The organism is Nostoc sp. TCL26-01 (assembly GCF_013393945.1).
In the GTDB taxonomy this organism is placed as follows: domain Bacteria; phylum Cyanobacteriota; class Cyanobacteriia; order Cyanobacteriales; family Nostocaceae; genus Trichormus.
In genome coordinates this window covers 1,690,416-1,748,086 of the sequence record NZ_CP040297.1, presented here as the reverse complement: position 1 = coordinate 1,748,086, position 57,671 = coordinate 1,690,416, and the positions used below count along the sequence as shown (strand labels likewise).

The window sequence follows — 57,671 nt, the reverse complement described above, 5'->3', positions numbered from 1 at the left end:
TTCATGATTTACCTATTGATCCTTATATTAAAGGTAGCTATCGCTTGAGAAGACTATCTCGTTTTACAGTGACAGGGGATAAGTTAACTCAATTACCTCATGGTTATCTATTTCAAAGTAAGGATTACAACCCATTATTAGGGGATGTGAAAAGGGAGTTTGCCGAATTAGATCATGCTCTCATAGAACTTGAGAGTTTTAAACATTTAATTTTGGCATTTAGTGATTCTTGTAAATTACATCCAGAGGCAGAAATCGGAGTGCATCAAATCAGAACTATTTGTGCTGTTGATAACTTTGGTAATCCTGCACCGGAAGGTATTCATCAAGATGGTACTGATTTTATCGGTATCTACTCTGTTGCTAGAGAAAATATTCAAGGTGGGGAAACTCATTTATATACTGCTAAAAAAGAAAAGCCTGTATTTAGTAAGATTCTCTATCCGGGAGAACTGATATTAGTTAATGACCATGATTTTTTCCACTTTACTACACCGATAAAACCGCAGGTTGCAGCTCAGGGAATTAGGGATGTTTTTGTCTTGACTTCTCCTAGTTTGTTGACTGATTAGGATGATAGTTGAAAATTGTCAGGCTAAAACAGTGCAGTAAATGTATGTTGGGTGGCGCTGCGCTTAAGCAAACATGGACTCAAAAACTCAATGTAGATGTTGGTGTAGGATTTCCTGGCGTTAACCCAAACTACAATTTTTGTTGGTGAAAATCACCGCTATTTTCAGCTTGGCTGTTTCTTTGGGCGAATCAAGTGATATACCTGTAGTGATAGTTCTAATTTTCATAGTTTAAATCAAACGCTATGAATAACGATTTTTACAACCAGGGATTAGCCAAAGCCAGAGAGAAAGACTATGCTGGTGCGATCGCCCAATTCACTTATGCTATACAACAGACTCCTTACTATCCCGAAGCCTACTTACAAAGGGGGTTGGCATATTATGACTCAGGGGCAATTCTTCAGGCTGTTGCCGATTATACCGAAGTCCTTAAGCTGAACTCTGAGAGTGTGGAAGCGTACTATTGTCGCGCTTTGGCTAGGGTAGCACTAAAAAATTTACCAGGAGCATTGGAGGATATAGAACAGGCGATTCGTCGGAATATTAATTATGCACCAGCTCATAACCTACGGGGGACGGTGCGACGCAAACAAGGGTATATTCAAGATGCGATCGCTAGTTTTAAACAAGCTGCGGAATTATATTTACAGCAAAAGGATACAAATAATTGTCGTCTGTGTTTGCAGAGGATTAAACAGCTACAATCACCAGCTAAACCTGTCACTGAGTCGGTGAGTTCTCCCAGTGTACCGCTAAAATCAGTGAACGAATACTTCACCCAGTTATTAGACAAAGCCGAACAGGGAGACACCAAAGAAGCAATTGCAGATTTAAACTGGATATTACAAGCAGATCCTCAAGATGCACAAGCTTATTGCTGTCGGGGTGTGGTGCGTTGCAAAATGGGAAATTATCGAGAAGCGATCGCTGATTTTAACCAAGCGCTACAATTAAACTTTCACGATGTCGCTGTCTATCGTAACCGGGGTAAAGCACGGTCATTGTTAGGTGATTATCAAGGTGCGATCGCTGATTTTCATCAAGCTATCAAGATACAACCCGAAGATGCTTTAGTCTATATTGCCAGAGGTAACACTTATCGAGCAATGGGTAATTATCTCGGTGCAATTCAAGACTATGCCAAAGCATTACAAATTCAACCCAACAATGCTCAAGCTTACTATCATCGTGGCATTGCCTACACCTGCTTAGAAGAAATGCAGAATGCTGTGGAAGATTATCAAAAAGCTGCGAGTATTTTTTGTGAACAAGCAGACTGGGAAAATTACCAGCAAGTATTAGATAGCCTCAAGCAAATTCAATCATCTGTACCTGAATATAAAACACAAAAGTCTAATTTATTACGTCAAAAACTCCTGCGCTTAGTTGGGGGACATTGGGAAATTGCTCAACGGATGATCGAGCAGAAACAAGATTACTATCCGGGGATGTCACAAGAGTGGTATTGGCAAAAAGTGATTGATGAATTAGAAAGCGATCGTTGGTAGATAAATGTCACTATAATTACTGACGCACTTACATAAAAACGAGTCAATTGAGTGTGCAGTAAATTAATCTATCCATTTGTTGTTAAAAAAATTACAGATTTTTAGTTGTTGCTGATAAAGCATCAATAAAGATTTGATGAAAAATCATACACCTACTTGGCAATTTTTCTGAAAACGGTGTAGCATCTATCCTTGTGACAGTCAAAAGTAATGTTGCTCAGGTAAAAGCAAAATATATCTGAAGCTCAAATCTACCCGTTACATTTTCTCTAACACCAGGGTTATAGCAGTTTTTGATCAGATGAGGTACAGTCTAGGCTCTAATTTCTAGCCTCTAACCTCAAAGAAATATACCTCACCAAAGCACGAAACGCTATCAACTCTACATTGAAAAATCCAGGTAATTCCTTGCGGAAAACATCACAATTGGTATAAAGATAGTTCCAGCCGTACTCAGACAATAGAATGACTAGAACACGAAAAAGTGATGAGGTATTTACTTTTTGATGTTCTGGTAATTGAGTATTTTTAAAAACTTAGTCATTATTAATTATCCATGAGTAATCTTTCACAAATAGCTCCTAAGATGGCTTTAACACAACGATTCGTTTGTAATCGTTGGTTGAATATTCCCCAAGGCTTTACTGAATTTCCGAAGACAGAGATTCATCAATCTATTACTAGTCGATTTGAAAAAATAGTCAAGCAATATCCCCAGGCGATCGCTGTTAAAACCAACACAGAATTATTAACTTATACACAACTAAATCAAAATGCTAATCGTTTAGCAAATACCATTATTTCTCAATATGGAAATAAGCAAGTCATCGCCGTATTAATGGAAAAAGGCACAAGTTTTATTACGAGTATTTTGGGAGTATTAAAAACTGGTAAAATCCTTGTTCCCCTAGATAATTCCTTTCCATTAGAAAGAATTGCTCACATTTTAGCAGATGCCACAGTTGGTTTAATTATAACTAATAGTCAGAATTTAGCTTTAGCTGATGAATTAGTCGCTAATGAATGCCGAATATTAAATATTGACGATATTAATCAAAATATTACTACTGATAATCCCGATATTAAAATTAATCCTGATACACCAGCTTATCTAATTTACACAAGTGGTTCAACAGGCAAACCCAAAGGCGTAGTCCATAGCCATCGCCATAGTTTGCACTATTGTATGAATGATACCAATACTTTACTCATTAGCCCAGCCGACCGGGTAATTTTTCTCTACTCATGTAGTGCTTTAGGCGGAATATTATGTATTTTCTACACCCTGCTGAATGGAGCATCTCTATATTCGTTTGATGTTAAAAAAGAGGGATTAACTAACTTAGCTAATTGGTTAGTTACAGAAGAAATTACGATTTATCATTCCTTTGCTACACTGTTTCGGCATTTTGTCGATACCCTCACAGGTAAAGAGCAATTCCCCAAGATTCGGTTTGTTAAGTTGGGTGGAGAAGCTACATTACAAAGAGATGTAGATAATTATCAAAAATATTTTACTAATGATTGTATTTTGTACGCTAGTTTAGGAGCATCAGAAGTTGGAACTTTCTGTAATTTTATCATTGATCACCAGACTCAAATCACGACTAGCTCTATACCCATTGGCTACCCAGTCCCAGATATGAAAATTCTCCTCTTAAATGAAGCAGGAGAAGAAGTTGATGCTGGCGATATTGGTGAAATTGCCGTTAAAAGTAAATATTTAGCTCTTGGTTATTGGCAGAAAACAGCACAAACAAAAGCTGTATTTTTACCAGATCCTCATGGTGGGAAAGAAAGAATTTATAAGACTGGTGATTTAGGACGCTTTGAGTCTGATGGCTGTCTAATTCACATGGGGAGAAAAGATTTTCAGGTAAAAATTAGAGGTTTCCGAGTCGAAGTTGCAGAAATTGAAATGACACTTTTTAAAAGTGGTTTAGTTAAAGAAGTTGTTGTGATTGCTCGTGAGGATATCCCTAATGATCAACGTTTGGTAGCTTACGTTGTTTCGCAACAGCAACCAGCTCCCACGACTAGAGAACTACGGCATTATTTACGCCATAAATTACCTGATTACATGATTCCTAGTAGTTTTGTATTTTTGGCAAATCTACCACTAACACCTAATGGTAAAGTAGATCGTCTAGCTTTACCAGCACCTGATTTAACATACTCAGAAATAAGAGAAAATTTTATCGCTCCCCGGAATAATTTAGAGGAGCAATTAACGCAGATTTGGGAAACAGTTTTAGGTATTCAACCCATTGGTGTACAAGACAACTTTTTTGATTTGGGAGGGAATTCCCTGTTAGCGGTGCGGATATTTACAGAAATTGAGCATAAATTTTCTCAAAAACTACCTTTAGCGGCGCTATTTCCATCTGGTACAGTAGAAGCGATCGCCCATTTAATTCATCAACAAAAGTATAAATCGGAGCATTTGTGGTCATCTTTAGTAGCCATGCAACCCCAAGGTTCCAAACCACCTTTGTTTTTAATTCACTCTCTAGGTGGCGAAATTCTCTGTTACCGCCACTTAGTCAACCATCTCGGACTAGAACAACCAGTGTACGGACTTCAACCCCAAGGACTAGATGGTCAACAACCACCCTTAGTTCGCATTGAAGACATAGCAGCACACTATATCCAAGAAATCCAAACTATTCAACCCCAAGGCCCTTATTTTCTCGCAGGATATTCCTTTGGTGGCTTAGTAGCCTTCGAGATGGCGCAGCAATTGCATCGACAAGGGGAAGAATTGGGACTAGTGGCGATGTTTGACACCTGTCGTCCAGGTTATAGTCAAAGATTATCATTTTTACAGCGCATTCCCTTACATTTAGATCATTTATTCCAGCAAGGTACTAACTATATTTGGGATAAAGCTGTAGGTTTATCTCAAGTATTTAAGTACCATTTACAGCAAGGATATAAACAATATTTAAGTGCGGCTCCGCAAGTATTAAATTTTGCGGTAAATCTCCCAAAAAGTGAGAAATATTTAGATATCATTGGTGCGAATGCTCAAGCATTGAGTAAATATACTTTTCAGAAATACCAAGGTAATGTGACTCTATTTCGTACTCAAGATGAACATCGCAGTGATGCCGTGGGAGTGAAATATGATCCCCAATTTGGTTGGGGTGACATCATAACTGGTGAGCTAAATATCCAATACATCCAAGGTTCACATCTTTCTTTACTTGATGAACCCAACGTACAAATGTTGGCAAATAAATTTCAAATTTGCTTAGAAAAAGCGCAAAGAATAACTTTAGTTAAAAGCTGACAAACATCAGCAATGCTAGATTTCATTTAGAGAATGTTTGAAAAGTATGGGGCGAATATAATTCGCTACTACACAAACAAAGTCCGCCTACGCGGACTGATGAAAGCTCAAGTATTTTCAACCCATGTAGGTGGGTTTTGTCTGTATAGCTGCAACTTCTAGTCGCCAAGCTAAGTAATAAATTAGACTTTTCAAACACCCTCTTAAACCAGATTTATCTGTTCACTCATCTGCTTTGCTAGCAGTTCCAACAACTCACTTACATCCTGACCAACTTCTGCAAAACAAATCGGTGGAGTCGGTTCTGGTGCGAACTGAATTAATTTAATTTCCCCGTTACCAATAGCAATCATTAATACTTCGATTTCTGGTTGATGATGCTCAATAATTCCCACAATTTCTTGTAGCCTATTATCAACATTGCTATTTAATTGTTCTACTGCTGCTTGGGGACAATAAACAAAATGTGGTGTTGGCTGTAAATCAATGCCAATAGTCCCTTGACTATCACCATATTCTAGCCACAACCCCCAAGCCAGCGCCGCTAATTCTCGCTGATTTGCTTTGACAAATCTGTCCAATTGGCTACGCCACTTACTATCACCTGATTCTGATTGATTGGTTGAGAACATAATTAGTCAATGGTCAATGGTCAATAGTCAATGGTCAATGGTCATTAGTCATTAGTCATTGGTTATTAGTCATTAGTCATTCAACTTCCGACTTCTACTCAGCACTCAGCACGGGCTAAACGCCCCGCTACCGCTAACAGCACTCCCTCACTCCTTATCTCAACCCACTTTGTATGCGCCAGAGACTAGCATATATGCCATCTTTTTCTAACAATTCTTCGTGGGTTCCTGACTCGACTAATTGTCCGTATTCCATGACATAAATACAATCGGCATTGCGAATTGTGGAAAGACGATGAGCAATCGCAATTATTGTTCTATTTACCGTAATTCGTTCTAGCGATCGCCCAATAGCTGCTTCTGTTTCATTATCTACTGCCGAGGTCGCTTCATCTAAAATTAAAATCGGCGGATTTTTCAATACTGCGCGGGCAATGGCAATTCTTTGTCTTTGTCCTCCAGATAACTTTTGTCCTCTTTCTCCCACAATTGTTTCATAACCTTGGGGCAACTGGGTAATAAATTCCTGGGCTTCAGCAATTTTCGGCCACTGTACCATGAAACAAGAATACATCCTGACAAAATAGCTAGCCAAGCTATATTAGGAGCCAAAACAAAGAACGCACCACCAATGACTACAATAGTTGTGACCACCTGGATAATATCGTTAGCCCCCACATCCAAAAAACGCTCTAATTGGTTAACATCATCACTGAGGATAGACATTAATCCACCTGTACTACGTTCTTCAAAATAAGCTAGTTCCAACTCCTGTAGGTGTTTGTATGCGTCCAAACGTAAGTTATGCTGGATATTCTGTGCTAAGTTACGCCAGAACAACTTATAACGATACTCAAAAAATGACTCTAGTATCCAAGTGATGACTGTCAGCAGGGAAACAATTAAAAATTGCCGAAAAATATCTTTCACTCCCAACTGAGCAATGATAGAATCCTGCTGCTTAACTACGACATCTACTGCAATACCAATTAAAGCTGGTGGAGCCAAGTCAAAAATTTTATTCATAATTGAGCAACCAGTAGCCAACCACATCTGTTGACGATACTGGTGTCCATAGTCAAACAGGCGCTCTAGAGGATGAACAGAATGTCTACGCCTTTTTAATATCCCATGAGATTTAGATGCTATGCTCACAGCCGTCTAAAGTTATGTGAACCTGATATTACCACAACGAGTGGGGAGTGAGGGAGTGCTGAGTGCTGAGTAGTGAGTGAGGGAGTGAAGGGTGCAGGGGTGCAGGGAAGAAGAAGAAATACTAATGACCAATGACTAATGACTATTGACCATTGACTAATGACTAATGACTAAGGAGAAACAAACTTGAAAAATCAGCAATTGGGAAGTTGGCAGACTACTCTTTTAGCAATTGTACTGGCAGTTATTGTCATTGTTGGGTTAAATTCCTTTATGATTATCAACCCAGGACAAGCAGGAGTGTTGAGTATTTTAGGGAAAGCTAGAGATGGTGCTTTAATGGAGGGGATTCATTTGAAACCACCTTTGATTTCGGTGATAGATGTGTATGATTTAACAGTACAGAAATTTGAAGTCCCAGCCGAGAGTTCGACCAAGGACTTACAGAATTTAACTGCCAGATTTGCGATTAACTTTCGTCTTGATGCTAGTCAAATAGTAGGTGTCAGAAGAACACAAGGAACCCTAGAAAATCTTGTCTCTAAAATTATTGCCCCCCAAACCCAAGAAGCCTTCAAAATTGCCGCCGCCAAAAGAACAGTAGAAGAAGCCATTACTAAACGCAGCGAATTGAAAGAAGACTTTGACAATGCGTTAGGCGATCGCTTAGACAAATATGGAATAATTGTCTTAGACACTAGCGTAATTGATTTAACTTTCTCCCCTGAGTTTGCTAAAGCGGTAGAAGAAAAACAAATCGCTGAACAAAGAGCGCAAAGAGCCGTTTATGTGGCGCGAGAAGCCGAACAAGAAGCCCAAGCAGATATTAACCGCGCTAAGGGGAGAGCAGAAGCACAAAGACTTTTAGCAGAAACTCTCAAAGCCCAAGGTGGGCAATTAGTACTGCAAAAAGAAGCCATAGAAGCATGGAAAACTGGCGGCGCACAAATGCCCAGAGTCCTAGTCATGGGTAAAGATGCACAAAACAGTGTACCCTTCATTTTTAATCTGGGAAATCCTAGCAGCCAAAATTAACTATCATTTGCCTAATCACACACCAACACAACCTCAGAACCTATTAAATTCTAAATTATGCCAATGCCCAATCATCCCCATCTCACAACTACAGAGGCTAAAAAAATCCTCAACAAATTTAACTGTCTAGATATTGCACCAATTCTCAAACCATCAGAAAAAGAATCAGTGCGTCGAGCTTTGATTTTAATTACCAAACTTGCTGATTATCAAATACTAGGAATTTGCGCTGATACAGCCAAAGAAGGTTTACTAGCTATGAGAACCTATTCTCACGCTTTCGGCTACGAAGTCCCCATCGATTTACCTGTAGTGGAAGGGCCTGTATATATCAAATTGAATGGCAAAAATGGCTTGTGTTATCTCGATTCCTATTCTGGACATCATCGTGGGGTCTTAGTATCTTGTCAGTCTTACGACGAAGGAGGCATTAACGAAATGTATGGACATTTACCCCTCGATCTATTTGTGTAAAATTGGGCAACAATTTAAGGTGCGTTTCTGACTTTAACGCACCTCTACTCATCTAAAATATTATTTATTTAATGCTTTTTCTGTGCCTAGCTAGGTGAGAAAGCTTAACAGCAAATTGCGTCTTTAGGTGAAGTTATTTATCTAGCAAGAATATTTAATTTATTAGTTTTTAATTTAGTAGTTTTATAGGATGTGTTATCACTTCAACTCATTTTCAATCATCCTATCACCCATTACCCATTACCCATAACCCATAACCCATCCACACAAGTCAGTTCAAAAATCAAAGCAGATTAATATATGAGTATTATTACCCTACAATCAGTCAAAAAAGACTTTGGTATCAAAGAAATTTTAAAAGATGCTAGCTTTAGTTTAGATACCACTGATAAAGTCGGCTTAATCGGGACAAATGGCTCTGGTAAATCTACCCTCTTAAAAATGATTGCCAGACTAGAACCAGTTGATAGTGGACAAATTTTGTATAGCTCTGGGGCTAAAATTGTTTACCTACCCCAACAACCAGACTTAGATGAAAATCGCACAGTGTTAGAGCAGATTTTTGCTGATAGTGGTGAACAAATGGCTTTAGTTAGAGAGTATGAAGAACTCTCTGATAAACTCGCTCATTACCCAGAAGATAACCAGTTAATGTCTCGCCTATCTAGTGTGATGCAGCGTATGGACTCAACAGGCGCTTGGGAGTTAGAAACCAACGCTAAAATTATCCTCACAAAATTAGGAATTGTCGATTTTGATGTTCTTGTTGGTAGTTTATCAGGAGGCTATCGTAAGCGTATTGCCCTAGCAACTGCTTTACTCTCACAGCCAGATGTTTTACTCATGGATGAACCAACAAACCATCTTGATGCTTTATCTGTAGAGTGGTTACAAAGTTATCTTAACCGCTTTCGGGGCGCACTTTTCCTCATCACCCACGATCGCTATTTTTTGGATAAAGTTACCAACCGCATCATCGAAATCGACAGAGGCGATATCTATAGTTACGCCGGTAACTACTCATACTACCTGGAAAAGAAAGCCCTAGCAGAAGAATCAGCCGCTAGTAGCCAACGCAAACATCAAGGAGTATTAAGGCGGGAATTAGAATGGCTCAAAAAAGGGCCAAAAGCTAGAAGTACAAAACAAAAAGCTCGAATTCAACGCATCCAAGCCATGCGAGAAACTGAGTTTAAACAAGCCCAAGGTAAGGTTGATATCTCCACAGTCGGTCGGCGCATTGGCAAAAAAGTCATTGATTTGCACAACATTTGTAAAGCATATAACGGACGTACTCTCATCAATGATTTTACTTATGAATTTAGTCCAGAAGACCGCATCGGCATTATTGGTGGTAACGGTGCAGGTAAGTCCACATTAATGAATATCATCACTGGACGAGTCCAGCCTGATGCTGGTAGTGTGGAGATCGGTGGGACAATACACATTGGTTATTTTGACCAACATTCGGAAGAATTACTCACAGCTTTAGATGAAAATCAGCGCGTGATTGACTACATTAAAGAAGAGGGGGAATTTGTCAAAATCACTGATGGCACAAAAATTACTGCCTCACAAATGTTAGAGCGATTTCTGTTTCCCGGAAATCAGCAGTATGCACCAATTCATAAACTATCCGGTGGTGAAAAGCGTCGCCTGTTTCTCCTGCGTATCCTTATCAGTGCGCCCAATGTGCTGATTTTAGATGAACCGACAAATGATTTGGATGTGCAAACCCTAGCAGTGTTGGAAGATTATTTAGAAGATTTTGCTGGTTGTGTGATTGTCGTCTCCCACGATCGCTATTTTTTAGACCGCACAGTCGATACAATATTTGCTTTAGAAGACGGTGGGAAAGTCCGACAATATCCAGGCAATTACTCAGTGTATCTAGACTACAAGAAAGCCGAAGAAGCAGGGCAAACAACAGCCAACACTAAAGAAAAAACAAAAAATCCCGAAGAAGCAAAAATTACATCGGAAACTAAAGATCAAGAAAACAAAAAGCGCCGTAGACTATCTAACTGGGAGAAACGGGAATTTGAGCAGCTAGAAGGCAAGATTGCTCAACTAGAGGACGAAAAAGCCCAAACTGAGCAAGCACTAGCCCAAGTCTCACCCGGAAGTTACACCCAAGTACAAAAACTCTACGAACAAATAGAAGCGCTCAAACAGTCAATTGATTTAGCGACTGAGCGCTGGTTAGAATTAGCGGAGATAGAGTCTTCAGAGAATGGGTGAAAACAACATGATATTTCTGGAGTGGAGCATACCACAAAGTTGGGCATTAATTGACACCCAGTCTGAGCAATTTTGTCTGGGAGTTGCCGACAAAAATCGATTCTTTAAAAACTCAGCAGTGGAGTTTATCAAAAGTTTTTCACAGCGTTTCACATCAGATGCTACTCTTTGTCTGAGTGGAAGATTTGATTAGGTTTTCAGGTTACTGCTGTTCTTCGGGCTATGGCTAACTTTAGCCGTGCATCCAATAGTTAGATATAGTGCCAACAAATGATCATGATCAATCCTCATACCCAAGACATCCGATCTAACGCCATTCATTTTTTAGAACAGAGTCCATCACAACGCCTACAAATTCTCCAAGAATTAGGACTAGGTCGTTACCAGTTCTTATCTAAAATACCTCTGAATGACGATAACATCAACTGTGTAATCCGCTTTCTGCAAAATCCCTCTCAGGTAAAATTTCCCAATCTTTCCGGAGCCGATTTATCTGGGTTGAAATTAGACGAAGTGAGTTTAATTCGGGGCAATTTGTCAGAAGCAAACTTGCAAGGTACAAGTTTATTAAATGCCGACTTGATTTTTGTCAATTTCACCAAAGCCGATTTGCGTAAGGCAGATTTAAGAGGTGCAACCCTGAACGGAACTGTTTGGTTAGATACCCTGGTCGATGAATGTCAGTTGGGCATAGGGAATGGGTTGACAAAACAACAACGTAAAGATTTACAACTCCGGGGAGCTAAGTTTAACTATTTGGCAGATGATAATTAAAATGCTAGCGATTATCAACCTGCTAAATCACAATTAGCTCGGAAATTTAATGAGTAATACGATTAAACTACCCCAAAAACTAATGTTATTGGGGTCAGGTGAATTGGGCAAAGAATTTGTCATTGCGGCTCAACGTCTTGGTAACTATGTTATCGCTGTTGACCGTTATGACAATGCACCAGCAATGCAGGTGGCTGATTGTGCGGAAGTAATTTCTATGCTGAGTGCTGACGATTTAGAAGCGGTAGTTACTAAGCATAAACCTGATTTGATAATACCAGAAATTGAAGCAATTAGGACGGAAAAATTACAGGAATTCGCACAAAGAGGTATCACAGTTATTCCCACGGCGGCAGCGACAAACTACACCATGAATCGCGATCGCATTCGAGAATTAGCGCATCAAGAATTAGGCATTAGAACAGCGAAATATGGGTATGCTGTTACCTTAGCAGAATTGGTAGATATTTCTCAAGCGATCGGCTTTCCCAATGTCGTGAAACCTGTCATGTCTTCTTCAGGAAAAGGGCAATCTGTAGTATTAGGAAAAGAAGAAGTAGAGACAGCATGGAATTATGCGATCGCTAATTCTCGTGGTGACAGTCAAAAAGTCATAGTTGAAGAATTTATCAACTTTGAAATCGAGATTACGCTCCTCACCATTAAACAATGGAATGCCCCAACAATTTTCTGTCTTCCCATTGGACACAGACAAGAAAGAGGCGATTATCAAGAGTCTTGGCAACCCGCAGCTATTTCTCAACAGCAAATATTACAAGCACAAACCATTGCCAAAAAAGTCACTGATGCTCTAGGAGGAGCCGGAATTTTTGGTGTAGAATTCTTCATCACCAAAGACGAAGTTATATTTTCTGAACTTTCTCCTCGTCCTCATGATACAGGCATGGTGACATTAATTTCTCAAAATTTAAACGAATTTGAACTACACCTCAGAGCAATTTTAGGCTTACCCATTCCTCATATCGAACTACTCGGAAATTCAGCCAGCGCCGTGATTTTAGCCACCGAAAAATTGGATGCAATTGTCTTTACAGGCGTAGCAGAAGCATTAGCAGAGAAAGACGTAGATATCAGATTATTTGGTAAACCAACCGCCCATCCCTATCGTCGCATGGGAGTCGCCTTAGCAAAAGCCGATACTGTAGAACAAGCAAGAGCCAAAGCCACAAAAGCAGCCAGCAAAATTAAACTACATTCTTTAAATCAGTGAACAAAATAGTTAATAATTGGGTGACAGTGGCTACTTTTAGTAATTACATTGATGCTAATTTAGCCAAGCAATTATTAGAATCACAAGGCATTCAATGTTACTTAGCTAATGAATCCTTGGTCAACTTAGCATGGCATCTCACAGTTGCCGTAGGCTGGATTAAATTACAAGTTAATCCTCAAGACATTGATTTAGCGAAAACACTTTTAACTGCTGATAATTTCGAGGTCCAAACATCAGTAGATGAATCATTACCAGATGATGAAGCTGATGATCTAGAAACACCTTCCTGGGCAGATAAAACCGCCGACAGAGCATTTCGAGCCGCCGTCATTAGTTTAATTGTTATTTTTCTGCCAATTCAACTTTATTCTTTATGGCTACTACTGCAATTGTTAGTTGCTCGTCAGCAGCTTAGTCAAAATAGACAATTAAAAGTGATTGTGGCATTGTTGATCGATTTACTTAACTTGTTGATTCTCTGGCAGATTTTCTTTTAAAAATTTAAAGCTTGTATTGAGAAAGTATAAAGATTGCGTTAAGATAACTTGCTTCCAACTCTGAGAGTTCTCCCTCCTTTGTCAGAATCGAAGAATTTAGATCCCCGACTTGTTTGAGCAGTCAAGAATATTGTTGATCATGAGTAATTGGGGATGATGATAGATAGCCGAAAATACTTACTATCCAAGGTTTGTTGAATTTTCAACTTTAAATTGCTGAACACGGATGGGCATTACCTTGTCCTACTGTATTATGAGAAAGAAAAACTGGTTAATATCAAAAATCGGAGGCTAGAGACGAAACGGGAGAGCCAAAAAGTAAATCATTCCTCAAGTCGGGCATATCAGCTTTGCCCAGACAAATACAATAGATAAGAACACTCGATAAAAACCTTTTTTACTTACCAGCTCCCAACCATCAACAACAAGTAGCAATCTGCTCATCCAAAAAACAGGACTCAAAACTCTTTATGTTAGCAGGTAAAACCTTACAGGGTGGAAAATATACCATCACCCAAGAAATAGGACGCGGTGGTTTTGGCATCACGTTTAAAGCTACGCATCATTACTTAGAACAAGAAGTAGTGATGAAAACTATTAACGAACGACTGCGACAACATACTGATTTTGCTAAGTTCGAGCAACAATTCCAAGATGAAGCGAGAAGATTAGCTACTTGTGTTCATCCTCATATTGTCAGAGTCAGCGACTTTTTTGTCGAAGATGGACTACCTTACATGGTGATGGAATACATTCCTGGAGACACTTTAGGAGATGCTTATGTCTTACCAGGGATACCCTTACCAGAAGAAACAGCAATTCATTACATCCGCCAAATTGGCGCAGCTTTACAAGTAGTCCACAACAATGGTTTGCTACACCGAGATGTGAAACCAGACAATATTATCCTGCGTCAAGGCACTCAGGAAGTCATACTGATTGATTTTGGCATTGCCCGCGAATTCAATAGTGGTGTCAGACAAACTCACACAGGTTTAGTCTCGGAAGGCTACTCTCCCATTGAACAATATCTAACTCAAGCACCACGTACACCCGCCACAGATGTGTATGGTTTAGCCGCAACATTGTATGCTCTATTGACAGGACAAGTGCCTTTACCATCATTATTGCGCGATCGCGAACAAATGCCAGCCCCCCGCGAACTGCAACCCCACCTCAGCGCCGCCGTCAATCAAGCCATCATGCGCGGAATGGCGGTAGAATCCCGCTTCCGTCCCCAAACAGTCGCTGAATGGCTACAACTCCTACCGGGTAGTAGTTTCAACCTTCCCCCGCAAGCTTTAACTACTCATGCAGTTCCCACCATTGATTTATCTGTACACCTGCAAGAAAAATCTTCAGGTGCAAAAGTCTCCACTGGTGTGAAAAAACCATCACCATTCAAAACCCTGAATTTAATGGCGCAAAAGCATAGCGCTACCAGAGTTTTATTAGGTATTGGTATAGCCTTAGTTGCAGCCACAGCAGGATTTAGCGCCACCAGCTTGTTTTCTCAACTCCAACCCAAATCATCTTCAAAACCCCTGTTTGAAAAGCGTCCCATCGAACCTTTAGGGGGAAAAACCACCATTGATTCTCTAAACCAGGAATCAGGGAATAACACCAGACAAAATTCTCAAACATTCTCCCCCAGCGACACCCCTGTTTCTAACTCTAGGAGACGCAGGCGTAATTCCCTTGAGTCACAAACCGAGTCAGCTAAAACCACCACTACTTCCACAGATTTATCTCCCCAAACCAGCCCAGGAGACTCACAGCGCTCAAATCCTGAGCAACCTACACTCAAAAATTCTCCTTCACCATCCCTGGTAGAAAAGCTTAGAGAAATCCGTTCCTCTCGTAAGATTACCCCTCAACCATCTTCAGAAACCATCTCACCACCCACTTCTATTCAAAACTCACCCCCAGTAGAAAAGCATTCCCAACCTGTAGTGATCCCAGCAGTACCCCCCACAGAGTCTAAAAATTCAGATTCTTCTGTGATAGTTCCTACAGTAGAAGTGAAGCAGAATTCATCTAGTGATAGTCAATCTCAAACACCATCCCAGAAAACTGAAAAGTCTTCCGAGAATACATCAACTGATAATTAACTTGATGGTAATTGGGAATGGGTAATTGGGAATGGGTAATTGGGAATTGGGAATTGGTAATTGAATTTTGAATTGTTATTACGCTCCCATTCCTGAATACCTTTTTAAACCCGCACGCCATAGCAAACGATTGACACCTAAAAAAATTAATATCCAAGCCAATAGTGATAAGAAACCGCGTGTAATATCTACAGGTAAACCCACTAACAAACTTGACGGAAAATCAATTAAATATGGAAAAGGTGTAAATAAAACGATCGCTTTTACCTGGGGAGGAAATACATCTAAAGGGGCAATCAAACCAGATAAAAATAAATAAAATAAAAACCAGAAGTTTTCTAAAGCGTTAGCCCTCTCTGTCCAAAAGGCAAACATAGCGAAAGTGTACTGAATCACAAACCGCAAAACAAAAGCTAACGCCGCAGCCAAAGTAAATAAAAATAATTGCCCTACACTTGGTATCCAAAAAGCTTCAGGATACAAAATAAAAAATAGCCCGACAATCAACACAGCAAAAGGTGTACGCGCCACCCTTTCCGAAAGATGAGATGCAACATGATGCCACACTGGATCTAAAGGTTGCAACAATCGCGGCGATAATTTACCTTCGACTACCTCCTTTTCAAACTCCCAAATTACCCAAACTACAGAGATTTGCCTAACAATAAAAACTGTCAAAAAGTAACGAGCAAAATCCACAGACGATAAACCAAACCTCCCACCCTGCGCCGCCTTAATCCACACCCCCATCAAAATAATTGGCAAAGAACCAGACAAAACCCACAAAATCAACTCAGCCCGATACTCAACCATATAAGCATAGTAAACCGAAAGCAAAGTCAAAGCCTTTCTAATAATCTTCTTCATTCACCCCTTCTTCTCCCATCAACAAGTAAATAACTCCACTAATTTAGTAGCGACTCCGCGTACCTCCGCGCTAACCTCCGCGTCCCTCTGTCTTGAAAAGTTGAGCCACTGCTTTGGACGGGTTTCCCGGCTTATAGCAAGTGGCGTTCCTACGGAGGGAAACCCTCCTACAGAACTTTTCGCTGCGTTAAAAAAACACCACCAATTACACAACACCAGCCTGAAAAACCCTACCAATCACCTCCTCCACCGGCGGCTCAGTCACCGTTAAATCTATCACCTCCAATTCCGTTAACATCTTCGTCACAGTCCTTGTCAAAGCCTCCTGCTGCACCATAAAACAAACAGATCGTCCTTCTAAAAGTTGCACATCCCCATAGGATTGCAGTTTCTCTAACGGTAAAGGTTCAGCTAATTCTAAATGTACTTCCCGATAAGGTGCAAAACTTTCTAAAAGTCCATCTAAACTACCGTCATACATTAGCTTTCCTTGGTGAATTAACAGCACCCGTTCACATAAAGCGGTGATGTCAGCCATGTAATGACTAGTCAATAAAACAGTGGCTTGATAACGCTGGTTATACTCACGCAAAAAGTCACGCACTGCCACTTGAGCATTCACATCTAACCCCAAAGTCGGCTCATCTAAAAACAATACATGAGGACGGTGTAAAAGTGCTGCTAAAAGTTCAGCCTTCATCCGTTCACCCAAAGATAACTTCCGCACTGGTTGGTTTAGCTTACCTTCCAAGGCCAGCATTTCTGTTAATTCCCCAACCCGACGGTGAAATTCTTTATCAGAAATATCGTAAACAGCCGCGTTAATTTTCAAAGAATCCAAAGCTGGTAAGTCCCATAGCAACTGTTGCTTTTGCCCCATTACCAAGGTAATTTTTTGCAAAAAAGCCTCTTGACGCAAAAACGGCACGTGTCCAGCTACCTTCACCGTCCCAGCAGAAGGATGAATCAATCCTGTAAGCATTTTCAAAGTAGTAGTTTTACCAGCACCATTCGGCCCTAAAAACCCCACCACTTCCCCAGGTGCAATTGCAAAAGAAACATCTTTTACAGCATCAATTGAACGGTAGGTACGGCGGAAAAAGTGGTTAATTGTCCCACGAATTCCCGGTTCTTTTATTGCTACCGGATAAGATTTACTCAGATTCTCGGCAATAATAATTGACATATATTTTTGAAATTAAAACCACCAATAAACTTTGTCTCTTTATGACTTTGTGGTTTAAAGGTAGTTCTTACCACAGAGGCACAGAGTCACAAAGAGTATAGTATGAAGACATCTGGTTTATCGCAAACGACCCGATCGCAATATACTAATAATCAACCACAATCCCAACAAGCTTGCGGCAGCAAAGAGAAAACTACTCAAAAAAGACAACTGACTTGTCTGAGCTTTGGTAGAAATAATTGCTGCCCCCATAATCAGTGAACCCACTAAAATACTAAAAGACAAGCGGTTAGCAGCATCGTCCATTGTCCGCCGCACACCATCTAAACCATGTAGTGAGAGATTCCAGCGTAGGGTTTCTGATGTCACCCTATCTAATAGCAGTTCGATTTGCCGGGGAGATTGTAAAGACAGACTCTTAATATCTAGGGCTGTTCTGAGGAGCGATCGCACTGGATTATCCCCCAACAGTTGCCGTCGAAACAAATCTGTAATTAATGGTTGAATTTCGTCAAATAAATTTACCTCTGGGTTAAATGTCTGGGCTACCCCTTCCAAGTTCGCTATAGTTTTCGCGTACAAGCCCATATTGCTGGGGAGGCGAATTTTATTATTCCGGGCAACTTGTAAGATTTCATAAAATACTTGACTAAAATTCATCTCTGTCAAGCTGACATTATGATACTTCCGGAGCATCCGGTCATAGTCATTCTCTAAACGAGATAAAATCACTGGTTGAGCAGAATCTGCTAGTTGCAAAGTTAATTGGGCGCATCTCCCCGCATCCAAATCTACGATCGCCAACAGCATTTCTGTTAATATCTGTTGAGTCCGGGGATCAAGTCTCCCCACCATGCCACAATCTAATAGGGCAACACGACCATCGTTGAGATAAAAGATATTGCCCGGATGGGGATCAGCATGAAAAAAGCCATCAACATATAACTGCTGGAAAAAAGCCCGAAATAACAACGTCGTCACGGCTTTACGTTCGGCTACCGGATCTTTACCATTGTTACTAATCAAACTTGCTGACAGTATAGGCATTCCATCTAACCATTCCATCACCAGTAACTTTTGAGTCGTCAATTGCCAGTAAATCTCTGCCACTACCAGTTGAGTGGGATCAAACCAGCGACTACGTGACAAATTCCGCCGCAGTTGGTCGGTAAATGTCGCTTCTCGTGTAAAGTCTAATTCAGCTTCTAAAGCTTTAGTGAATTCTTCTGCAATAGATTTGATTTCATAATTTTGCCCAAAATCGGTACGCGCCACCAAATCGGCAATCCCTTGAATTAAAGCAATATCTTGAGCGATTGTTGTATCGATCCCCGGTCTTTGCACCTTCATCGCCACTTCCCGACCATCCATTAATGTGGCACGATGAATTTGAGCAATTGATCCCGCCGCTACAGGTACAGGATTGACTCGGCTAAAAGTTTCTTCCAGAGGGCGTTTTAGCTGTTTACGAATGACAATTTCAATTTCTGCCCACGGTACAGGCGGAACTTCATCTTGGAGTGTAGAAAGTTCCTCAATATAAGCTGCGCTGAGTAAATCAGGACGGGTAGACATCAACTGACCGAGTTTCACATAAACAGGCCCTAAATCTATCAGGATATTTTTTAAGACCGCCGGTGTAGGTAACTGGGGTTCATCAGCTTTACCACCTGTGAGTAGCCGCCGCATATAATCCCAACCATTGCGGAGGAAAACTTCAATAATTTCTCTTTGACGGGGGACAGTTTGGGTGAGGAACATTGTTGGAGGTGGGGAGAGGGGGGATGGGGGAGAGGGGGGGATGGGGGGGATGGGGGGAAAGAATAAAAATTTGTCTCCTTTTCTCCTTGTCCCCTTGTCCCCTTGTCCTCTTGCCTTTCTGCTAGAGTTATAATAGAAAAAGCCGCTTTTTAGCCTCTGCCAAGGGTTTTAACTATTAAAGTTAACAGTTATAGTAGGTGATTAAATCGGGGATCGCTTTGCAGGGTTTTGAGGACTTGCTTGATTTCTTGGGTACGTTCTTTATTAACGATCAGGGTGACATTGCGATCGCGCACAATTACCACATCCTCTAAACCAATAGTAACAATTACATCCTCTGGATTAGTAGCATAAACAATTGCCCCTTGTGTATCTAAACCTACGTGGGTTGCTAATTCCACATTGGCAGCATCTGGTTTTTTTAATAAACGCTCGATCGCATTCCAATCGCCTAAATCATCCCACCCAAATTCTGCTGGTAAAACATATGCTAGATTAGTCCTTTCCATGAGGGCGTAGTCTATACTTTTTTTAGGTAACTGGGGATAAATGTCAACCCCATGTTTAACTAATGGTTCGATGATTTCTGGTGCATGGGCATATAGTTCTTCTAGAACAACTCCTGCCCGGAAGACAAACATACCGCTATTCCAGCTAAATCGTCCTGTAGATAGAAAAGTTTCCGCTATTTCGCGGTTGGGCTTTTCAGTAAAGCGGTTGACGTGATAAGCTGGCAACTCATTAAAGCTACCAAATTTTTCGCCTTGCTCAATGTAGCCGTAACCGGTTGATGGAAAGCTAGGTTTGATCCCCAAAGTGACAATTGCAGCTGTATTTGCCGCTAATTGGCTAGCCGCGTCTAAAGTGCGTTCAAACGCCTCTAAATCAGCTATCCAGTGGTCAGAGGGAAAAAAGCCGATAATCGCGTCATCTCCATAACGCTTTTGAATTTCCAGACTTGTCCAAGCAACGGCGGCGGCGGTGTCTCTCCCCTGCGGTTCAATCAACAAATTTGGCGATGGTAAATCGGGTAATTGTTGTTGCACTCCTTGACCTAACTGATTAGAGGTGATTACCCATAGGTCATTCCAACCTCCAGCGAATGTAATTAGTCGCTCGGCGGTTGATTGCAATAAACTTCTAGAGCTACCATCAAGACTTAAAAATTGTTTGGGTCGATCTTGGCGGCTGAGAGGCCAAAAACGTTCACCTTTACCACCTGCCAGGATAACTGGGAACAATGAACTACTCATGTTGTCATCACACCTACGGTAGAACATTTCAAGTGTACAGTGCGGTCTTACACTGGCAAGATTGGTAGCTTGCATTAACATAACTTTTAGGGAGTGGTTCGAGTGGGGAGATAATTGTGATAAAACAGTTTCAATGGTCAGAAAATCAGGTCGCACCGCAACAGATACCGGATCTAAATTTAGAAGTAGGGGCTTCCCAAATTCAACGGGTAGATAATCAGTCCGCAGAACTAGAGACACAAACTCAGGAGACAGCCAACGCTTCTCGCAATGTGGTGGAGTCTGTCAGCATAATTCCCAACGAGCTTTACGAACGTTTGGGTTTATCTATGCCTCGCTGGCTACTGTGGATTTTGACAGTGGTTTTAGGCATCGTCCTATCGGGGCTATTAGTCTCCACCTTGGCGCTGTGGACTCCTCTATGGAGTAATTTAGACCGCACCGACGAAGAATTAGGGATGGCTGGGCAAGGTGAGCAGAAAATGCCCTTACCTGGAGAACTGTGGAGCAAGATTTCCCAGTATCAGCTATCCAAGCCGATGAATATTCTCATCATGGGCATTGAGCCAGTCAAAGGCGCTGTTGATGGTTCACCAGAAAGTTTTTCTGGCACTAGCGACACTATGCTGCTGGTAAGACTCAACCCTGAAAATAAAACCATCCGGGTGCTGTCAATTCCCAGAGACACTATGATTGCCATCCCCGAAAAGGGATTAACCAAGGTATCTGAAGCCAACACCCAAGGCGGGCCAGTATTGGCAGCTAGGGTAGTCAGCCGTACCTTAAACAATGCTCGCATTGACCGCTACATCCGTATTTCCACTAGTGGCTTAAAGCAATTAGTTGATCAGTTGGGTGGAGTGGAGGTTTTTGTCCCGCAAGCAATGGCATATCAAGACCTCAGTCATCGGTCAACAGTCAGTCTAGTTAATGGCTGGCAAAACCTCAACGGTGAACAGGCAGAACTATTTGCCCGGTTCCGGGAAGAAGGGTTAGGGGATCTACCAAGAGTACAACGACAACAAGCTTTAGTCTCCGCCTTGCTGCAACGGCTTAATAGTCCGACAGTCTTACCCAGATTGCCTCAATTAACCCGCTTGATGCGGAAATATTTTGATACAAATTTGAAGACAGAAGAAATGATGGCTTTGGTGAATTTTTCCGTCAATGTAGAACGGGATAATTTCCAAATGACCATGTTACCGGGAACATTCAGCAAGTTTAGTAAAGACCCAAATAGCTATTGGCTGAATATGACCGGACAACAAAATCTATTAAACAACTATGTTGGGGTAGATGTACCTGGTCTAAAACAAGATTCTCGACCAGTTTCTCAACTCAAAATTGCTATTCAAAATGCTTCCAATCAACCCCAGCTAACGGAAAAAGTTATTGCTTACTTGAAAAAGAAAGGCTTTACAAATATTTACACCGCCCCAGATTGGCCTGATACTCAACGTCAAACCCAAATTATTATCCAAAAAGGCGATCGCCAAGCAGGCGTTAACCTACAAAAATTATTAGGGCTAGGCATAGTTGAATCTAAATCTACAGGGGAGCTAGAATCTGACCTAACTATTAGAATTGGGAAAGATTGGAAATAGTCAATAGTCATTAGTCAATAGTCATTAGTCATTTTTTTGACATTTGACTGTTGGCTTTTGACTATTAGTACATTTGGTAAGCTGATGAAAAAGATTTTTGATAAATTAGTTAGTTTAATTGCCATTGTCATCCTAGCGTGGTTTTGGGTAATTATTAATCCTCAGCCAGCTTTGGCTCAAGTTAATACAATCAACTACAGTAATATAAATCTCGAAAATCGGGACTTTGCTAACGCTGATTTGACTGGTGGAACTTTTGTCGCGGCGGAAATGCGCGGGACAAATTTCCAAGGGGCGAATTTAACTAACGCTATCCTCACTAAAGGCGTTTTATTAAAAGCTAATTTAGCAGGGGCAAATTTAACTGGGGCTTTAGTAGATCGAGCTACCCTAGATGGGGCAAACTTAAAGAATGCTAATTTCACACAAGCAACTTTAACCCGGAGTCGTTTCTATGATGCTGACATTACAGGTGCTGATTTTACCGACGCTTTAATTGATCGCTATCAAGTCTCTTTATTGTGTGAAAAAGCTGAGGGAATTAATCCGGTAACTGGTGTAGCTACGCGGGAGAGTTTGGGCTGTAAGTGACTATAGTTATATCCAAGCTAAGATGGCTTTGAGCAAACTGGGAATTAAATCTTGTAGTTCATTATCCACAGGTTCATCGTCAGAATCTGGTAGATCCTCGGCGGAAGGTAAGCAGTGTAACGGGTTGTAATTTAACATAGTACGAGCGATCGCCAACTCACAATCTTGATCATATCTATCCACCTATGACTTTTTCTTGCGATAATTCCCAAGGGGGATCAACTCTCCACGGGTTCGTCACAGGGGGACAGATGACAATTAAGCGGTTGGTTTTATTTTTTGTACTAACACCGATAGCAGTTTTTCTAGCAGCTTCGTCGTTATTTAGTAGTTTGCAAGAACCACAGTTTCAAAGTCGCTTGGAATTGTACCAAACTAATATCGTCTTACAAGCACAAGCTTGGCAACCAGACGATAGCAGTGATGATAGTTCTCAGGTAATTCGAGAAGCCATACTGGGAGAAAAACCTCTAGAAAATGCTACCAAGGAATATACACAAGCGCTGCAATCTGTACAAACTAATTTAACCAAAACTCAAAATCAACTGACACAACTGCGTGCTGAACCAGAAAATCCTGCCCCCTCTCAACCATTAACTGACGCACTTCCTGCTCGTACCAACCAAGAAACGCAGTTGCAGCAGTCTCTTCAACAACTGCAAAAATTCTCAGATGAACTAGGCTTACAGCTAGGTATTTTACAAGCGCAGCAAGGGAAAAGAGATACAGCACTGCAAACTTGGCAGCAATTACAAAAAGCACAGACACCAGACTCTAGCACAGAAGTTGAGCAAACTGCTGCTGTCTTAAGTGGGCTGTGGAGTGAACCCGCCCGTCTTTTCCCCAATGCGCAACAATTGATTCAACAGAATTTAGATGGTTGGTTTCGTTCCACAGCTTTGGTGAAGTTATACCAACTCCAGCAACGCCAAGACGCTTTAACACAATTGCAATCTGTACAACAAGCAGCAGCATCTCAAGCTGTGTTTAAGTTAGCGGTCATTGCTACTGTTCCTAGCTTGACAGCTTTGGTGGGGATGATATTGTTAATTTTCCTCATCGCTCAACGCTTGTTGAAAGGAAAAGCTGCTTTATTGTCTCAAAATGCTGATGTCACTTGGTCAACACCTTGGGATGTGGAAACTATTTTACAAGTTTTGGTCTTTGGCTTTTTCTTCATGGGGCAAATTTTTGTTCCCGCTTTGCTGTTACTGCTTCCTATTCCTCGTCCTATTGTGGGTGTAAGACTTCAGGCTGTTTATGTCTTGATTAGTTACCTATTAGTCGCATCGGGTGCATTGTCAGTCTTATATATTTCCATTAAGCGCTTCTTGCCATTATCAGAATTTTGGTTTCGCTTCCGTCTGCGGGATAGTTGGTTTTTGTGGGGATTAGGTGGTTATTGTGCAGCTTTACCGATAGTTGTAATAGTTTCCTTAATTAATCAACAGCTATGGCAAGGAAGAGGTGGTAGTAATCCTTTATTGCAACTAGCACTGGAAAGTCAAGATTTTGTCGCCTTGGGGATATTTTATGTGACAGCTGCGATCGCTGCCCCCATTTTTGAAGAATTACTCTTTCGGGGTTTTTTGTTACCCTCTCTAACTCGCTACCTACCAGTTTGGGGATCAATTCTTCTGAGTGCGATTTTGTTTGCTGTGGCTCACCTGAGTTTATCAGAAATTCTCCCGCTTACAGCTTTGGGGATCGTTTTAGGGGTAGTATACACGCGATCGCGCAACCTACTCGCACCAATGCTGCTCCATAGCCTTTGGAATAGTGGCACTCTACTCAGTTTATTTCTTTTGGGTAGTGGTAATTAGTAAGTCAGATTGTTAAATAGATTACAAAAACTTCGGATAAGTTTTGTGTATTATTGAGTTACAGTGATTAATTAGTCATTTAACAATCCCAAAGTAGCTTAACATCTGGGATTACCGACAAAAAACTGATTGAAGAAGAATTCAGAAGTCAGAATACAGGAGTCAAAATCAATGAGTGGGGGGTTCAGAAGAGCCACTCATTACACATCTGGTGAAAATGAATGTAGAGACGTTGCAGTGCAACGTCTCTACAGGGATTTCGGGCAACGCAGAATTAATTTCTGGAGATAGTTCTAGCAGCTAGCTCGACTTGTTAATAGTAGTATCTATCTCAAATACACTACACGCAGGGAGAGAACAAGCTGTCTTAGACTATTGACTATTGGCTAAAGAATGCGAAAATATACAACACTTGCGTAAGTCTCTACTAAATCACTGTGTAAACATCTCTAAAAAATTCCGGAGATAACACTGATGTAATTGTAGAAAGTGATATGATACAGCCATTTTCAGCAATAATTGAGAATTAATTCTCTTGAAAGAGTAATTTATTTTAATAATTTGCAATAATGGTGTTCTCATCTATGTAATCACAATAATATATAGCTATTATTTAATACAATAATTTCCGGCCATATCTCCGGGGATTATGGTAACTTATGTTTACCTATTGTGATGAAATAAGTTATTTTTGAATTTTTCATTGGTTTTATTGCTAAAAAAGACATTAATTTTATACTCAATTATTAAGGAGAAATAAACAAATGGCAAACCTCAATACTAGTCAACCAGCCAAGCAACTATTAGCTGGTTATTGCGGAATTGTTTTTGGTGGGTTTGGAATTCATAAATTTATTTTAGGTTATACCACTGAAGGTTTTATTATGTTGGTTATATCTGTAGTTGGTGGTTCTTTTTCTTACGGAATTACTTTGTTGATTATGCAGCTTATAGGATTAATTGAAGGCATGATCTACTTAAACAAGACTCCAGAAGAATTTGTAGATACCTACTTAGTGAATAAACAAAATTGGTTTTAGAGGTTGTTTAAAAAGTCGAAAAGTATACTAGAAACATACGCAACACACTGGCTCTTAGAAAAGTCGCCAGGCTTTGAAATCCTTATATTCCTGTTCCCCTTCTCTAGTAGGGAAGGGGTTAGGGGTTAGGTTTTTGAGATTTTGGTCTTACGCATGATACTTTTCAAAGATTCTCTCAGAGGTTGAATGATCTTTTCTCTATATATTTTTTTTGCCCTTATTGACATTTTTCTATCAAAAAAAGCTGTGTGGGTGGTTACATATCAGCTTAAAATTAAACTTATGTCCTCAGAATGATCGGCTTGATGCTAGCGGTGGAAGGAAGCTTGTGAACTACTAGTTATGCTGATCAGCAATTGACTACTTTATGGTTTGATGCTCCTGGGGAATGTCGCCTATCGTCTTACACTGTTTTCCAGAGGAGAAAAAACCTATTGTTTGCATTCTTAGTCAGAGGTTTGAAGATTTTTGACTTTTGCCTCATACTACGCTTTAATTTTGCTGATGGCAATAATTTTACTACTAAAGATAGAGGTAATTTTTATCAAAAAGTAATAATCTGATTTTTTCTATACAGTTATTTGCTTGATGTTATGTAATTCGTGGGATGACATTAACAAATCAAAATCTGATGGGAATTGTAAATTGAAGCATTGAGATAAATATATTAGCTGTTTTGTGTTGTGTTGTAAAAATTAGCTTCATTCCAGAGTAAACATACATTTTAAATATCCTTTGGATATCAATTGCACTTTACTCTAAATTTCACAATTGGCAGTTTAGCAGGTGTTGTCATTGATTCTGCAACCTCTGCAATTAAGTCATGGAAATCTACAGTGGACATAGAACTATTTATTCAAAGAGCAGAAACATTACACAAACAACTAGCAGATTTGTATCAAACTGCAAGTGTTTTACCTTGGATTCCTCCAGATTTACTACCACAAGCTTTTAAGGAACTTTACAGTACTTCCAAGCTGGTACAGTTAGCAGCAGAAGAACTTTATCACCAAAATGAGGAACTTTTACAAACACGAAATTTATTAGAAGCAGAACGTCAACATTACTATGATTTATTTGAATGCGCTCCAGATGGATATTTTATTACAAATCCTGATGGTATTATCCAAGAAGCCAATCTAAGGGCAGCTAATTTATGCAATGCTCCGAAGCATCATCTCATAGGTAAATCAATAATTAATTTGATTAGTTTTGCCGAACGAGAAAGCCTTCGTAGTGAGCTAAATCAAATATTACAATCTGATCATGTGAGAGATTTAGTAGTGCGACTACAGCCATTACAAGGTGAGTCTTTTAATGCAGTTTTAACTGTAGCGGTAGTTCGTAATCAACAAAGCAAAACTACTTCTCTCGGATGGTTATTACGTCAGATTCATCAAAGTCATCAGCCAGATTTAGGTTTAGTTAATCATGAAAAATATCTCAGCCAAAATCGGACAATTTGTAAATATGCTAAAGGTGAAAATATTCCTCTCAATCCATCAGGAATTTGGTATGTTCATCGAGGTTTAGCCAAGCTGAGTACCTTTTGTGAAACTGGCGAAGAAGTGTTGATGGGTTTAGCTAAAAAGGATATGGTATTTAGTTCTAGTATGACATCTCTACCTATCTATCAAGCTACAGCTTTATCTGATATTGAATTAATCTCGATTAATTTTACAGAAATTGCCGTAACTCCCATATTAAGTCATATTCTTCTACCAAAAATTAATTACCGCTTACAACAAACTGAGTCTTTCTTAGCTATTGCTGGTAAAAGAAAGGTAGAAGAACGCCTACATCATCTATTGCAGCTTTTAAAACAAGAAATTGGTGAATCAGTAGCAGGAGGATTTCGTGTCAGTGTACGCTTTACTCACGAAGATATTGCCAGTGCTTGCTGTACTACTAGAGTAACAATCACAAGATTAATGGGTAAATTACAACAGCAAGGCTTAATTAGTTTTGACTCGAAAAAACACATAATTATCACTGATGTGAAACCGAGTTCTTAGTCAAAACTTTAATTCTCATCACCCAAGATGTAGATGTACATGTAGGTTGGGGAGCTACTCACGTGGGCGGGTTTCCCGACTTGAGTGAAGTAGCGTTTGACGTAAGGAAACCCAACACCAAGATATCAGTTAAGCTTTCAGTATCTATGTTGGGTTGCGCTGCGCTTAACCCAACCCACTAGTCCTACTAGTGCAGCAAGCTTAAAATGTTTGGTTCCAGAAATATAGAAACCCGAAAAAGAGAGTATTCTATAATTATTCAACCCAATAAATTAGACTTGCCGCGCTACTACATCTGCTATACCCGATACTCTAACCCCTACACTATTTTTCATTTTTGTGGTGGAATCAGACTAGCACTTTTAGTCACGCTATCCCAAATTATCCAACCAACTGAACCATCTGAGTCAACAGGACTATTAGCGACTTTAAAATATAGTTTTTCTGCACCTTTGGTTTCAATCGCAAAATCGGCATTTTGAGCGTAAATAACTTTAAAACCCCTATCTCGTAGACAATACATAGCCCAAGCTTTTAGTGATTGCTTGTATGGTTCATGAGGAATAGGTGGTTTGGTGATAGCTTCTTCGATGACTTTGAATATCTGCATTTGCGTTTGGTTAAATCTCTCAAAACCTGATGACAATACTTATTTTCCCCTAGACTCGCCATAGTATCTCATGTTATCTTAAATCAGACTACTCGGTCGGTAAAGAAAATGTCTAAAGGCGAAGAGACAAAAACCCGAATTTTGCAACAAGCGGCGGAACTGTTTAACCAACAGGGATATGCGGGTGCGTCGATCGCTGATATTATGCGTGTGACGAGATTACAAAAGGGAGGGATTTACAATCATTTTCACAGCAAAGATGAATTAGCACTCCAGGCGTTTGATTATGCGATCGCATCTATTAGTAAGCATTATAGAGCTGCGTTACGCAACAAACGTCATGCAGTGGAGCGTTTACAAGCAATTATCGATGTGTTTGGCAGTTTTGTCGATAATCCACCCGTTCCTGGAGGATGTCCAATTTTAAATACGGCGGTGGAAAGTGATGATGCTCACCCAGCCTTACGAGAACGTACTCAAAAAGCGATGGACTCTTGGCTGAATTTAATCCAGCGTATCATTCAAACAGGAATTGACAAGGGAGAAATCCAGACTGATGTAAACGCACAAGAAATTGCCACGATTATAACTGCCACTTTAGAAGGTGCGATTATGATGAGTAAGCTTTATAGCGATGGCATTTATATGCAGAGGGCAGTTAATCATCTAAATCAATACATCGAAAATGTTTTAAAAACTCATGGTACAAATTAAAATCTACGGGTTAGCCGAAAAACTCAACCCGATTAAGCCAGAACTATCAAATATTATTCATGCTGCTGTAGTTGAAGTTCTACAAATTGCCCCGGAAAAGAGATTTCATCGGTTTTTCCCATTAGAACAAGCTGACTTTTACTATCCATCAGATAGGACAGATAACTATGTGATTATAGAAATAATTATGTTTGTCGGACGTTCTATAGATACGAAAAAACAACTAATCCGTCAAATAATTCAAGAAATCAACCAACAATTGCATATAGATGTTGACGATATTGAGATGACAATTTTTGAAACACCAAAACAGAACTGGGGAATTAGAGGATTACCCGGAGATGAGTTAACTTTGAACTACAAAGTAGAAGTTTGATACCCTAGACAATATTTTTTTGCAAAATAACAGACCGAATAGTCTTGAAAGTGATAGGATAGCTAATGTTAACAACAAATAACGTAGATAGACCATTAGAAATCATCTTGACAATACCTGTAAAAACTTATGATATAGACTTTGCAGGCATTGTTAGTAATATTGTCTATATCAAGTGGTTAGAGGATTTACGCCTGAAATTTTTAGAAGAAAATTTACCAATTAATCAACAAATTGAGCAAGGATACGCACCGATAATTTCTGGGACGGAAATTGAATATAAGCGTCCTATCAAGTTGATTGATCAAGTAATGGGGCGGTTGTGGTTAGCTAGTTTAGGAAGATTAAAATGGACTGTGCAAGCAGAAATTTTATCTAACAATGAATTAGCAGCAGTTGCTATGCAAAAAGGTGCTTTTGTCAATCTGCAAAATGGTCGTTTGATTCCCGTTCCCGCAGGGTTGCAGCAAAAATATTCACAATCTCATCAGACTTAAGCAAAATCACAGGAAAATATCATGCTTAAATTCTACTACGCTCCGCTTTCACCTAATGCTCGTCGTGTGTGGATAACTTTATTAGAAAAAGAGATTCCCTTTGAATCAATTTTAATGAGATTAGATGGAGATCAACTACAAGCAGAGTTTGTCGAAATTAACCCATTTCATCATATTCCAGTGATAGTAGATGATGGGTTGAGAATTATAGAATCATTAGCAATTTTAGATTATTTAGAAAGCAAATATCCTCAACCTGCGCTGTTACCTGAAGATTCACAGATATTAGCACAAGTCCGCATGGTGCAAATGGTAACTGCTAATGAATTATTGCCTAAAATGGTGGCCATAATTTGCGAAAAAGCCGATTCACCGCAATTTATCCAAGCAGTCCGGCATATTAATATAGTACTGAAATTTTTGGCAGATATTTTAGCGGATAAGACTTTTTTTGCTGGTGAACAGTTAACCCTAGCAGACATCGTAGCAGGGACAATTATACCGACCTTACCTAACTTGGGTGTACCGCTTGGTGATTACCCCCAACTGCAAAATTGGTGTGAACGCCTGTTACAACGTCCCGCATGGCAGAAAACTCAACTTAGTGCGGCAGATTTGGATGAATTCAAGCGACGAGTGCAGATTTTAGTCAAACTACGCAACAGAAATCAAGCCCATGAAAATAAATCATAAATCATTAGCGATCGCCTGTGCATCGGGCAGTTTTAAGGGTGCATTCGCGCATGGTGTGTTGAGTGCTTTGGAGTCAGCCGGCATTCGCGCCAGCGCCTATGCTGCTGCATCTGCTTCCGTTTTGCCTGCTGCTTGGGCTACTATTGGTCAAGCCACAGAATTAGGGGTGGATTATTGGCTAGCAGGCATAAGAGTGCTGCAAGAACCTGATATTGGGATGAGTAAAGTAGTCTTGGGAGGGATTACAAGTTTTACTCCACCGCTAGAAAAATTATTTGCACCAGAAAACCCCGAATATGTCATTGCTACTAGTGCTGTCATCACCGACGCAGCAGCTAGGGAAACTCAAAACCCCACAGCCAGACGTTTAGGACGACGGTTATTAGTAGCCGCCGGGAAAAAAGATCGTAGCTGGGTAGATGAACACTTGCAGTCAGCCTTGTTTAGTAGCAAACAGCATCTTCACGCTGATAACTTTGCTCAAGTCGCTTATGCTTCTTCCCGAATGCTTCATGGTTGGGATATCCCCGCTTGGATAGATGGACAACCTTACATTGATGCTTCTTATACTTGCTTGTGTCCGGCGATAGAAATGGTGGAAGCGGGATATCGAGAAGTGATTGCGATCGCCAACGAACCAGGTATACTTTATCGAGATATGTTTCAGTTAGAAGCCATTTCCCAGAGTTATCAAGGTGCAAATATCCACATTATTCAACCAGATGTAGATCCTAAAGAATTAGGAGTCAATTTTACAGATGCGACAGCCGCAGGGTTAAGAGCAGTTTATCAACATGGAGTAGACAAAGGTAAAGAGTTTGCCACAGTTTTTTGAAGGAAGTTACTCATTAAGAAACCCCGTTTCTTTGAGCAACATTTGTAGTTCTGCGTGACGAAGTTTCGTATCTTTATTGTTATTTTCCCACATATCAGCAAAGAAGTCTTGCATCAGCATAATGATGCGGCGGTATTTGATAATGCTAGCAACATAGAAATCATCTAACTTCATTACCCTATCAGCATTTATTTGCTCGATGTTGTCAAGTAATATAGACCTGATTTCATAAGGTTTTAAGCCTTCTTTTATACTATATTTTTCTATAATCCTGCGTTTATCGTTCTTGGAACATAAATCATACGATGATTGAATCAGATGACCAAGATTCCGCAGGATTTCTCCATAGTCGTAAAATTTATTTTGCTCAAAAAAAGATTCTTCTTCTTTAGTCAACGTAAAATTCTTGTCAAGCACCAAACCAAAATCGCTCAAGTATGTCTGTTCACCGTCAGTGAGGATGTTGCGAAAATGCGCGTCGAAGTGAATGATTTCTTTTGTTCTCAAAAAAGTAATCGTTGTGCGTAACTCATCTAGTGTTTTCTCAAGTGTGCTGGAGTTTTCCCGCAGCCATGTTTCTAGAACATGAGGTATGTATTCTAGAAACAGAACTAACTCATAGTTGGCTTTTGCTCTATCTAAAAGATAATTACCGGCGTTTGCACTATTACCCCAATACTCGACATAACTTTTTAGACGTAAGCTATCCACATCGGCACGCTGCCCAGAGGAAGGAATAATCCGATAATGGTACATTAGTGGAAAGGTGGCAATTTCCCCTGCCAATACCCAGTTGGTTGTCTTAATATGAGTCACGAGTTCCCGGAAGACACCAAAACCAGTGGAACCAAAGCCGTAATTACAGTAAGTCGGTAAGTCATACAGATTTCTGGTGGAGAACTGGTTATCAAATTCAATGTTGGTCACCGGAACCCGTTTCACAAAAACTTGGGATTTTCCAAGGACAATGACGTGATTCATCCCCCAACCCGTACTTGACTCATTCATCTCACTATTGTCAAACAGAGAATGCAATTGTGGATTATCCAACTGAGCGATTTGTGAACTGAGATGAAAGTACTTTTTCCTTCTAAGTTCCATATGATCCTTAGCCATTTTCCTCCGTCCAGCTACAGTAAGAGAAACCACATCAATAGGATGCGAGCAGTAGAGTGAGTACCTCAAGGCATTGGTTTGACATGATAATGCTCAGGTAGTCATGCGTGCCATGAAATAGAATTCATCCGATGTTTCGGTGACTATAAAACCAAGCTTCTCATAGAACTTCTTCGCCGAATTGACCTTGAGAACGTGGAGCCGAACTGGAAGATTGCTATTAGTTGCCTCTGCGATGATACCTGTAATGAGATATCTGCCGATGCCTTTGCGTTGATACTCAGGCAGCAAGTAAATTTGTTTAACTTGGATGTGAGTTGGCTCCCGTTCAACTAAAATAACTCCAACTGGAATGTTGCCGACTTGGATGACCTGTGCATTTGGTGAAGTGCTGTCTTCGAGTGACTCTTGCTGAACACGCTCTTCGTTCCATGCGCCCCAAGTCGCAATTATGAACTCACGCATTGTTTGATCAATGACGCTGTAAAACAGTGGTGCGTCAGCCTTCGTTGCGGGGCGAAGTGTGACTTTTTCCGATGACAGCATGAGTATTCTACTTATGTTAATAGATCAACTTTCTCAGTCTAACAAAGTAGTTGAGCCGACTTGGAACACTTCTCAAACTTAACTAGTAGCTTAATATTTTTGCAGTGTAAGCAGAAGGAGCAAGGAAGAATCTAGTCAAAATTAGCTCGTAATTGTTATTGTTGGCGATCGCTCAATCCTGATATAGAAATAGTAGCAACTTCCCTACCATTGAGTGATGCTACATTTAACTTATGCAGTTTGAATGGGACGAAAACAAGGCAGAGAAAAACCTAGCAAAACATGGAGTGTCCTTTGATGAGGCAAAAACGGTATTCAACGATCCTCTGTTTTTAACATTTGCAGATCCGGATCATTCATTTGGAGAAAGGCGTTTTATCATATTGGGTGAATCAGTCCAAAGAAGGTTACTAGTTGTTGCTTATACAGAACGTTTGCAAGTAACACGTTTGATTAGTGCTAGAGAAGCAACTCGCAAGGAAAAGACAGCTTATGAATCAGAAATTTAATTCCGAAGATGAAGATGAACTACGTGATGAATATGATTTTACCAGATTACCAGTTGTAGCCAGAGGTCGAGGAAGAAAGCAGCCAAATTCTCTAACTATTGAATTAGAATCTGATGTTGCAGAAATATTTCCCGATTCTGCATCTGTAAACGAAGCGTTACGTTTTCTGATCCGAATCACAAAGAGTTCAACCCCGCAAACACAGTAATTTTCGTAACTTAATTATGACTGCTTTAACTTTAAGTTTACCTGCTCATCTCCGATTTACAGATGAAGAATTAGAACAGATTATTGCTGCTAACAAAGATTTGCGTTTGGAATTAACTGCTAACGGAGAATTAGTTATTATGTCGCCTACTGGGGGAGAAACAGGTAATCGTAATTTTGATTTATTAGGTCAATTATGGTTTTGGAATAGTCAACATAATTTAGGCAAAGCTTTTGACTCTTCTACTGGTTTTAAACTACCAAATGGTGCAACTCGTTCTCCTGATGCTTCTTGGATAAAGCAGGAAAGATGGGATGATCTCACACCACAACAAAGAAAGAAATTTCTGCCTTTATGCCCTGATTTTGTGGTAGAATTAGTGTCAGAAACTGATGATTTGCTAGATACTCAAGCCAAGATGCGGGAATATATAGCAAATGGTTTGAAACTTGGTTGGTTAATTAATCCCAAAGACAAACAAGTAGAAATTTATCGTCCTCATCAAGTACCTGAGTTATTGCAATCTCCGACAAGTTTATCTGGGGAAGATGTCCTTCCTGGTTTTATTTTAAATTTACAGCCGATTTTTGCCTAAACTAGAACTTACGCACTGATCAGAAATACCATCTATATTGGTGTTAGGCATTCCCAGCAAACGAGAACTGGGTGAGAGCGAGTATTGAATTATGAATCAACAACCGATACAAGTAATTGGAGGTGGACTAGCTGGGACAGAGGCAGCATGGCAAATTGCCCAGGCTGGAATACCAGTGATTTTGTATGAGATGCGGCCTAAGCGCTTCAGTCCTGCCCATCATACAGAACATTTAGCCGAGTTGGTGTGTAGTAATTCCTTTGGGGCAATGGCAAGCGATCGCGCGACTGGATTACTCCATGAAGAATTACGTCAACTCGGTTCTATTGTCATCTCTAAAGCTGATGAACACGCTGTCCCCGCAGGTGGCGCGCTGGCAGTGGATCGGGGACAATTTGGTCAAGATTTAACAGAAACTCTAGCAAGTCATCCCTTAGTGGAATTTCGTCGTGGTGAAGTAGCAGCGATTCCTGAAGGTATTGTAGTTTTAGCCACGGGGCCCTTAACTAGTCCCGATTTAGCAGCAGACTTGCACCGTTTTACGGGCATGGAATACATGAGCTTTTTTGATGCGGCTAGCCCCATCGTCGTGGGAGAATCGATTAACCGTGATGTGGCATTTATGGCATCACGTTATGACAAAGGTGAAGCCGCCTATCTCAACTGTCCGATGAATAAGGAACAGTATTTACAGTTCTGGGAAGCACTTCGTCAAGCAGAACAAACAGAACTGAAAGATTTTGAACGAGAAACGGCGAAATTTTTTGAAGCTTGTCTCCCCATTGAAGAACAGGCGCAACGGGGAGAAGATACCATGCGCTACGGCCCCCTCAAGCCAGTGGGTTTATCCGATAGCCGGACTGGGGAACGTCCTTACGCGGTAGTGCAGTTGCGACAAGAAGATAAAGCCGGTCAGTTGTGGAACATGGTAGGATTTCAAACTAACTTGCGCTGGGGTGAACAAAAGCGAGTCTTTCAAATGATTCCCGGCTTGGAAAAGGCGGAATTTGTCAGGTTGGGAGTCATGCACCGCAACACTTTTATCAACGCACCCCAGTTAATGCTCCCAACTCTGCAATTTAAGCAACGTCGCACATTGTTAGCGGCGGGACAGTTAATCGGGACTGAAGGCTACACAGCCGCCGCCGCCGGCGGTTGGCTAGCGGGAACCAATGCGGCGAGGTTGGCTTTGGGTAAAGAACCCTTGACTGTTCCCGGAACCACGATGTTAGGTGCATTAATAGAGTTTATTAGTTCCGCCTCCCCTAAACATTTCCAACCCATGCCACCTAATTTTGGTATTTTGCCAGACTTGGGCGTGAAAATCAAAAGCAAGCCAGAACGTTACGGACGTTACCGCGATCGCTCTCTCACAGATTTAGGGAATTGGTCAATAGTCAATAGTCAATAGTCATTGGTCATTAGTCAATAGTCAGCACTCAGCACTCCCTCACTCCCTACTCAGCACTCAGCACTCAGCACTGCCTTTTATGAAAAAAAGTTGGTGGCAATTTTTAGGACTAGTGATAGTGATAGCGATCGCTATTATTAGTCTGCGATCGCCAAATACTGTGCCTAAATCAACGCCTGTCACCGTGAAACTAAGTGGTTGGGGGGGTTCTCCGGTTGAGCAAAGATTGTTGAAACAGGTTTTGCAAGATTTTGAAAAACAACATCCAAATATTCAGGTCAAATATGAGGTAATTTCTGATCAATATATGGATGTAATTAAAACTCGTTTGGTGGGAGAAGCTGCGCCTGATGTGTTCTATTTAGATGCGCTTGAGGCTCCTTTTTTGATGAGCCAGAATGTGTTGGAACCACTGGATAGTTATATTACTCCAGAATTTGACACCGCAGATTTTGCACCGACTTTATTAAAAAGTTTTCAATATCAAAATCATATCTACGGTTTTCCGAAAGATTATTCCACCTTGGCACTGTTTTATAACAAAAAAGCTTTTGCTAATGTTGGCTTAAATAATCCTCCGACAACTTGGTCAGAATTACGCGCTTACTCCCAACAACTAACAGGTAAACTCAACAAATATGGTTTTGGGGAAATTCCAGAATTAGCCCGTCAGGCTTATAAAATTCAGGCTTTTGGCGGGCAAGTTACTGACAATAATGGCTATGCTAAATTCGCTAGTGACTCAGCCTTAAAAGGATTGCAATTAGTATTAGACCAATATCAAAAAGATAAATCTTCTGCTCAAAAATCTGATGTAGGAACAAACTCAGGTAGTGAAATGTTTGGACAGGGAAAAGTAGCGATGGTGATAGAAGGTAACTGGGCAATTCCCTACTTAAAAGAAACCTTTCCGCAATTAGAATTTGCCACCGCAGAATTACCAAGTATTAATGCTAAGAAAAATACAATGGTGTTTACCGTTGCCTATGTGATGAATAAGCGATCGCTAAACAAAACCGCAGCTTGGGAATTAATTTCTTATCTCACAGGTAAAGCCGGAATGCAGAAATGGACAGGAACAGGGTTTGCTTTACCCACACGTAAATCAATCGCGCAAAATTTGGGATATGACAAAGATGAATTGCGATCGCCTCTAGTCGCTGGTGTTACTTATGCTACACCTTGGCAAGTTGGTAAATATCCAGCACCCATAGTCAACAATTTCGATAATCAATTTGTCAGCGCTTTATTAGGACAACAACCATTAAAACAAGCAATGCTGACAGCAGAGAATGAAGCCAATAAACAAATAAAAGCGATGGAGTAAATATAGCAATCTCAGAGATTGTTTTGATACGTATCATGGTTTGACGGCTTGCATAATTTTTAGCTCTCTCTGACTTTTAAAAAATATCTCTTAGAGGGTGTTTGAAAAGTATTTGGCTGTGATGTTAAGCACTAATTGATCCCCCCTAGCCCCCCTTAAAAAGCAGGGCTGTTTCATTCCCTAAAACAGGTAAAATAGCAAGAGTTGTGGGGAAAAAATATGGGTGCAGAGCTGATAGAACAATTAAAGCAAGTGGAAGATTTTAGAACGACTGATGGACGAAGACATCCACTGTGGCTAGTGTTGCTGTTTGTCATAATGGGAACAATGAATGGATATGTTGGGTATCGTGAGTGGGGAGATTTTGTTAAAAGGCATAGACGGGTATTAATAGAAAAATTTGGCATTCAAAAACATGGGGTTCCCTCATATTCAACAATTCGACGTGTAGTCATGGGAGTGAATTTTGATAAACTGACAGAAAAATTTAATGAATGGGCGAAAAATTATGTGGATTTAGAAGTATCAGAATGGTGTGCAGTAGATGGTAAAAGTATTAAGGGTACAGTGGAGAACTATAGTTCATCTCATCAGAATTTTGTGAGCATAGTATCAGTATTTGCTGGCAAGAAAGGGCTAGTTGTGGGGATGAAGAAATTTGATAACCAACTCAAAAGCGAAATACAAGTTGTCCAGGAGCTAGTCACAGCATTGGATATAGAAGATGTTATCTTGAGCTTTGATTCCTTACATTGCCAAAAAAAACTTGCAAAATAATTATTGAAGGTGGTAACGATTACGTTATTGCTGTGAAAGATAATCAACCAAAACTACATCGACATATTCAACAGATTGCCGCTACCAGAAAACCAACTTCTCGGATAATTGAGACAGAAAAGACTAGAGATAGATTAACAACTCGTACTGTCGAAGTTTTCCATGATGTCAATGGAATTGACCCAGAATGGACGGGAATACAATCTTTAATTAGGGTCGAAAGAATTGGCACAAGAAAGGATAAGAAATATCATGAGATTGTTTGTTATATTAGCAGCTTGATTTGTACAGCGAAGGAATTTGCCATCGGTATTCGCGGTCATTGGGGTATCGAAAATTGCCTCCATTGGGTGAAAGATGTTGTTTTCAAAGAAGATAATTCGACGATCCGTATGGGCAATGCTCCCGCAAATCTCTCCATATTGAGAGCAATCGCTCTCAATATACTTCGCCGAAATGGTCATACTTCCATCACAATTGCCCAAAGATTTATCTCTCATGATATTGACAAACTCCTTCACCTTGTGGAATGAAACAGCCCTGCTTTTTAAGGGGGATTTAGGGGGATCTATAAAGTATTTAATACATCACTAGGGACTTTTCAAACATCTTCTTATACCATTTCACTTTAATAATGATACAAATACGTGAGTCCGTCAGTCCGTCAGGGATTGTAAATCCCTGTCTCATAGCTAAAGTCCTCTCAAGAGGACTGAATATCAGAGTCCATTTTAATGGACTTAAGCTATGAGACCACCGTTTTAACGGTGGGCGGACAATACCCAACGAGTAAGCTATATGTATCAGGATTTTTGTGAATTGGTATTACACTCACATTTTTCAGTCAACCCACAGCATATTCTGTGAACTGGCGCATAAATGGTGACTGAAATCCTAATACAATATCTTCTTTTGGCACTCCAGCATTTACTAAATCATGGGCAATATCATCTTCCGTATCATCTAATTGTCTTTAATTTTGAATTTTGAATTTATTTAATATCCTGCCATTGAAAGTCCCGCAAAATAAAGTAGACATTATTATTAAAACTAGTAATAGCACCTATATTAGGGATATTTTTACTGTATGCTTCCCATAATTGAGGATAAATTTCTAAGTCAAATACACCCCCAACTACGATAATTCCCACAGGATTAGTAGTGGCTTCTTTGGGGATATTAGTTGACCAATCATAGATAGCATCTTCAGCAGTATACTGCATATCAAATGCAGCCTTAACATAATAAACACCTGTTTTTTTAGGTGCGGTAAGGATGAATTTTTCTTTTCCTTGTTTTTCTCCGGTTTCGATTTCATCATCCATGATGCAATCTGCTTCTTTCGCATCAGCAATACCTACTACAATTTGGTGAATTGCCGTGCGGAGATCATCTTGTTTATTACTGAGGAAAAAGTATTTATATTCTGTAATCCCTTGAATTTTCTGTCCAGGAGATGTGAATACAACATTGGTTTTCTGTTGCAAAGTTAGTAATACTGTACCGATAATAGTTGCCGCAGATGTGCCAAATAGTAAAATCACGGCTAAGATAGCACATCTTAAGATCAATATTCTCTGCTTACGTGATTTATCTTCCTTGTGTTGGCGATCGCGCAATTCTCCACAACTAATCACATAGTCAGTCTCTAACTGATTGAGCAAACTGGTGTGTTTGGCTAAAACTTGAGCATCTTCTAATCTTCCTCCCCGATGCACCAAATAACTTTCGTCTTTTTGCTGCTTTTCCCAATCCAAAGCTGCTTGACGAATAGTCTCTCGCAGTTGGAGGTTAACACGGTTTTCATCCAACCAGTTCAGTAACCTTGGCCAGTAACGAATTAAAGCTTCGTGGGCTACTTCTACCTCTTCCCGATCGCTAGAACTGTTGATACTTGTCACCACCAGCCGCGCGCCTTCACCAGCCAAGCGTTGCACCAATTGCTTAGTAATTGCCAAATCACCACCAGCCGGGACTAACTCATCTAGCCAAACTCGTCGTCTGGTGTCTCGCCGTTTTTCCCCTTGCACTGTGTTTTCATCCAAGCGGGTTAAGCGAATAAAAATATTTTTAACTTGTTCTTGTTCTGGGAGTGAGAGACTATTGTAAACTTCATCGGCAGTTTGAGCGATCGCCATATTTACCCCACCGATGGCTTCATACTCCCCAGCCCGCAACCATCTACCATGTCGCCGCTTCCACAACTCCAGCAGTGCGTGTTGTAACAACGGCATAGCACCCGGTTCACCTTGGACATCATCTAAAATCGCATTACTCAACCCCGCTTCAAACCGTAACCCCACCTGGGCTGCTTGCAATTCCATTGCTTTCCGCAATTCCATCGCATCCATCGCCCCGATTAATTTTTGTCTCGGTTCCATCAAATCTTGCAAGTTGCGATAAGAAGCACATTCCCCCCAAAAATCTGCTCGCATGGTGACGATGACTTTTTGGTGGGGAACCAGACTTAACAATTTTTCGATGAAAGTCACTCGCTGAGTTTCATCTGCACAGAGGGTAAATAATTCCTCAAATTGATCGATGACTAGTATGGTAGCTTGACCTGAGACTTGGGCAAAACTAGCTTGTAGTTGCTCAATCGGGTTACTACTAGGTGTCATGTAGACTGTGACTAAACCGGGTTGCTGTTGTTCTAGCACTGGTATCAGTCCCGCCAAAACCACCGATGACTTACCACTACCAGAAGCCCCCAACACCGCTAAGAAATTGTCTTCCCTCAACTTTTGTTGGAGTTGAGCGATTAATTGTTCACGCCCAAAGAAAAACTCCCGATTTTCTACACGGAAAGGATATAAACCGAGGAAAGAACAACGCCCATCATAGCTTGGTGGTTGTTGACCTAATGCTAAAGCATGGAAATGTAAATCAAGTACTTCCTCGCAAAGATTATTTACCTCTGCTAAAACCTGCTCTCGTTCTTGGAGAGCTTGTTTACTCAAGGCTGTAGCATCTGCCCCTAAAGTATTTTCTAACTGCTGGGCTTGCTCAGTCAACTTTTTGGTGAGAACAGGCGATCGCTCTGGTAATAACTTGAGAAGACACTCCAAACCATACTTAATTTCCGCATTCGTCAATTCTCGGTCAAGTTGGTCGCTAAATAATGGTCTTCCCCCCAGACGGCTAAACAGTGCCGGTACAGAAATATCACCACGCTCGGCTAAAGAGGCTGTAGCCTCATGTAAAGCTGAGTCCACCTCACCCGACTGTCTTAATTGGGAGTAAAATTTCTCACTCAGAGCTTGGGCTGTCTTAATCGTCACTTTCTCCGTCATCGCCACCACCGCAGGCATACCCAAATCCCGCACTAAGCGCTGTCCCAATCCACCCAATGCGCCTTCTGCCTCTGGGCTAGCACTTTCACAAGTACAGAGAAAAGTAAAATGGGGTAGTCCTTTTGCTCCCCGTAAAGTCCGCATTCTTTCAATTAATCTGGTAGCTGTGACTACCTCAACCGTATTATCAGCCTTTGCCCAATAGAGAACAGTTTCGCCATCATCCATCACCCTACCGTGGCTGACAACGTGCAGCATAGTATACTGCTTAGTTCTGTCAGTGAGTTGAGTGCAAAGGTCATCGAGAGTAGGTAAACCGATCGCACCATCAACAGTTGCCAACACATCTGTGGGAATCTCCCCCAAAGCCGATCGCACACTTTTGACAGTAGATTCCACATCAAATGTGTCTAATTTATACTTACGAGAATCCGATGGACTAGCTACGAGAATGAGCGATCGTAAATCCCGTCGGCCAATGGGCGGAAAAAGTCGGTCAGTAATCGCCGGAATATAAAAGGAAAAAGGCACTCGCTGGTTAATAGCTAAAATCTGCCAATCACCATCAATCGGAGCGCAAAGCCTTTCCCAGCGTAAAGTCCTCAGTTCCTTCTCTTTCGCTTCCAGAAACAGCAATACCCGCAATGTATCTTGACTTTGACTCAGTGCCTTAACAAAAGCATCCCGCATCTCATCCCGCAGCAATGCTTTTCCCAGAAATGTCCCATAATCCCCCACCTGTCCCAGCAGACTAGTTAAATGCTGCAAATCTTCACTAGTCAGACAGAGATTACCCTCCGATCGCAATGGTAAGAGAATACCCGGTTGGCTATACTCTCCGACAATAGGCCAGCTATCTCCCGATTTACGTTGGATAGTAATCTCAAATGTGTTCATTGGTTGGGGATTGGGGATTGGTGAGTGGTGACAGCTAACTACCCGAATTTCTCACGAAATTTATAAAACCGAAGCCCAGAGGCTGTAGGGGCGGGTTCACAAATATGCTTCAATCATTCACGAATATCTCATGAACCCGCCCCTACCGTTTTGTGAGAAATCCAGGACTACTGACTCAACTTCTTTAAGGCTTCAAATAAACTAGTTGCGGCTGCAACAGTTGTTTTGAGTTTGTCTGCTTGATTAGCAGGAGTCTTTTCAACTGTATTGACAAACAGTTCTAGAGCTTGAGTCAAGTTTGCCTGTGCTTGCTGGAGAACCGATACTTCAGATGTTTGCAGTGAGATATCTGCTGTTGTTGGTGCGACTGGCAAATTCACCTTTTCCATAGTCGGACGTTCACCAGCACCCTGAACTTCACCAACTACCAACCGCACAGCCGGATCACCGATAATGGCATAACTGCGAGCATCGTTATTTGCAGTCCACATCCCAGCCACAGCCGTAGGATTAACAGTCGCACCATACTTAATTTCTTCCAATTCCGAACTCAAATCAGAAGAGAGTTCCGCATAGCGTTCATTAAAATACTCAACAGCTGAACCAACGGGATGACCTTCTAGCAAGCGCTTGAGAGTACTTTGGAAAACTGCCAACTGTTTACCAGTCCGTTCCCACACAAAAGAACAACCCCAAGCTCGTTCCACATGACCAATCACAGCTAACGCCCCACCATTGGGATGACTTAGTAGCCGTCTGGGTAATGGCGCGATAAAGGCATTGGGAGCAATAGCTAACCTTTCCCCTGAGCCTTTTTGGTGCGCGAATTCATCAAAACGGGGTGTACCAGCACCATAACAAGCAAAGTGGAAAGCGATTAGCCCTAACAAACGAGCATCACTACCAATATCATCAGCAGAGAAGTAAAAATCTTCGGGAATTGGTTGTTTCCATTGACGTGGCCCTGGCCAGTCCTGACATAACAACGCGCCTTGATGACGTAATTGTTTCTCATCTCCATTGGGGAAACCCATCCCATGACTGGCTGTAAATAACAAACTGGGTGTTTCATCGCCACCTAAAAGTTTTCCCAACCGGGCTTTAGTAGCTTCTTCGGCTAGTAAGGTATTGACTGTCCAGTTGTTATCTTTCTGGTCATCAGCCATCCATTCTGCTAAAGGCTGAATCAAGTTCTGAGCGCTGAGTTGAGTAGCTGGGTCAGCATCGTTCCGCACACCAAAAAAGCTAGCCCGACGAGGTAGTGAGAAGTTACCTGTTTCTGCCAACACCACACTCCGAGCGTATTGGGCATACTCTTCTGGTGTATCGAAGTAAATCCGCCCTACCGCATATTGCACATCAAGTTGGTACTGAAAACGATAGGGTATGGTTTCTGGGTCGCCCACAATTAGCAGGTAATAGGGCATCTTATCAGGGTCGGCTGGCCCTGGCCCGACTCCATGACGAGATAAGAATTGATTTTTGGATTCTCCTGGACGATAACCTTTAGAACCAACGTATTCCTGATAATAATGTTCGTGGTTTTTGGCAGCTTGTTTTTGCCGATGTTCTAATAATTCTTTCAGGGCTACTTTAATTGCTGGGTCGGCATTATAAGCGAAAATCACTCCCCAACCTGTTTCTGCCAAGTTTTTGGGATCTACTCCTTCTATCGGCGCAAAGTCTGGTTCTAGACCTTTGACGTGTAGATCCTTTTTTTGCAATTCGCTAATTTCTATAGGGTCAAACTCTTCTCCCTGAGCCATCCTAGCTACTTGTTCTGGTGTCAGAGGAGGCAACAAATAGTCTCCTGATGCCCCATCAATGCCATTGAAATATAGTTCTTTTGTCAGCTGTTCGATACTCATATTTTGTGTGCCTTTTGAGGATTGCTATCTAGTTAAATACCGAAAGCTGCTGACCAGACAGCATGAGCTACTTCTGGTCTGTCAATTGCATTGTGTGACCCCATAAAAATATCGGCATTGGGGTCAAAAATATACTCGCTACTGTCTAAGTTGTAAATTTTACGTGGCTGGAAATTGTAGGTTTCTTCCAGAGGACGCATGACATCATTCTCAATGTTTAAACCTGCGCCTTGAATCCCGAAAATACCAACTCCCCCAACATCAGGTAGTTTTGGCACACTACCCACATGAAAGTCTATATCTTGACCACCAAGTAATCCCAAGTTTCCAGTGATTTTATACCCTAACTTGATAGCACTATCATAGTCAGATTGAGTAGTGACAATAGGGCCAGCTACTTTACCCTGAGCAATGATGGGGTGAAAGTAACCCGCAAGATTTTTTCTATGGGGGATAATTGGGCAGAAAGACCAGAGTGACAAAGCACCTTGAATTAGCACCAGTGAATTAACTGGACGAATCAGGGGGCTATTTTTTTGACTACCTGCTACTGTCGCTGAGACAAAGATACACCCGAAACTGTGTCCTATCAGATGGAATCGCACATTGTCTGCTGCTACTCGTTGGAGTCGATTTAACAAATTGTGACCACTGGTTCCACCGAGTTTCCGAGCGCGTTCTTTCATTTTCCAGAAAGATAACAATCTAGGTAGATTTAAAAATGAATCCCACGCTGATTTTACGTTGTCACCAAAACCGAAGCTAACATTTTCGGTTTGCTCTGCCAAACTAGTTTGATAAATACTTTCCGGATCTAAATTTAATGGTTCGTTTTCGCTCCAAGTGTCTATATCTTCGCCTTCACTAGTCAAAGAAGCTTCTTTAATCAACACCTCATAAGCTTGACGTACTTCTGGTGGCAAACTATCAGGAGCAGCATCATATTCCACGGCTGCGGTGAAAATTGTTCTGAGTGCTTCTCTAGCAGCTTCAGTATCAGCTATATTTTGGGCATAGCTATCAATTAAATTTTCTTGAGAATTTTCTGTTACATCAAAAGAAACTGTTAGTTTTTCATCACCCCAAGGTTTACTTGGCCAATGGATACCTATTAATAAAGGACGAAATTCTGGTCGGACTTGTTGGATTTTGGCGATATCAGCCTGGGTGTCAGCCATAGCTTTAATCCATCTATCGTACTGATTTCGCGCAGCCGGAACATCACCCATCCATCCGTGGCTAATAAAAAAGACATCCGTGATAGGCTCTGTAGATAAAATGTCTATTAGCTTTTGGCTGATCAGATTTCCTGTTTCATCCCGTTCTTTGCCATCAGCATCAAAAGCAATCAGATAGTAATTCAAGGATGTTCCGATTACAGTTTCAAGTGGCATATATAAATTGTGTGATAGTGGGCAATGTGAATTGCACTGAAGTTTGTACTTCAGCTTTTTGGCACTTTAATTGTGCGCCGACGATGAATTAATTAATACTTCGTTTTTAGTTATAAATGCTCAAATTATTTTTCAGGAATGCTGTAACATTTGTTAATATATGACGGATGGGACTTCTTAAATAATGTTTTAATCCTTATAACAGATATAAATCAATAAGGTTCAGTTAAGAGGAAAAGTAGGTTGGGTTGACGTAAGGAAACCCAACACCAATATCCATACTGGATTTTTAAGATCCATGTTGGGTTGCGCTGCACTTAACCCAACCTACTTTCAATGCACTATTTTAGCCTTGCCACACCACTACAAGTACTGAATTTTATTCAAAAATCAAATCGGATTCCTATATCTGGATTTAAATATGAGTGCCTGATTTACGATGTTCGATCGCAGTCACACCATCCGTTGCTAACACTTCTCCTTGATCAACAACGGCATAAATTAACCATCGATCGCCACATTCCAGTTGGTTGGTAACAGTACATTCTAGATAAGCTAAGGCCTCATTTAGAATTAAACAACCATTATCAGCAGTTTTTGTTTCTAGGTGGGAAAATGGATTATCACCTAATGTGCTTTGACGAGAAAAATAGCGACGTAAATTTCTCCCTTCTTTGAGAATATTCAACACAAATTTATCTCCAGGATGACGCATTAAATCTGCATTTTGCTCTTTCGCCACGGCAATCATAATTCCTGGTGGATTAAAAGTTGCTTGGGATATCCAAGAAGTTAAGATACCTTTATGAGTGTCTTGATCGAGCGTTGTGACTACACATAGAGAACCAATAATTCTCCCTACGGCTTGTTCAGTACGGTCTATTTTGGCTTCGGGTATTACTTGACGAGGAGTACGTAATTTTTTAGTTTTCTTGAGGGTTTGGGCAAAATTTGTACCAGCAGTTTGACATTGCTGGAGAATTTCTAGTGTAGGACTAAACCGAACTCGGATGGTTTCAAATCCTAAACGGTAATTGGCATCTTTTAACTTATTTTCGATTAAATCTATAGCTTCACCACTCCAACCATAGGAACCAAACACCCCGGCTAATTTGGTTTTGGCTACCGTTGAAAGGATTATACCTAAAGCTGTTTGAATTTGTGTTGGTGCATGACCACCTAAAGTGGGGGAACCAATAATAAATCCATCACAAGCTTCAATTATACGGGTAATTTCGGCTGGTTCTACCAGTTCACAGTTGATAGACTCGACATTGACACCATTGGCAATCAAACCTTGAGCGATCGCCTGAGCTAAAATTCCTGTATTACCGTAGGCAGAAGTATAAAGCAAAGCCACGCTTAAATCTTGAGATTTCTGTCCCTGACACCATTGGCGATAATCATAGCTAAAACGACTCAGGCTATAACGCACAACTGGGCCATGACCAGGAGCATAACATCTGGCTGGTAAAGCGGCTAATTTATCTAAGGCAGCTTCAACTTGTTTAGCTTGGGGTGCGTGCAGACAGTCAAAGTAATAACGACGTTCTGCGTCTAACTTTTTCCAATCCTCATCAAATAAGGTATCTTCGCAGATATGCGCGCCAAAAAACTTGTCTGTGTAGAGAATTTTGGTTGCAGGGTCATAAGTACACAGTCCATCAGGCCACCGGGGAGTGGGAACAGTAGCAAATGTTAAATGATGCCCTTGTCCTAAATCTAAAGTATCCTCAAAGCGTACTGCTTGAATGCGTGATTCCCATTCTGGAAAAGTCGTTTTGAGGGCATTCGCAGCAGGACGAGAGCAAATTATAGTAGCTTGCGAAGCTTGCAAAAGTAACTCTTCTAAAGTTACTCGACGGTTGGGGTTGACGTGACCAAGAATAATGTAATCGAGTGTAGTAAGGTCGAGATGTTGGGCTAATTGCTGGAGATAAATGGCTGTGAAAGATTCCCCAGGTGGGTCAATTAACGCTTTTTTGTCAGCTTGGATGAGATAGGAATTAGCAGTCGTTCCCCGTTGACGGGAATACTCAACTTCAAATTTTAATCTTTCCCAAGTACGCGATCGCAATATCAAAGTATGTTCGCCAATCTCGGCAACTTGTACATCTCTAGGACGGCTGGAAGTGATGGTAGACATAATAGTGAGTAATGAGTGATGAGTAATGAGTGCTGAGTTGTGAGTGGGGAGAGATGGGGAGAGGGGGAGAAAGAATCTATATAAGTATTCTCCTCTTGTCCCCTTGTCCCATTTTGAATTTTGAATTTTGAATTGATTTGTCCTCTTCCTTGTCCTCTCTCTTCAACGTCCGTTACTTTGTGATATTTCTGCCTGATGGCGTTCTTTGTAGCGCTTGGATATTTCGTGTTCTGGGTCAATACCATCAAAGGTGGGGGGTAGCCAAACTCTTAAAACTAGTAAGATTCCTAAAACTAATAGGAAAGCACAAGTTGCTAAAACTTGACTCCAATTTGTTTCTAGTACGCCTTTAACAATCACTTCTCGTAAGGCGGAAACAATGGAAACTTCTACAGCTACCCCGATAGATATGCGTTGTTCTTGCAAGTAAATAATCAGCAGTCGGAATAACTCAACTAAGATGAGCAGAAACAAGATATCAGCCGTGACTAAATGAAAGTCTAGAGGTGGAAGTAGGGAAAGAAACATATCTCTCACCTGAATCACCATGAAGCTGAATAAACCCATACACAAGGAAATGATGATGATATCTTGAATCAATTCTAAGGTGCGAACAATGCGAATCCGATTAGTTTCATACTGAGAAAGTGGGTTTTCATCGACAGATTTATACATGGTTTTTTAAAAGTGCTGAGTGAGGGAGTGATGTTAGCGGAAGCGGGGCGTTTAGCCCGTGCTGAGTAAGAGTGAGGGAGTGAGTGAGGGAGTAAAAATTGCTAATGACTATTGACTAATGACTAATGACTATTGACCAATCCCCAATTTAATAATGATTACCAACTTTGCGATGATGAACTGCGGTAAGTCCATTGACGTTAGCAACTCTACCGGTTTGGACTGTGCTGTAGATAATCCAGTGGTCGCCACAGTCCATGCGGCTGGTGATTTCACATTCCATATAAGCTAGGGCTTCTGCGAGGATGGGAGAACCGTTGTTGGCGGGATAAGTTTTAATACCAGCAAAACGATCTGCACCGGGCGCAAAACGCTTGAGGAAGTGTTTCATCAATCCTTGATAGTTATTGTCTTCCAAAACATTTAAAATGAAGCGATCGCCTAATTGCATCAAGGATTCAATGGCTCGTTCTTTAGCCACAGCAATAGCTACACCCAAGGGATTTAAGCTGGCTTGTGTCACCCAAGAAGCAAACATCGCACTTTGAATTTCGCCTTTTTTGGTAGTGATAATGTATAAACCAGTACTAATCCGTCCCAAGGATTTTTCTAAATCTGTGTTGATGGATTTGATTTGTTTAATTGTGCGATCGCGGGTTAACCATTGCCCTAAATCTGTACCAGCTTCTTCACACAATTGTTCTGTTGTTTGTGTGGGAGCTTCTTTAATTAAAATAGGTGTGAAAGCTTCAACTAATCCCAATTCTTGAAACTTATTTCGTAAGGGATAAACAGGTTCATCTTCACCCCCACCAGATTCTAATAAACCAATTGCCTGTTTGTGATGTACCGCAGCTAAAATTGTACTTAAAGCCGCTTGAGCCGTTGGGGAAGATTGGGATGGCATAGCAATTACTAAACCAGCAGCCTGAGACACTAATTCTCTCACTTCTTGGGGTTCAGCGCTATTCAAATCCATCAATTCTACTGCTACACCTATTTTGCTGCACCCATGCCCTAAAGTATGCACTAAACGCTCACCATAACCATAATCTTCTGCATAGAATAAAGCAACTAAAGTTTCTATTTTAGCTTGTTCTAAACTCCAGCTTTGATAACGTCCTAAACATTCGGAAATATTATGTCGGAGTAAAACCCCGTGTCCTGTAGCTACTGTATTAATTTGTAAGTTTTCAATGCGTTTTAAAGCTGCTAAAACTGAACGCGCATTCGGCCCCATCAGACAGTCATAGTAATATTTAAAATCTTCTTCGATGGCAAAGAAATTCTCATCATATGTATGGTCATCACAATAGTGCATCCCAAACACATCACAGGTGTAGAGAATACCTGTCTTGTGGTCATATGTCAAAATTGTGTCCGGCCAGTGTAAATTAGGTGCAGATACAAACTCTAATTCGTGACCATTGCCTAAATCTAAACGCTCTCCACTTTTCACCAGTATAGATTTAAATGGCTGGTGAACCATGTTTTCTAAAAATTGAATTGCTACTTTAGCACCAACAACGGTGATAGAAGGCGCTAATTGCAGAATATCCTTAACTAAACCGCTATGGTCTGGTTCGGTGTGACTAATAACTAAATAATCTATGGTGCTTGGATCAATTAATCCTGCAACTACCTGAAGATATAATTCCTCAAATTTGCGATGAGAAGTATCAACTAAAGCAATTTTCTCACCTTGAATTAAGAAAGAGTTATAGGTCGTTCCATTACGTAAACCAAACTCGATATCAAATCGCTCTCGATCCCAGTCTAGGCAACGAATAGCAGTTGTTTCTGGCGCAATTTCTACCGTTTGAATCGTCAAACGTCCTTGATTCGCTACAGCTTGAGCGTGTTCTGTGAGTGCAACCATTGGCTTTATCCAAACAATATTATTTTCAGTTAAATATTCTTCTTCTTATATTGAACTGAAAACCTCATTTGGTAAAATGCCAATTTCTGAAGGTATTGATTAGCAATCTTTATTATTTATTCACATTGATTTAGGATTGATAATACTTGATATTAAGCATTGAGTTTATTAGGCATCATTGATATGACTTATGATAATCATCAATTCCATCCCTTATTCCTCTGTGTCCCCGTGTCTTTGTGGTTAGAAATTTTTTACCACGGAGACACTAAGACACAGAGTTAAGAAGTTCAAACACTTTACTTAGGTGAGCGTATTTGTGGTGTAATCATTAAAAAAGCAATAATCATCAATACTTCTAGAGGAATGAATGAAAATTTAATACTACAACACAAGCATAATAAACCAAGCAGTATAATAATTAATTGCCATATTTGATTGGTTATTTTTAGACTAATTCCCAAAAATAATATAGCTAATCCCATAGCAATGAATGAATATAAGAGCATACTTGCTTTAAGTACTCAAAATGATTTTACTGTTAGTATAAAACTGAAGAAAGTGTAGATGGGATATGAAGCGAATAATCCCATCTATGTTTTACAAATGGCTGGATAGTATTCCAGCAGTGAAGTTAAGCCATATCTTAGTTATTTTGTTGTAGAGCCTTACGCAACCAAGGTGGAGGATTACCTTTGAGAGTTTCTACTAATTTATTCAAAAGATAAGCTATGTCTTCTTGCTCCGAACGTGGTTTGACTGGCATTACACCTTTTTTAATTAATTTAGCAGCCGCAGTACCGCCAATTGATGCAACATACACAATTTTACAATCAGATAAAGCTGCTAATTTCTTCGCTATTTTATCATCACTTTCGCCATCTTTGTCTTGAGATTTTGGTGTTTCTGCTTTTTTGGCTTTTTTGCAATCACTTTTATTGTGTTTGCAATCATTGTCATTGTTTTTCGATGTGTCTTCACTATTTACAGAGCTTTCACCTTTTTTTTCTTCCACATTAAAGTTAAGAGTTTCGATAAACTCATAACCTTGATCTGAGATTTCGTAAACGTCAATTTCCTGCGCCCAACCAAAGTGAGCATTGACATTAACTCTGTCACTTGTCGCAAATGCTATTTTCATTTCTTGTCTATGCTGTGTAAGTTTAAACCTTGGCAATTAACAACTAGCAAGTCGGCATCCGCAGATCATGATTCCAAATCCCCTAGAACCCTGACAACAATCAATGGCAGTTATTCCAGGTTCTTACTCTTTATCTTATGCTCAATTCCCACAGTGGTGTTAGGACTAAATGAACTTTTGTGCTTAATTTATGGAAAAAATTTAGATATTTGATATTGCAAATAGGTTTTGAGGATGCAATGGTATGAAAAAATCACCCGCATGGTCTCTACAATTCAGTAACCTTTTTCCGCTAGGATCAAAATCATGTGCTATCCACAGCTACAACTAATTAAATTGTGTTGCTAATGAGACGACTACGCAACAATCAAAGATGGAATCTCCCAGACAGTTTTTTTGGGTATTTATTCATGATGCCTACAATTTTGGTGTTGGGAGCTTTTGTCATCCTACCTATTCTCTATGCTGTTTTTTTATCTCTCAATAAGGTGCAACTTTTAGGTAACATTGAATATCAGTTTATTGGATTTGGGAATTTCCGTCGATTGGTAGATGATAATTTAGTTTGGATTGCCTTGAGAAATACAGCAGAATATGTAGCAATTGTTGTCCCTACTCAAACTGCTTTAGCTCTAATTTTAGCAGTAACTTTAAATTCGGGAATTCGGGGTAAAAACTGGTGGCGTATACTATACTTTTTGCCCACAGTCACTTCTTCAGCCGTGTTAACACTCATCTTCATGTGGATTTACAACACGGATGGATTATTAAATGATTTTTTAGCTTTTTTACGACTACCTACTTATAATTGGTTGGGTGATCCGGCTGTGGCGTTGAAAGGGATTATGCTGATGAATATCTGGTCAACAGCACCATTTTATATGGTAATATATCTAGCTGCATTACAAGATATTCCCAGAAAACTATACGAAGCTGCCGAATTAGATGGGGCAAATTGGTGGCAGCAATTTATTTATATTACTATTCCTTTACTCAAACCTGTAACTTTTTTTGTGGTGGCGGTGGGAGTTATTGGGACTTTTCAATTATTTGACCAGTCTTATATTTTTTCTGGTGGTACTGGTGGTCCAAATAATGCAACTTTGACTGTAGTATTGCTGATTTACCAAATGGTATTTCGCTATTTACAGATGGGATATGCTGCGGCGATCGCTTTTTTACTCGCAACAGTTATTATCATCATTACTTTGATCCAACAGCGATTTTTTGGAGGTGCAAAAGTGTGAATAAAATCTCTGGCTTTTCTTGGCTGAAGATAATTTTATACTTTTTCGTAATTATCTATGCAATTATCACTTTAATTCCTTTTGTGTGGGCAATTTCTGCATCATTTAAACCTTTATCAGAAATTGTCAGTGGTGAGCCAAATTTTTTACCTAAAAATTTTACTCTTAACAACTACAAGCAAATATTTCTCCAAGAACCATTATTTTTGCGTTGGCTATTTAATAGTGTTGTCATTGCTGTCAGCGTCACTGGCTTAAATTTACTGTGCAATTCAATGGCTGGTTATGCTTTAGCCAGACTGCGTTTTGTCGGCAGAAATTTTTGGTTCTTCTTAATTCTGGCAATTTTGGCAGTACCAGCACAAATTACCCTAATTCCCACCTTTTTGATTTTAAAGGCGATGGGTTGGCTCAATTCTTATCAAGGCATGATTGTGCCGAGTATGGTAAATGCCACTTTCATTTTTATGATGCGGCAGTTTTTCGTCAACTTCCCCCAGGAATTAGAAGAAGCAGCCCAACTTGATGGTTTAAACACCATAGGCATTTTTCGTTACATTATTTTACCTCTCGCCAAACCAGCACTGGCAGCCCAAGCAGTCTTTGTCTTCATGGGTAGTTGGAATAATTTCTTGCTACCCATAGTCATTCTCTTTGATCCAGAAATGTTCACTCTCCCCTTGGGTTTAAACACTTTTAAAGGTCAATACATCAGTTACTGGAACTATATTATGGCAGCTTCTATGGTGTTCACTCTGCCAGCTTTAAGTATTTATGCCTTTTTCAACCGCTACTTCATTCAAAGCGCCACCTTCACTGGTGGGAAAGGGTAATTTTAGTCAATAGTCATTAGTCATTAGTCATTAGTCATTAGTTTTCCTAATTGTCGTCGTCTTCCCTTGTTCCCTTGTCCCCAGTACCTGATCCCCAGTCCCCAATTTTAGGCAACAAATTGCACTCCTAACATGATATTGGTATTACAGCGACTCAATCTCTATATACCAGTTAGCGAACATTATGGGTTTTATAAATCTAGCAATCGCCTCTGGCGGGCGGGTACGCCATCGCATATATAGCACACTACAGTGTCACTGTAGTCAAAGCGTTATCTCTATAGAGATTGAGTCTGACTTTATTTAGCTGTGTTGAGCGTCAAAAACTTTAAGGGGAAACAATGTTTAGAAGACTGATTGGCGTTGTTGTAGTGGCTGTTTTGCTGACGTTTCAGTTGATTGTCGGTAGTGCAACAGCTTTGGAACTGGATAAAGCTACTCGGACAGTACCATTAAATGCTGACGGTGATACAATCACACTTAGCCTTAAACAAGTAAAAGAAGGCAAACGTCTATTTCAATACGCTTGCGCCCAATGTCACGTTGGTGGTGTTACCAAAACCAACCAGAATGTCGGACTAGAACCAGAAGCACTGGCATTAGCTACACCCAACCGGAATAATATTGAAGGTTTGGTGGACTACATGAAGAATCCCACCACTTATGATGGGGAAGACGAAATTTCCGAAATCCACCCCAGCATCAAGAGTGCAGATATTTTCACAACCATGCGAAATCTGAAGGATGATGACCTAAAAGCGATCGCTGGTCATATTCTCTTACAACCAAAAATTCTTGGCGATAAGTGGGGTGGTGGTAAAATCTACTACTAAAGGTAGTAAAATTGACTGAATAATGAGTGCTGAGTGCTGAGTGATGAGTCCTGAGTGATGAAATAAAGGAGTTCGTGGAAGACTGTTAAGTAAAATGCTTAATCTTTTCTCTGTAAATCCTCCACCACACAGAACTTAGAACACAGTACTCAGAATCTTGGCCATAAATAAACTTAAATAGTTTGTATGCGATTCTTGGCTCGATTTTTCGTTGTAATCTTTTTTGTCCTCATCTATGGCAGCATTAGCTTACCTGCTCACGCTGCCAAAATTGATCCTTATATAATCCGATACCTACATATCACTGAACCAATTGCTCTAGAGATAGATGGAACGGGTCATACTCGTCTGTTCTCACCACAAGAATTATCTGATGGTAAACAGCTTTTCGAGAGCAACTGTATTAATTGTCATGTTGGTGGCGCAACTCTACCAAATCCTCAAGTGTCTTTATCACTAAAAACACTCCAGACTGCTAATCCTCGACGCGATCGCCTTGACAATCTCGTGGCTTTTATGCGCCAACCTATGACTTATGATGGTAGTCAGGAAACTTATTGGTGTCGTCAAATATCACCAAGTTCATTATCACAGCAGCAGGTAGAAAGTTTAGCAGCTTTTGTACTAACAGCCGCATCTCAGGCTCCTGGTTGGGGTACAGAGAATTTTTAGATATTTTCAGTTTGGTAGCTTTGATAAAGAAAAAATAAAATTTTTACTAGTTTTTTATCTAAAATCTTTCTTTACCCATAAATTTTTTAGTGCGATGCAATTTCATGCCTGATTATTGCTGAGGGCAAAACTTTTTGCTGTTGATTTAGCCCCCACACTAAAAAAAATTTTGCACATCTACGACATATTGTCATATTTGGTGTTGATTTTATTTAAAATGAAATAGGAAAAATAAAAGCTACTAGTTAGGAGAACGCCATGAAATTAATTGCTGCAAGCTGGCGGCGCTTTACCTTAGCCGTATTAACAGTTTTTTTAGTTATTAGCAGTTTTGCTGTGTTTACACCCACTGCTGCGGCTGAAACCTACCAAATAAAACTGGGTAGTGATAAAGGTTTGCTAGTATTTGAACCTGCAAAGTTGAAAGTTAAACCAGGTGACACAATTGAATGGAAGAATAACAAAGTTCCTCCTCATAACGTTGTGTTTGATGCTGGCCAAAACCCAGCTAAGAGTGCTGATTTAGCTAAATCTTTATCTCACAAACAGTTGTTGATGAGTCCTGGACAAAGCGAAAAAACCACCATTCCCGCAGATGCACCCGCAGGTGACTACACCTTCTACTGCGAACCTCACCGTGGCGCTGGGATGATTGGTAAGCTCACGGTTGAAAGCTAGAAAAAACATCCCGGTTGCAGCTAGATGACTTAGCTGCAAATCAGCTAAGAGCCGTCATAATGTAATTGTGGTGACAAGTTTCCTGACTATCTCAATTGACCAAGGTACTGTGGCCAAGTTAGGAACAAGCTTGTCACCGTAAATTTTGCCAAAATTTTCCTCAGTTACTAAGTCTCAAAATAACTAGTACTTTGTGATACAGAGTACACATAGCGATTAGCTCCTGCGAATGTAAATATTATCTTGTGGCTGCTGCCAGTCCTAAAATATTTACTTGTAGGAGTTTTTTTAGATGCTAGAGCCTGATTGTGAGGAAAATATCTTGAGAATTTTTTTATTAGTATTTGTATTGGCGATCGCTATACTTAAACTTATATTTATCCCTCCAGCCCTAGCCGCCGAGGCTTCTATCGGCGCAAAAATTTTCAATAATAACTGCGCCTCCTGTCACATAGGCGGCGGGAACATCCTGATCTCCGAGAAAACTTTACATAAAGAAGCATTATCAAAGTACCTGGAAAATTATGCCGAAGACGCAATTCCGGCAATTATCCACCAAGTACAATACGGTAAAAATGCTATGCCGCCCTTTAAAGACAAACTCACCGAACAAGAGATTCTAGAAGTAGCAGCTTACGTTTTTCAAAAATCAGAGCAAGGGTGGTAAGGAGAGGATTGGTGGGGATTGGGGAGATGGGAGAATCAATTCAAAATTCAAAATTCGTCTTGGAAAGTTAGGCGGGACGGAAACCGACACCGCCTACTTTCCGCAAAATTCAAAATTAGGAATTATCACTCAGCACTCAGCACTCAGCACTCCTCCTTGGATATTTCAATTATCCCCTTGTCGTTGTTGTTGCTGTTGTCTGGCTTCACGCAACCTTTCCAAAAGTTTTTGACTCGATTCCAAAGAGGAAGACAACTCACTATTACTGTTGCTGGTTGTTGGTTCAGGCGTAGGTTGGATAGTGGTTTCTGGTGTTGGTGTTGGTGTTGGTGTGGACTCTTTTTTGCTGGGTTGGAGTTGTTGACGTAAAGGTTTTAAAGGCACAACTGGTGAGGGTGCTGGTTGATTACCATTGACTAACGGTGTCGTCGGTTGTTTAGGAATGACGACAGCAGGAGTTTTGTTTTCATCAACGACAGTATTGTTAGCGTTGTTTTGAAAACGTAAGCTAAATGGATAACGACTGATTTGTCGTCCTCCTTTAGGAGCATTTTTGATAAAATACTCTCTGGCTTTTAACTGCAATTCTGGCGACACTGACTTATCTTGAAATTTGATATCTAAAACTTTACCTTCAGTATCAACCACCAAGAAGCCTAAAACCGTACCATCAATACCTGGTTTATCGATAGGGACTGTACCACGAATCACCGCTTTTTCTTGAGAAGAGGGATACTCTTGCTGGAGCGCTTTTCTCAGGCTTTCATAGGAGTTTACTTGAGCCACCAATCCTGTTTCTGATCTGTTAACAGGTAACTCAGGCGTTTTGATTGTTGAGCCTTGTTGCCACTTAGGAATATTTTCACCAGAAAAAGCTAAATTATCTCCGACTTTGGGAGTTTCACCGATAGGTGCTACCTGTGGTTGGTTGGCTACTAGTGAACCATCATTGTTAGGCTCTGTTGTAGATGGTGTGGGAGTGGCAGATGGATTTTCTGGCAAATCTTCTGGTATTTTACCTGCATTTAATTCTGGCAATCTATCTACAGGCAGAGGTTTAGATGCTTCTGGTACGACTTCTCTTTCATTAAAACTAGGAGGGGTTGTAGGTGTGAGTTTTTTACCATCTGCATTGAACCCAGAGTTATCAAATCGGAAATCTCTCCGAGGTGTCATCTGTAGCGGCTGACCTTGAGGTAAAGAAGTAATGCGGTAATTACCAGGTGCTGTGGCAATGGGTGGTAATGCGATGGATGAATTGATTGGCGGTGGTAAAGGTGGTAACACACCTGTTTGCCCATTCAAATTCGGTGGATTAGTCAGCTGTGGTTGTTGCGGAAATTGCTGTTGTAGAGATGGTAGTTGTGTTTGCGGTTGCAGTGCCAACTGATTTGGATCTGAAGTTTGTGGCAAACGGCTTTGATCTTCTTGGCTCAGTTCCAATACACCAACTGGTTTTGGTGTTGCTTCTTTCGACTTATTGGCATCTACAGGCATCAATGGCACAATCAACGCGATCGCACCGTGGATACCAAGAGAGGCTATTGCCGCAATCCCAGTTGGCTG

General features: G+C 40.6%; 49 protein-coding genes and 3 pseudogenes (2 of these 52 cut by a window edge). 33 read left to right on the top strand and 19 right to left on the bottom strand.

The annotated features are described in order from the left end of the window. From FD725_RS07455 to FD725_RS07445, 3 genes are all read left to right on the top strand, one after another. Window positions 1-572, top strand: the 3' portion of a protein-coding gene (locus FD725_RS07455; RefSeq protein WP_179047531.1) for a 2OG-Fe dioxygenase family protein. The gene continues 97 nt to the left of window position 1, outside the view; the window shows 572 of its 669 coding nt (coding positions 98-669); the start codon falls outside the window, past its left edge; its stop codon occupies window positions 570-572. Between the two features lie 245 nt (window positions 573-817). Beyond that, window positions 818-2,083: a tetratricopeptide repeat protein gene (locus tag FD725_RS07450; protein WP_179047530.1), complete on the top strand. Its 1,266-nt coding sequence runs from the start codon at window positions 818-820 to the stop codon at window positions 2,081-2,083. Between the two features lie 556 nt (window positions 2,084-2,639). Beyond that, entirely contained in the window at window positions 2,640-5,375 is a 2,736-nt protein-coding gene (locus FD725_RS07445; RefSeq protein ID WP_179047529.1) for an amino acid adenylation domain-containing protein, read from the top strand. Window positions 5,376-5,578: 203 nt separating this feature from the next. Here the strand turns inward: FD725_RS07445 and FD725_RS07440 are convergent, their stop codons facing one another. Together FD725_RS07440 and FD725_RS32940 are read right to left on the bottom strand one after the other, a co-directional pair. Then, the gene (locus FD725_RS07440) at window positions 5,579-6,010 is read right to left on the bottom strand and encodes a hypothetical protein (protein ID WP_179051466.1); all 432 of its coding nucleotides are present in this window, start codon (window positions 6,008-6,010) and stop codon (window positions 5,579-5,581) included. Window positions 6,011-6,161: 151 nt separating this feature from the next. Continuing rightward, window positions 6,162-7,162, bottom strand: a pseudogene (locus FD725_RS32940) (ABC transporter transmembrane domain-containing protein). Between the two features lie 186 nt (window positions 7,163-7,348). Here FD725_RS32940 and FD725_RS07430 point away from each other — a divergent pair. From FD725_RS07430 to FD725_RS07395, 8 genes are all read left to right on the top strand, one after another. Then, window positions 7,349-8,197, top strand: coding sequence for a prohibitin family protein (locus FD725_RS07430; protein ID WP_179047528.1), 849 nt, complete (start codon window positions 7,349-7,351; stop codon window positions 8,195-8,197). Between the two features lie 57 nt (window positions 8,198-8,254). Next, the gene (locus FD725_RS07425) at window positions 8,255-8,671 is read left to right on the top strand and encodes a DUF1824 family protein (protein ID WP_179047527.1); all 417 of its coding nucleotides are present in this window, start codon (window positions 8,255-8,257) and stop codon (window positions 8,669-8,671) included. A gap of 300 nt (window positions 8,672-8,971) precedes the next feature. Next, window positions 8,972-10,912, top strand: a complete 1,941-nt coding sequence (locus tag FD725_RS07420; RefSeq protein ID WP_179047526.1) for an ABC-F family ATP-binding cassette domain-containing protein — start codon at window positions 8,972-8,974, stop codon at window positions 10,910-10,912. Next, window positions 10,905-11,105 (top strand): hypothetical protein, encoded by a 201-nt coding sequence (locus FD725_RS07415; RefSeq protein WP_179047525.1) that lies wholly within the window; start codon window positions 10,905-10,907, stop codon window positions 11,103-11,105. The genes FD725_RS07420 and FD725_RS07415 overlap by 8 nt, the downstream gene beginning before the upstream one ends. 77 nt (window positions 11,106-11,182) lie before the next feature. After that, on the top strand, window positions 11,183-11,686 hold the full coding sequence (locus tag FD725_RS07410) for a pentapeptide repeat-containing protein (RefSeq protein ID WP_179047524.1): 504 nt from the start codon (window positions 11,183-11,185) through the stop codon (window positions 11,684-11,686). Window positions 11,687-11,735: 49 nt separating this feature from the next. After that, on the top strand, window positions 11,736-12,917 hold the full coding sequence (gene purT, locus FD725_RS07405) for a formate-dependent phosphoribosylglycinamide formyltransferase (protein WP_179047523.1): 1,182 nt from the start codon (window positions 11,736-11,738) through the stop codon (window positions 12,915-12,917). Then, on the top strand, window positions 12,914-13,417 hold the full coding sequence (locus FD725_RS07400) for a putative signal transducing protein (protein ID WP_179047522.1): 504 nt from the start codon (window positions 12,914-12,916) through the stop codon (window positions 13,415-13,417). The genes purT and FD725_RS07400 overlap by 4 nt, the downstream gene beginning before the upstream one ends. Before the next feature lie 470 nt (window positions 13,418-13,887). Further along, entirely contained in the window at window positions 13,888-15,528 is a 1,641-nt protein-coding gene (locus FD725_RS07395; protein WP_179047521.1) for a serine/threonine-protein kinase, read from the top strand. A gap of 78 nt (window positions 15,529-15,606) precedes the next feature. Here FD725_RS07395 and FD725_RS07390 read toward each other — a convergent pair whose 3' ends face one another. The 4 genes from FD725_RS07390 to FD725_RS07375 all read right to left on the bottom strand — a co-directional run bounded on the left by FD725_RS07390 (window position 15,607) and on the right by FD725_RS07375 (window position 20,595). Then, the gene (locus FD725_RS07390; RefSeq protein WP_179047520.1) at window positions 15,607-16,395 is read right to left on the bottom strand and encodes an ABC-2 family transporter protein; all 789 of its coding nucleotides are present in this window, start codon (window positions 16,393-16,395) and stop codon (window positions 15,607-15,609) included. A 205-nt stretch (window positions 16,396-16,600) separates the two neighbouring features. After that, window positions 16,601-17,581, bottom strand: coding sequence for an ATP-binding cassette domain-containing protein (locus FD725_RS07385; RefSeq protein ID WP_179047519.1), 981 nt, complete (start codon window positions 17,579-17,581; stop codon window positions 16,601-16,603). 117 nt (window positions 17,582-17,698) lie between these two features. Then, window positions 17,699-19,342 (bottom strand): AarF/ABC1/UbiB kinase family protein, encoded by a 1,644-nt coding sequence (locus FD725_RS07380; protein ID WP_179047518.1) that lies wholly within the window; start codon window positions 19,340-19,342, stop codon window positions 17,699-17,701. Between the two features lie 188 nt (window positions 19,343-19,530). Then, window positions 19,531-20,595, bottom strand: a complete 1,065-nt coding sequence (locus tag FD725_RS07375; protein ID WP_179047517.1) for a mannose-1-phosphate guanylyltransferase — start codon at window positions 20,593-20,595, stop codon at window positions 19,531-19,533. 116 nt (window positions 20,596-20,711) lie between these two features. Between FD725_RS07375 and FD725_RS07370 the strand changes: the two genes are divergently transcribed. Continuing rightward, window positions 20,712-22,199 carry an LCP family protein gene (locus FD725_RS07370; RefSeq protein WP_179047516.1) on the top strand — a complete coding sequence of 496 codons (1,488 nt, stop codon included), beginning with the start codon at window positions 20,712-20,714 and terminating at the stop codon, window positions 22,197-22,199. A gap of 84 nt (window positions 22,200-22,283) precedes the next feature. Further along, window positions 22,284-22,790 carry a pentapeptide repeat-containing protein gene (locus FD725_RS07365; RefSeq protein ID WP_179051465.1) on the top strand — a complete coding sequence of 169 codons (507 nt, stop codon included), beginning with the start codon at window positions 22,284-22,286 and terminating at the stop codon, window positions 22,788-22,790. A gap of 6 nt (window positions 22,791-22,796) precedes the next feature. Here the strand turns inward: FD725_RS07365 and FD725_RS07360 are convergent, their stop codons facing one another. Next, entirely contained in the window at window positions 22,797-22,973 is a 177-nt protein-coding gene (locus FD725_RS07360; RefSeq protein ID WP_179046223.1) for a hypothetical protein, read from the bottom strand. Between the two features lie 68 nt (window positions 22,974-23,041). On the opposite strand from FD725_RS07360, the gene FD725_RS07355 reads away from it, so the two are divergent. The 3 genes from FD725_RS07355 (at window position 23,042) to FD725_RS07345 (ending at window position 27,668) form a co-directional block, all read left to right on the top strand. Further along, window positions 23,042-24,613 carry a CPBP family intramembrane glutamic endopeptidase gene (locus FD725_RS07355; RefSeq protein ID WP_179051464.1) on the top strand — a complete coding sequence of 524 codons (1,572 nt, stop codon included), beginning with the start codon at window positions 23,042-23,044 and terminating at the stop codon, window positions 24,611-24,613. A gap of 764 nt (window positions 24,614-25,377) precedes the next feature. Beyond that, entirely contained in the window at window positions 25,378-25,653 is a 276-nt protein-coding gene (locus tag FD725_RS07350) for a TM2 domain-containing protein (RefSeq protein WP_179047515.1), read from the top strand. Window positions 25,654-26,489: 836 nt separating this feature from the next. Further along, the gene (locus FD725_RS07345; RefSeq protein ID WP_179051463.1) at window positions 26,490-27,668 is read left to right on the top strand and encodes a helix-turn-helix domain-containing protein; all 1,179 of its coding nucleotides are present in this window, start codon (window positions 26,490-26,492) and stop codon (window positions 27,666-27,668) included. Window positions 27,669-27,999: 331 nt separating this feature from the next. Here FD725_RS07345 and FD725_RS07340 read toward each other — a convergent pair whose 3' ends face one another. After that, window positions 28,000-28,278, bottom strand: a complete 279-nt coding sequence (locus FD725_RS07340) for a hypothetical protein (RefSeq protein WP_179047514.1) — start codon at window positions 28,276-28,278, stop codon at window positions 28,000-28,002. A 108-nt stretch (window positions 28,279-28,386) separates the two neighbouring features. Here FD725_RS07340 and FD725_RS07335 point away from each other — a divergent pair, with 108 nt between their 5' ends. The 5 genes from FD725_RS07335 to FD725_RS07315 all read left to right on the top strand — a co-directional run bounded on the left by FD725_RS07335 (window position 28,387) and on the right by FD725_RS07315 (window position 31,393). Then, window positions 28,387-28,992, top strand: a complete 606-nt coding sequence (locus FD725_RS07335) for a TetR/AcrR family transcriptional regulator (protein WP_179047513.1) — start codon at window positions 28,387-28,389, stop codon at window positions 28,990-28,992. Beyond that, window positions 28,979-29,368, top strand: coding sequence for a tautomerase family protein (locus tag FD725_RS07330; RefSeq protein WP_179047512.1), 390 nt, complete (start codon window positions 28,979-28,981; stop codon window positions 29,366-29,368). The genes FD725_RS07335 and FD725_RS07330 overlap by 14 nt, the downstream gene beginning before the upstream one ends. A gap of 65 nt (window positions 29,369-29,433) precedes the next feature. Further along, window positions 29,434-29,865: a thioesterase family protein gene (locus FD725_RS07325; RefSeq protein ID WP_179047511.1), complete on the top strand. Its 432-nt coding sequence runs from the start codon at window positions 29,434-29,436 to the stop codon at window positions 29,863-29,865. A 21-nt stretch (window positions 29,866-29,886) separates the two neighbouring features. Continuing rightward, window positions 29,887-30,558, top strand: a complete 672-nt coding sequence (locus tag FD725_RS07320; RefSeq protein WP_179047510.1) for a glutathione S-transferase family protein — start codon at window positions 29,887-29,889, stop codon at window positions 30,556-30,558. Beyond that, on the top strand, window positions 30,542-31,393 hold the full coding sequence (locus FD725_RS07315; RefSeq protein ID WP_179047509.1) for a hypothetical protein: 852 nt from the start codon (window positions 30,542-30,544) through the stop codon (window positions 31,391-31,393). The genes FD725_RS07320 and FD725_RS07315 overlap by 17 nt, the downstream gene beginning before the upstream one ends. Before the next feature lie 6 nt (window positions 31,394-31,399). Here FD725_RS07315 and FD725_RS07310 read toward each other — a convergent pair whose 3' ends face one another. After that, complete coding sequence (locus FD725_RS07310) at window positions 31,400-32,509, bottom strand: hypothetical protein (protein WP_179047508.1); 1,110 nt, start codon at window positions 32,507-32,509, stop codon at window positions 31,400-31,402. 93 nt (window positions 32,510-32,602) lie between these two features. Continuing rightward, window positions 32,603-33,055 (bottom strand): N-acetyltransferase, encoded by a 453-nt coding sequence (locus FD725_RS07305; protein ID WP_179047507.1) that lies wholly within the window; start codon window positions 33,053-33,055, stop codon window positions 32,603-32,605. Window positions 33,056-33,288: 233 nt separating this feature from the next. Between FD725_RS07305 and FD725_RS07300 the strand changes: the two genes are divergently transcribed. The 6 genes and pseudogenes from FD725_RS07300 (at window position 33,289) to FD725_RS33100 (ending at window position 38,415) form a co-directional block, all read left to right on the top strand. Next, on the top strand, window positions 33,289-33,564 hold the full coding sequence (locus tag FD725_RS07300) for a BrnT family toxin (RefSeq protein ID WP_179047506.1): 276 nt from the start codon (window positions 33,289-33,291) through the stop codon (window positions 33,562-33,564). After that, window positions 33,548-33,772 (top strand): hypothetical protein, encoded by a 225-nt coding sequence (locus FD725_RS07295; RefSeq protein ID WP_179047505.1) that lies wholly within the window; start codon window positions 33,548-33,550, stop codon window positions 33,770-33,772. The genes FD725_RS07300 and FD725_RS07295 overlap by 17 nt, the downstream gene beginning before the upstream one ends. A 16-nt stretch (window positions 33,773-33,788) precedes the next feature. Then, window positions 33,789-34,367 (top strand): Uma2 family endonuclease, encoded by a 579-nt coding sequence (locus FD725_RS07290; RefSeq protein ID WP_179047504.1) that lies wholly within the window; start codon window positions 33,789-33,791, stop codon window positions 34,365-34,367. A 91-nt stretch (window positions 34,368-34,458) separates the two neighbouring features. Beyond that, a complete protein-coding gene (trmFO, locus tag FD725_RS07285) occupies window positions 34,459-35,778 on the top strand; it encodes an FADH(2)-oxidizing methylenetetrahydrofolate--tRNA-(uracil(54)-C(5))-methyltransferase TrmFO (protein ID WP_179047503.1) in 1,320 nt (439 codons plus the stop codon). A gap of 79 nt (window positions 35,779-35,857) precedes the next feature. After that, window positions 35,858-37,105, top strand: coding sequence for an ABC transporter substrate-binding protein (locus tag FD725_RS07280; RefSeq protein ID WP_179047502.1), 1,248 nt, complete (start codon window positions 35,858-35,860; stop codon window positions 37,103-37,105). A gap of 219 nt (window positions 37,106-37,324) precedes the next feature. Continuing rightward, window positions 37,325-38,415: pseudogene (locus FD725_RS33100) on the top strand (ISAs1 family transposase). Between the two features lie 311 nt (window positions 38,416-38,726). On the opposite strand, the pseudogene FD725_RS07265 reads toward FD725_RS33100, so the two are convergent. The 8 genes and pseudogenes from FD725_RS07265 to FD725_RS07230 form a co-directional block, all read right to left on the bottom strand. After that, a pseudogene (locus FD725_RS07265) lies at window positions 38,727-38,852 on the bottom strand (element excision factor XisI family protein); the annotation flags it as partial. A 22-nt stretch (window positions 38,853-38,874) separates the two neighbouring features. Continuing rightward, the gene (locus FD725_RS07260; RefSeq protein ID WP_179047499.1) at window positions 38,875-42,072 is read right to left on the bottom strand and encodes a CHAT domain-containing protein; all 3,198 of its coding nucleotides are present in this window, start codon (window positions 42,070-42,072) and stop codon (window positions 38,875-38,877) included. A 167-nt stretch (window positions 42,073-42,239) separates the two neighbouring features. Then, window positions 42,240-43,940, bottom strand: coding sequence for a C25 family cysteine peptidase (locus tag FD725_RS07255; protein ID WP_179047498.1), 1,701 nt, complete (start codon window positions 43,938-43,940; stop codon window positions 42,240-42,242). A 32-nt stretch (window positions 43,941-43,972) separates the two neighbouring features. After that, window positions 43,973-45,334 carry a hypothetical protein gene (locus tag FD725_RS07250; protein ID WP_179047497.1) on the bottom strand — a complete coding sequence of 454 codons (1,362 nt, stop codon included), beginning with the start codon at window positions 45,332-45,334 and terminating at the stop codon, window positions 43,973-43,975. Window positions 45,335-45,749: 415 nt separating this feature from the next. Then, window positions 45,750-47,480, bottom strand: coding sequence for a diflavin flavoprotein (locus tag FD725_RS07245; RefSeq protein ID WP_179047496.1), 1,731 nt, complete (start codon window positions 47,478-47,480; stop codon window positions 45,750-45,752). A 162-nt stretch (window positions 47,481-47,642) separates the two neighbouring features. Further along, a complete protein-coding gene (locus FD725_RS07240; RefSeq protein WP_179047495.1) occupies window positions 47,643-48,155 on the bottom strand; it encodes a phosphate-starvation-inducible PsiE family protein in 513 nt (170 codons plus the stop codon). 148 nt (window positions 48,156-48,303) lie between these two features. After that, window positions 48,304-50,034: a diflavin flavoprotein gene (locus FD725_RS07235; protein ID WP_179047494.1), complete on the bottom strand. Its 1,731-nt coding sequence runs from the start codon at window positions 50,032-50,034 to the stop codon at window positions 48,304-48,306. A 646-nt stretch (window positions 50,035-50,680) separates the two neighbouring features. Next, window positions 50,681-51,175, bottom strand: a complete 495-nt coding sequence (locus FD725_RS07230; RefSeq protein WP_179047493.1) for a NifB/NifX family molybdenum-iron cluster-binding protein — start codon at window positions 51,173-51,175, stop codon at window positions 50,681-50,683. Window positions 51,176-51,522: 347 nt separating this feature from the next. Between FD725_RS07230 and FD725_RS07225 the strand changes: the two genes are divergently transcribed. The 6 genes from FD725_RS07225 (at window position 51,523) to petJ (ending at window position 56,105) form a co-directional block, all read left to right on the top strand. Beyond that, complete coding sequence (locus FD725_RS07225; protein WP_179047492.1) at window positions 51,523-52,422, top strand: carbohydrate ABC transporter permease; 900 nt, start codon at window positions 51,523-51,525, stop codon at window positions 52,420-52,422. Then, the gene (locus FD725_RS07220) at window positions 52,419-53,255 is read left to right on the top strand and encodes a carbohydrate ABC transporter permease (RefSeq protein ID WP_179047491.1); all 837 of its coding nucleotides are present in this window, start codon (window positions 52,419-52,421) and stop codon (window positions 53,253-53,255) included. The genes FD725_RS07225 and FD725_RS07220 overlap by 4 nt, the downstream gene beginning before the upstream one ends. A 341-nt stretch (window positions 53,256-53,596) precedes the next feature. Next, a complete protein-coding gene (gene psbV / locus FD725_RS07215; protein ID WP_179047490.1) occupies window positions 53,597-54,088 on the top strand; it encodes a photosystem II cytochrome c-550 in 492 nt (163 codons plus the stop codon). A 186-nt stretch (window positions 54,089-54,274) separates the two neighbouring features. Then, window positions 54,275-54,760: a photosystem II cytochrome PsbV2 gene (gene psbV2, locus FD725_RS07210; RefSeq protein ID WP_179047489.1), complete on the top strand. Its 486-nt coding sequence runs from the start codon at window positions 54,275-54,277 to the stop codon at window positions 54,758-54,760. Between the two features lie 258 nt (window positions 54,761-55,018). Further along, window positions 55,019-55,438 (top strand): plastocyanin, encoded by a 420-nt coding sequence (gene petE / locus FD725_RS07205; RefSeq protein WP_179047488.1) that lies wholly within the window; start codon window positions 55,019-55,021, stop codon window positions 55,436-55,438. A 292-nt stretch (window positions 55,439-55,730) separates the two neighbouring features. Beyond that, complete coding sequence (petJ, locus tag FD725_RS07200) at window positions 55,731-56,105, top strand: cytochrome c6 PetJ (protein ID WP_179047487.1); 375 nt, start codon at window positions 55,731-55,733, stop codon at window positions 56,103-56,105. Window positions 56,106-56,270: 165 nt separating this feature from the next. On the opposite strand, the gene FD725_RS07195 is transcribed toward petJ, so the two are convergent. Beyond that, window positions 56,271-57,671 carry the 3' portion of a hypothetical protein gene (locus tag FD725_RS07195; protein WP_179047486.1) on the bottom strand. The gene runs 45 nt beyond the window's last position, so only the last 1,401 of its 1,446 coding nucleotides appear in the window; the start codon falls outside the window, past its right edge; the stop codon is at window positions 56,271-56,273.

Excerpts from the sequence above, each read along its gene's own strand:
- FD725_RS07450 (WP_179047530.1), top strand. The coding sequence starts at position 818 with ATGAATAACGATTTTTACAACCAGGGATTAGCCAAAGCCAGAGAGAAA.
- FD725_RS07445 (WP_179047529.1), top strand. The coding sequence starts at position 2,640 with ATGAGTAATCTTTCACAAATAGCTCCTAAGATGGCTTTAACACAACGA.
- FD725_RS07425 (WP_179047527.1), top strand. The coding sequence starts at position 8,255 with ATGCCAATGCCCAATCATCCCCATCTCACAACTACAGAGGCTAAAAAA.
- FD725_RS07420 (WP_179047526.1), top strand. The coding sequence starts at position 8,972 with ATGAGTATTATTACCCTACAATCAGTCAAAAAAGACTTTGGTATCAAA.
- FD725_RS07415 (WP_179047525.1), top strand. The coding sequence starts at position 10,905 with ATGGGTGAAAACAACATGATATTTCTGGAGTGGAGCATACCACAAAGT.
- FD725_RS07410 (WP_179047524.1), top strand. The coding sequence starts at position 11,183 with ATGATCATGATCAATCCTCATACCCAAGACATCCGATCTAACGCCATT.
- purT (WP_179047523.1), top strand. The coding sequence starts at position 11,736 with ATGAGTAATACGATTAAACTACCCCAAAAACTAATGTTATTGGGGTCA.
- FD725_RS07395 (WP_179047521.1), top strand. The coding sequence starts at position 13,888 with ATGTTAGCAGGTAAAACCTTACAGGGTGGAAAATATACCATCACCCAA.
- FD725_RS07390 (WP_179047520.1), bottom strand. The coding sequence starts at position 16,395 with ATGAAGAAGATTATTAGAAAGGCTTTGACTTTGCTTTCGGTTTACTAT.
- FD725_RS07385 (WP_179047519.1), bottom strand. The coding sequence starts at position 17,581 with ATGTCAATTATTATTGCCGAGAATCTGAGTAAATCTTATCCGGTAGCA.
- FD725_RS07380 (WP_179047518.1), bottom strand. The coding sequence starts at position 19,342 with ATGTTCCTCACCCAAACTGTCCCCCGTCAAAGAGAAATTATTGAAGTT.
- FD725_RS07375 (WP_179047517.1), bottom strand. The coding sequence starts at position 20,595 with ATGAGTAGTTCATTGTTCCCAGTTATCCTGGCAGGTGGTAAAGGTGAA.
- FD725_RS07365 (WP_179051465.1), top strand. The coding sequence starts at position 22,284 with ATGAAAAAGATTTTTGATAAATTAGTTAGTTTAATTGCCATTGTCATC.
- FD725_RS07355 (WP_179051464.1), top strand. The coding sequence starts at position 23,042 with ATGACAATTAAGCGGTTGGTTTTATTTTTTGTACTAACACCGATAGCA.
- FD725_RS07350 (WP_179047515.1), top strand. The coding sequence starts at position 25,378 with ATGGCAAACCTCAATACTAGTCAACCAGCCAAGCAACTATTAGCTGGT.
- FD725_RS07340 (WP_179047514.1), bottom strand. The coding sequence starts at position 28,278 with ATGCAGATATTCAAAGTCATCGAAGAAGCTATCACCAAACCACCTATT.
- FD725_RS07335 (WP_179047513.1), top strand. The coding sequence starts at position 28,387 with ATGTCTAAAGGCGAAGAGACAAAAACCCGAATTTTGCAACAAGCGGCG.
- FD725_RS07330 (WP_179047512.1), top strand. The coding sequence starts at position 28,979 with ATGGTACAAATTAAAATCTACGGGTTAGCCGAAAAACTCAACCCGATT.
- FD725_RS07325 (WP_179047511.1), top strand. The coding sequence starts at position 29,434 with ATGTTAACAACAAATAACGTAGATAGACCATTAGAAATCATCTTGACA.
- FD725_RS07320 (WP_179047510.1), top strand. The coding sequence starts at position 29,887 with ATGCTTAAATTCTACTACGCTCCGCTTTCACCTAATGCTCGTCGTGTG.
- FD725_RS07315 (WP_179047509.1), top strand. The coding sequence starts at position 30,542 with ATGAAAATAAATCATAAATCATTAGCGATCGCCTGTGCATCGGGCAGT.
- FD725_RS07310 (WP_179047508.1), bottom strand. The coding sequence starts at position 32,509 with ATGGCTAAGGATCATATGGAACTTAGAAGGAAAAAGTACTTTCATCTC.
- FD725_RS07305 (WP_179047507.1), bottom strand. The coding sequence starts at position 33,055 with ATGCTGTCATCGGAAAAAGTCACACTTCGCCCCGCAACGAAGGCTGAC.
- FD725_RS07300 (WP_179047506.1), top strand. The coding sequence starts at position 33,289 with ATGCAGTTTGAATGGGACGAAAACAAGGCAGAGAAAAACCTAGCAAAA.
- FD725_RS07295 (WP_179047505.1), top strand. The coding sequence starts at position 33,548 with ATGAATCAGAAATTTAATTCCGAAGATGAAGATGAACTACGTGATGAA.
- FD725_RS07290 (WP_179047504.1), top strand. The coding sequence starts at position 33,789 with ATGACTGCTTTAACTTTAAGTTTACCTGCTCATCTCCGATTTACAGAT.
- trmFO (WP_179047503.1), top strand. The coding sequence starts at position 34,459 with ATGAATCAACAACCGATACAAGTAATTGGAGGTGGACTAGCTGGGACA.
- FD725_RS07280 (WP_179047502.1), top strand. The coding sequence starts at position 35,858 with ATGAAAAAAAGTTGGTGGCAATTTTTAGGACTAGTGATAGTGATAGCG.
- FD725_RS07260 (WP_179047499.1), bottom strand. The coding sequence starts at position 42,072 with ATGAACACATTTGAGATTACTATCCAACGTAAATCGGGAGATAGCTGG.
- FD725_RS07255 (WP_179047498.1), bottom strand. The coding sequence starts at position 43,940 with ATGAGTATCGAACAGCTGACAAAAGAACTATATTTCAATGGCATTGAT.
- FD725_RS07250 (WP_179047497.1), bottom strand. The coding sequence starts at position 45,334 with ATGCCACTTGAAACTGTAATCGGAACATCCTTGAATTACTATCTGATT.
- FD725_RS07245 (WP_179047496.1), bottom strand. The coding sequence starts at position 47,480 with ATGTCTACCATCACTTCCAGCCGTCCTAGAGATGTACAAGTTGCCGAG.
- FD725_RS07240 (WP_179047495.1), bottom strand. The coding sequence starts at position 48,155 with ATGTATAAATCTGTCGATGAAAACCCACTTTCTCAGTATGAAACTAAT.
- FD725_RS07235 (WP_179047494.1), bottom strand. The coding sequence starts at position 50,034 with ATGGTTGCACTCACAGAACACGCTCAAGCTGTAGCGAATCAAGGACGT.
- FD725_RS07230 (WP_179047493.1), bottom strand. The coding sequence starts at position 51,175 with ATGAAAATAGCATTTGCGACAAGTGACAGAGTTAATGTCAATGCTCAC.
- FD725_RS07225 (WP_179047492.1), top strand. The coding sequence starts at position 51,523 with ATGAGACGACTACGCAACAATCAAAGATGGAATCTCCCAGACAGTTTT.
- psbV (WP_179047490.1), top strand. The coding sequence starts at position 53,597 with ATGTTTAGAAGACTGATTGGCGTTGTTGTAGTGGCTGTTTTGCTGACG.
- psbV2 (WP_179047489.1), top strand. The coding sequence starts at position 54,275 with ATGCGATTCTTGGCTCGATTTTTCGTTGTAATCTTTTTTGTCCTCATC.
- petE (WP_179047488.1), top strand. The coding sequence starts at position 55,019 with ATGAAATTAATTGCTGCAAGCTGGCGGCGCTTTACCTTAGCCGTATTA.
- petJ (WP_179047487.1), top strand. The coding sequence starts at position 55,731 with ATGCTAGAGCCTGATTGTGAGGAAAATATCTTGAGAATTTTTTTATTA.